The sequence below is a fragment of the Streptomyces sp. NPDC005141 genome (genome assembly GCF_053599975.1).
In genome coordinates this window covers 1-44010 of the sequence record NZ_JBSFYW010000070.1, presented here as the reverse complement: position 1 = coordinate 44010, position 44010 = coordinate 1, and the positions used below count along the sequence as shown (strand labels likewise).

38 protein-coding genes and 2 pseudogenes are annotated in these 44010 nt (G+C 71.9%); 30 read left to right on the top strand and 10 right to left on the bottom strand.

The features are described 5' to 3' along the window. Positions 1-642 (bottom strand): annotated as a pseudogene (locus ACWD68_RS35710) (hypothetical protein); the annotation flags it as partial. On the opposite strand from ACWD68_RS35710, the gene ACWD68_RS35705 reads away from it, so the two are divergent. Beyond that, positions 571-1470, top strand: coding sequence for a hypothetical protein (locus tag ACWD68_RS35705; protein ID WP_451810618.1), 900 nt, complete (start codon positions 571-573; stop codon positions 1468-1470). The pseudogene ACWD68_RS35710 and the gene ACWD68_RS35705 overlap by 72 nt on opposite strands. Positions 1471-1557: 87 nt before the next feature. On the opposite strand, the gene ACWD68_RS35700 is transcribed toward ACWD68_RS35705, so the two are convergent. Next, positions 1558-2850 (bottom strand): DUF1015 domain-containing protein, encoded by a 1293-nt coding sequence (locus tag ACWD68_RS35700; RefSeq protein WP_451810614.1) that lies wholly within the window; start codon positions 2848-2850, stop codon positions 1558-1560. 72 nt (positions 2851-2922) lie between these two features. Between ACWD68_RS35700 and ACWD68_RS35695 the strand changes: the two genes are divergently transcribed. The 4 genes from ACWD68_RS35695 (at position 2923) to ACWD68_RS35680 (ending at position 7228) form a co-directional block, all read left to right on the top strand. Then, entirely contained in the window at positions 2923-3951 is a 1029-nt protein-coding gene (locus tag ACWD68_RS35695) for an HAD hydrolase-like protein (RefSeq protein ID WP_451810613.1), read from the top strand. A gap of 237 nt (positions 3952-4188) precedes the next feature. Then, a complete protein-coding gene (locus tag ACWD68_RS35690; protein ID WP_451810612.1) occupies positions 4189-5232 on the top strand; it encodes a FecCD family ABC transporter permease in 1044 nt (347 codons plus the stop codon). Positions 5233-5243: 11 nt separating this feature from the next. Then, positions 5244-6320 carry a FecCD family ABC transporter permease gene (locus ACWD68_RS35685; RefSeq protein WP_451810617.1) on the top strand — a complete coding sequence of 359 codons (1077 nt, stop codon included), beginning with the start codon at positions 5244-5246 and terminating at the stop codon, positions 6318-6320. After that, positions 6317-7228: an ABC transporter ATP-binding protein gene (locus ACWD68_RS35680; RefSeq protein WP_451810611.1), complete on the top strand. Its 912-nt coding sequence runs from the start codon at positions 6317-6319 to the stop codon at positions 7226-7228. Before ACWD68_RS35685 ends, ACWD68_RS35680 begins: the two co-directional genes overlap by 4 nt. Here the strand turns inward: ACWD68_RS35680 and ACWD68_RS35675 are convergent. Beyond that, complete coding sequence (locus tag ACWD68_RS35675; protein ID WP_451810610.1) at positions 7212-7559, bottom strand: SCP2 sterol-binding domain-containing protein; 348 nt, start codon at positions 7557-7559, stop codon at positions 7212-7214. The genes ACWD68_RS35680 and ACWD68_RS35675 overlap by 17 nt on opposite strands. Positions 7560-7601: 42 nt before the next feature. Between ACWD68_RS35675 and ACWD68_RS35670 the strand changes: the two genes are divergently transcribed. From ACWD68_RS35670 to ACWD68_RS35650, 5 genes are all read left to right on the top strand, one after another. Further along, complete coding sequence (locus ACWD68_RS35670; RefSeq protein ID WP_451810609.1) at positions 7602-7916, top strand: hypothetical protein; 315 nt, start codon at positions 7602-7604, stop codon at positions 7914-7916. Between the two features lie 7 nt (positions 7917-7923). After that, positions 7924-8739 carry a TlyA family RNA methyltransferase gene (locus ACWD68_RS35665; RefSeq protein WP_451810608.1) on the top strand — a complete coding sequence of 272 codons (816 nt, stop codon included), beginning with the start codon at positions 7924-7926 and terminating at the stop codon, positions 8737-8739. Further along, the gene (locus tag ACWD68_RS35660; RefSeq protein WP_451810607.1) at positions 8736-9641 is read left to right on the top strand and encodes an NAD kinase; all 906 of its coding nucleotides are present in this window, start codon (positions 8736-8738) and stop codon (positions 9639-9641) included. Before ACWD68_RS35665 ends, ACWD68_RS35660 begins: the two co-directional genes overlap by 4 nt. Before the next feature lie 219 nt (positions 9642-9860). Beyond that, positions 9861-11603 (top strand): DNA repair protein RecN, encoded by a 1743-nt coding sequence (gene recN, locus ACWD68_RS35655; RefSeq protein WP_451810606.1) that lies wholly within the window; start codon positions 9861-9863, stop codon positions 11601-11603. Between the two features lie 893 nt (positions 11604-12496). After that, the gene (locus tag ACWD68_RS35650; protein WP_451810605.1) at positions 12497-13633 is read left to right on the top strand and encodes a glycosyltransferase family 4 protein; all 1137 of its coding nucleotides are present in this window, start codon (positions 12497-12499) and stop codon (positions 13631-13633) included. Positions 13634-13652: 19 nt separating this feature from the next. Here ACWD68_RS35650 and ACWD68_RS35645 read toward each other — a convergent pair whose 3' ends face one another. From ACWD68_RS35645 to ACWD68_RS35635, 3 genes are all read right to left on the bottom strand, one after another. Then, the gene (locus ACWD68_RS35645; RefSeq protein ID WP_451810604.1) at positions 13653-15281 is read right to left on the bottom strand and encodes a PucR family transcriptional regulator; all 1629 of its coding nucleotides are present in this window, start codon (positions 15279-15281) and stop codon (positions 13653-13655) included. Between the two features lie 91 nt (positions 15282-15372). Continuing rightward, on the bottom strand, positions 15373-16764 hold the full coding sequence (locus ACWD68_RS35640) for an FAD-binding oxidoreductase (RefSeq protein WP_451810603.1): 1392 nt from the start codon (positions 16762-16764) through the stop codon (positions 15373-15375). Between the two features lie 109 nt (positions 16765-16873). Then, positions 16874-18682: a glycoside hydrolase family 15 protein gene (locus tag ACWD68_RS35635; protein WP_451810616.1), complete on the bottom strand. Its 1809-nt coding sequence runs from the start codon at positions 18680-18682 to the stop codon at positions 16874-16876. 536 nt (positions 18683-19218) lie between these two features. Here ACWD68_RS35635 and ACWD68_RS35630 point away from each other — a divergent pair. From ACWD68_RS35630 to ACWD68_RS35560, 15 genes and pseudogenes are all read left to right on the top strand, one after another. Continuing rightward, a complete protein-coding gene (locus tag ACWD68_RS35630) occupies positions 19219-20886 on the top strand; it encodes a CTP synthase (RefSeq protein ID WP_451810602.1) in 1668 nt (555 codons plus the stop codon). Positions 20887-20997: 111 nt separating this feature from the next. Continuing rightward, positions 20998-21624: an NUDIX domain-containing protein gene (locus tag ACWD68_RS35625; protein WP_451810601.1), complete on the top strand. Its 627-nt coding sequence runs from the start codon at positions 20998-21000 to the stop codon at positions 21622-21624. 217 nt (positions 21625-21841) lie between these two features. Continuing rightward, positions 21842-23923, top strand: a complete 2082-nt coding sequence (locus tag ACWD68_RS35620) for a tetratricopeptide repeat protein (RefSeq protein ID WP_451810600.1) — start codon at positions 21842-21844, stop codon at positions 23921-23923. A 162-nt stretch (positions 23924-24085) separates the two neighbouring features. Further along, positions 24086-25210, top strand: coding sequence for an alanine dehydrogenase (gene ald, locus ACWD68_RS35615; protein WP_451810599.1), 1125 nt, complete (start codon positions 24086-24088; stop codon positions 25208-25210). A gap of 424 nt (positions 25211-25634) precedes the next feature. Beyond that, positions 25635-26762 carry a ParA family protein gene (locus ACWD68_RS35610; RefSeq protein ID WP_451810598.1) on the top strand — a complete coding sequence of 376 codons (1128 nt, stop codon included), beginning with the start codon at positions 25635-25637 and terminating at the stop codon, positions 26760-26762. Then, positions 26747-27328 (top strand): hypothetical protein, encoded by a 582-nt coding sequence (locus ACWD68_RS35605; RefSeq protein WP_451810597.1) that lies wholly within the window; start codon positions 26747-26749, stop codon positions 27326-27328. The genes ACWD68_RS35610 and ACWD68_RS35605 overlap by 16 nt, the downstream gene beginning before the upstream one ends. Before the next feature lie 18 nt (positions 27329-27346). After that, a complete protein-coding gene (locus ACWD68_RS35600; RefSeq protein WP_451810596.1) occupies positions 27347-28684 on the top strand; it encodes a segregation and condensation protein A in 1338 nt (445 codons plus the stop codon). Beyond that, complete coding sequence (scpB, locus tag ACWD68_RS35595; protein ID WP_451810595.1) at positions 28681-29337, top strand: SMC-Scp complex subunit ScpB; 657 nt, start codon at positions 28681-28683, stop codon at positions 29335-29337. The genes ACWD68_RS35600 and scpB overlap by 4 nt, the downstream gene beginning before the upstream one ends. Beyond that, entirely contained in the window at positions 29337-30518 is a 1182-nt protein-coding gene (locus ACWD68_RS35590) for a pseudouridine synthase (RefSeq protein WP_451810594.1), read from the top strand. The genes scpB and ACWD68_RS35590 overlap by 1 nt, the downstream gene beginning before the upstream one ends. 171 nt (positions 30519-30689) lie before the next feature. Continuing rightward, the gene (locus ACWD68_RS35585) at positions 30690-31658 is read left to right on the top strand and encodes a sigma-70 family RNA polymerase sigma factor (RefSeq protein ID WP_451810593.1); all 969 of its coding nucleotides are present in this window, start codon (positions 30690-30692) and stop codon (positions 31656-31658) included. Continuing rightward, positions 31655-32257 (top strand): TIGR03086 family metal-binding protein, encoded by a 603-nt coding sequence (locus tag ACWD68_RS35580; protein WP_451810592.1) that lies wholly within the window; start codon positions 31655-31657, stop codon positions 32255-32257. The genes ACWD68_RS35585 and ACWD68_RS35580 overlap by 4 nt, the downstream gene beginning before the upstream one ends. A gap of 20 nt (positions 32258-32277) precedes the next feature. Further along, positions 32278-33756 (top strand): DHA2 family efflux MFS transporter permease subunit, encoded by a 1479-nt coding sequence (locus ACWD68_RS35575; protein ID WP_451810591.1) that lies wholly within the window; start codon positions 32278-32280, stop codon positions 33754-33756. Between the two features lie 180 nt (positions 33757-33936). Then, complete coding sequence (locus ACWD68_RS35570; RefSeq protein ID WP_451810590.1) at positions 33937-34692, top strand: NUDIX hydrolase; 756 nt, start codon at positions 33937-33939, stop codon at positions 34690-34692. Beyond that, positions 34692-35714, top strand: coding sequence for an ADP-ribosylglycohydrolase family protein (locus ACWD68_RS35565; protein WP_451810589.1), 1023 nt, complete (start codon positions 34692-34694; stop codon positions 35712-35714). Before ACWD68_RS35570 ends, ACWD68_RS35565 begins: the two co-directional genes overlap by 1 nt. 3 nt (positions 35715-35717) lie before the next feature. Further along, positions 35718-36470, top strand: a pseudogene (locus ACWD68_RS35560) (nucleotidyltransferase domain-containing protein); the annotation flags it as partial. On the opposite strand, the gene ACWD68_RS35555 reads toward ACWD68_RS35560, so the two are convergent. The 4 genes from ACWD68_RS35555 to ACWD68_RS35540 all read right to left on the bottom strand — a co-directional run bounded on the left by ACWD68_RS35555 (position 36399) and on the right by ACWD68_RS35540 (position 39023). After that, positions 36399-37220 carry a nucleotidyltransferase domain-containing protein gene (locus tag ACWD68_RS35555; protein ID WP_451810615.1) on the bottom strand — a complete coding sequence of 274 codons (822 nt, stop codon included), beginning with the start codon at positions 37218-37220 and terminating at the stop codon, positions 36399-36401. The pseudogene ACWD68_RS35560 and the gene ACWD68_RS35555 sit on opposite strands and share 72 nt — an antisense overlap. Positions 37221-37344: 124 nt before the next feature. Then, positions 37345-37755 (bottom strand): Rieske (2Fe-2S) protein, encoded by a 411-nt coding sequence (locus tag ACWD68_RS35550; protein WP_451810588.1) that lies wholly within the window; start codon positions 37753-37755, stop codon positions 37345-37347. Continuing rightward, the gene (locus ACWD68_RS35545) at positions 37752-38336 is read right to left on the bottom strand and encodes a DUF6529 family protein (RefSeq protein ID WP_451810587.1); all 585 of its coding nucleotides are present in this window, start codon (positions 38334-38336) and stop codon (positions 37752-37754) included. Before ACWD68_RS35545 ends, ACWD68_RS35550 begins: the two co-directional genes overlap by 4 nt. Positions 38337-38360: 24 nt before the next feature. Next, complete coding sequence (locus ACWD68_RS35540) at positions 38361-39023, bottom strand: hypothetical protein (protein ID WP_451810586.1); 663 nt, start codon at positions 39021-39023, stop codon at positions 38361-38363. Between the two features lie 380 nt (positions 39024-39403). On the opposite strand from ACWD68_RS35540, the gene aroH reads away from it, so the two are divergent. The 5 genes from aroH to der form a co-directional block, all read left to right on the top strand. Next, positions 39404-39766, top strand: coding sequence for a chorismate mutase (gene aroH, locus ACWD68_RS35535; RefSeq protein ID WP_451810585.1), 363 nt, complete (start codon positions 39404-39406; stop codon positions 39764-39766). Next, the gene (locus tag ACWD68_RS35530) at positions 39763-40848 is read left to right on the top strand and encodes a prephenate dehydrogenase (protein ID WP_451810584.1); all 1086 of its coding nucleotides are present in this window, start codon (positions 39763-39765) and stop codon (positions 40846-40848) included. Before aroH ends, ACWD68_RS35530 begins: the two co-directional genes overlap by 4 nt. Before the next feature lie 292 nt (positions 40849-41140). After that, the gene (gene cmk, locus ACWD68_RS35525) at positions 41141-41836 is read left to right on the top strand and encodes a (d)CMP kinase (RefSeq protein ID WP_451810583.1); all 696 of its coding nucleotides are present in this window, start codon (positions 41141-41143) and stop codon (positions 41834-41836) included. Beyond that, a complete protein-coding gene (locus ACWD68_RS35520; protein WP_451810582.1) occupies positions 41794-42507 on the top strand; it encodes a lysophospholipid acyltransferase family protein in 714 nt (237 codons plus the stop codon). The genes cmk and ACWD68_RS35520 overlap by 43 nt, the downstream gene beginning before the upstream one ends. 77 nt (positions 42508-42584) lie before the next feature. After that, on the top strand, positions 42585-44010 hold a 1426-nt coding region (der, locus tag ACWD68_RS35515), incomplete at its 3' end, for a ribosome biogenesis GTPase Der (RefSeq protein ID WP_451810581.1).

Genomic DNA, 44010 nt, shown 5'->3' with positions numbered 1-44010 from the left:
GCTGGTGACCGTGGCGGCTTCCGCCGCGATGACAACCGTGGCGGCGGCAGCGGCGGCGGCTTCCGTCGTGACGACAACCGTGGCGGTGGCGGTGGGTTCCGTCGCGATGACCGTCCCAGCAGCCCGCGCCGTGACGACGACCGTGGTGGGTTCCGTCGTGACGACCGCCCCAGCAGCCCGCGCCGCGATGACGACCGTGGTGGGTTCCGTCGTGACGACCGTCCCAGCAGCCCGCGCCGCGATGACGACCGCGGTGGGTTCCGTCGTGACGACCGTCCCAGTAGCCCGCGCCGTGACGACGACCGTGGTGGGTTCCGTCGCGACGACAACCGTGCCGGTGGCGACTTCCGCCGTGACGAGCGCAGGGACGGCGACCGTCCGCCCTTCCGCCGTGACGACAACCGTGGTGGCGGTGGCTTCCGTGGCCGCGACGACCGTGGCAGCGGTGGACCCCGCCGTGACGACAGGGGCGGGCGCCCCGGTGGCTTCCGTGGTCGTGACGACCGCGGTGGCGACGACCGGCACGGTGGCAGCCGTTTCCGCGACGAGCGGGACCGAGACCGTGAGCCGATCAAGCGGCTGCCGATCCCGGACGACGTCACGGGCGAGGAGATCGACAAGGACGTACGGCAGGAGCTCCAGAGCCTGCCCAAGGGTCTCGCCGAGGAGGTCTCCCGCAACCTGGTGATGGTTGCCCGGCTCATCGACGAGGACCCCGAGAGCGCCTACGCGTACTCGAGGATCGCCCTGCGGCTGGCGTCGCGTGTCGCCGCCGTGCGCGAGGCGGCCGGGTTCGCCGCGTACGCGAACCAGAAGTACAGCGAGGCGCTCGCCGAGTTCCGTGCCGCGCGCCGGATGACCGGCGGTGTCGAGCTGTGGCCCGTCATGGCGGACTGCGAGCGTGGTCTCGGCCGGCCCGAGAAGGCGCTGGAGATGGCCGGGGCGCCCGAGGTGCAGAAGCTGGACAAGGCGAGCCAGGTCGAGATGCGGCTGGTGGCCGCCGGTGCCCGGCGTGACATGGATCAGCTGGAAGCCGCCATCGTCACCCTGCAGAGCCCGGAGCTCGCCTCGAACTCCGTCCAGCCCTGGACCGCGCGACTGCGGTACGCCTACGCCGACGCGCTCCTTGCCGCCGGGCGCGAGGGCGAGGCACGCGAGTGGTTCGCCAAGACCGTCGAGTCCGACAAGGACGGCAGCACCGATGCCTCCGACCGGCTCGCCGAGTTGGACGGCGTCGAGTTCGTCGACGCGCTCGTCGAGGACGAGGACGAGAACCGACAGGTGACCGCCCCCAAGGCCGAGACCGAGGTCCGCGCCGAGGACGAGCACCAGGACGAAGACGAAGACGAGGACGACGAGGAGATCGAGTCCGTGACCACGGACGGGATCTCGGACGACGTCGACGACATCGAGGACGAGGGCGACGACCTCGACGACGAGGACGACGCTCCTCACCGTCCTCAGAGCTGACGCCGGGTACTGCGGCGGAACACGTGGGCGGCGGGACACCGGAAGGTGACCCGCCGCCCACGTGGCGTTTCGGCAGCTCGCGAGGCTTCAGGGGGTGAGCGCCCGCAGGACCAGTCCCGACGCCGGTTTCGGCCCGAAGGACGTCGACTTGCGCGGCATAGTGACGCCCTGGCGGGCGAGATCGCGTACGACCTCCTCGTGGACCGGGTGCATCAGGACGGCCGTGCCTCCGTCGCGTTCCGCCTTCTCGACCGTGGCGGTCGTGTCGTGGATGTACGCGATGTGGGCGGGGGAGTCCTCCGGGATGAGCCACACATGGTCGAGGAGCGCCGCGTGCAGGACCGTGGCGTCCAGCGTGCGCCAGGCCTCCGGGCGGTCGGCCGGGATCGTACGGGCGAGGAGGTCCGGCGACGGGCGGTCGATGAGGTGGAAGGAGCCGTCGCCGGCGAGGAGGAAGGCGTTTCCCTCGGCGGCCGCCGAGGAGAGGGCCTCCAGCGCCTCCGCGAGGGGCACGTCGAGGTGGCGCACACGGAACGAGTCCCCGAGGGCGGCCAGCGCCTCGGCGACCGGCAGGCGGTGCAGCAGGCGGTGGATGGCCCGGACACGCAGCGGGTAGCGGGCGGTGTCCACCAGAAGGACCAGTCCGTAGTCCCAGGGGCTGGGCGAGGGGTGCTCCGCGCTCAGACGCAGGTATGTCGCCCAGCGGTGATGACCGTCGGCGATCAGGGCCTGGTGCCGGCCGAGATCCGTCCGGATCTCCGTGAGCTCCGCCGGATCCGTGACCGCCCACAGGCGGTGGCTGATGCCGTCCTCCGTGGTGGTGGACAGGAGAGGCGTCCGGGTGGCGGTGCGTTCGATGACGGCGGCCGCGCCGAACCCGGAGCCGTTGCCGCGGTAGGTCAGCAGCAGGGGTTCGAGGTTGGCGGACGTGGCGCGCATCAGGGCCGCGCGGTCCGCGATGACGTGTGGCATCACGTCCTCGTGCGGAAGGACGACGCCGTCGGCCGGCTCGGACAGGCGCAGGGTGCCGATCACGCCCCGCTGCAGCAGGTCGCCGTCGCGCTGCTCGTACACGTACAGACCCGGCTCGGGATCGGTCGTCAGGACGCCCTCGGACAGCCAGAGGCGCAGGGTGTCGGCGGCCTGCTGGTTGCGCACGGCGGGGCTGGCGTCCTGCGGGAGGATCAGCCGGACGATGTTGTGCGGGTCGGCCGATTCGAGCTCGAGCAGTCCGTCGGGCCGCACGACGACGTCGTACGGCGGGGACGTCACTGAGGCGAGGCTGCCGACCCGGTCGGGGTCGTAGCGCAGGCCTCGGAACGGGGTGAGTTCGAGGCCGCTCCTTGCCGGTGTCTCCTCCTCGGGACCTGCATAGTTCATTGGGGCATCGTAAGTGTGTCAGTGGCATGCGCGATGATCGGGGCAAAGGGATCGAACGAGGAGCGATGTGCAATGAGCCAGACCGTCAGGACGCGGCCCGAAGGCAGTGGCCAGGCCCTGAGCGAGGCGTACGACACCGCGCTGCTGGATCTGGACGGGGTGGTGTACGCGGGAGGTAACGCAATCGCGTACGCCGTGGAGTCCCTCGGGACGGCGCGCGCGGGCGGAATGCACCTCGCGTACGTCACCAACAACGCGCTGCGCACTCCGGACGCGGTCGCCGAGCACCTCACGGAGCTGGGCATACCGACGGTGGCCTCGGATGTCATCACCTCGGCGCAGGCCGTGGCCCGGCTCATCAGCGAACAGGTGCCCGCGGGGGCGCGTGTGCTGGTCATCGGCGGTGAGGGGCTGCGGGTCGCGCTGCGTGAGCGCGGGCTGGAGCCGGTCGACTCGGCGGACGACGAGCCCGTGGCGGTCGTGCAGGGGTACGGCGGTCCCGATCTGACCTGGTCGCGCTTCGCGGAGGCGTGCTACGCCATCGCGCGCGGGGTGCCCTGGTTCGCGTCGAACACCGATCTGACGATTCCCGGCGCGCGCGGGATCGCGCCCGGGAACGGCGCGGCGGTGGAGGTCGTAAGGATCGCCACAGGCGGCGATCCGCAGGTGGCGGGCAAGCCGTTGCCCCCGATGCACCGCGAGACGGTTCTGCGGACCGGGGCCGAGCGTCCGCTGGTGGTCGGTGACCGGCTGGACACCGACATCGAGGGCGCGTTCAACGGAGAGGTGGACTCGCTGCTCGTCCTCACCGGCGTGACGGACGGCGCGCAGCTGCTTGCGGCGCCCCCGCAGCACCGGCCGACGTATGTCGACGCCGATCTGCGCGGAATGCTCACCGGGCAGCCCGAGGTCGTCGAGGCGGGCGAGGGCTTCCGCTGCGGCGGCTTTACGGCGACAGCGGGGAACGAGGAGCTTGAGCTGGCGGGCGACGGCGAGGCTCTCGACGGTCTGCGGGCCCTGTGTGCGGCGGCCTGGACGGCCGCGGGAGAGGGCAGCTGTGAGCTGGACGGGGGGAAGGCGCTGGCGCGGCTGGGGCTCTAGGGCGTGTCCGCAGGCTCCGGCGGCGCAGGCTCCGGCGGCCCGGGCTCCGGCGGCCCGGGCTCCGGCGGCGCCGAGGGGTTGACGGTCCGTGAACGGCTCAACCGCGGACACGGGCCTGGCCGTTGGTCTCGAGCGGTGCGGATGTCGGTCAGCTGTGGGGCTGACCTGGGCATCGGTGGCGGGCTGAGTGTGCAGGGCGCATCGATGGCAAATGCGAGGCTAGGCTAACCTAACCTCGTGTTGGTCGACAGTCCTCCTGAACAGCGCGCGGAAACCGCCCCCGCGCCCCCGAACCGCCGGACGATACGGGCCCTCGGGCTCCTCGTCTCCGTGGGTGTCCTGCTGCTCGTCGCGGTGGCGAGTATCGCGATCGGGGCGAAAGCGCTGCCCCTGGACCAGGTGTGGCACGGCCTGTTCCACGACTCGGGGACGTACTCCGACGTCGTGGTCGGTGACCGGATCTCCCGCACCGTCCTCGGGCTGCTCGTCGGCGCCGCGCTCGGGCTGTCCGGCGCCGTCCTCCAGGCGCTCACCCGCAATCCGCTGGCCGACCCCGGCCTGCTCGGGATCAACGCGGGCGCGTCCGCCGCGGTCGTCACCGCGATCACCTACTTCGGTGTCACATCGCTGAGCGGCTACGTCTGGTTCGCCTTCGTCGGGGCGGCCGCGGTCGGCGCGCTGGTCTGGTTCCTGGGCGGCAGCCGGGGCGCGACGCCGGTGCGGCTCGCGCTGGCCGGAACCGCCATCAGCGCCGCGCTCTACGGCTATCTGCAGGCCGTGATGATCATGGATGACGCGGCGCTGGGCAAGATGCGCTTCTGGACGGTCGGTTCGCTGGCCTCGGCGACCGACTCGACGATCGAGCAGGTGGCCCCCTTCCTGGCCGTCGGCACCCTTCTCGCGCTGGCACTCGCCCGGCCGCTGAACGCGGTGGCCATGGGCGACGACACCGCCCGCGCGCTCGGCGCCAACCTGAATCGCACCCGAGCGCTGTCCATGGCCGCCGCGACCGTGCTGTGCGGGGCCGCGACCGCCGCCTGCGGACCGATCGTGTTCGTCGGGCTGATGGTCCCGCACGTGGTGCGGTCCTTCACCGGGCCCGACCTGCGGTGGATCCTTCCGTACGCCACCGTCCTGTCGCCCGTGCTGCTCCTCGGCGCCGATGTTCTCGGGCGGATGGTCGCCAGGCCTGCGGAGGTTCAGGTCGGCATCGTCACCGCGGTCCTCGGCGGTCCGGTCTTCATCTTTCTCGTACGGCGACGGAGGACGGCGCAGCTGTGACGACCCCACGTATCCGAAGTGTCCGCGCGCCCCGTGGCCGCACCCTTCCCACGCGGCGCCTGCGGGCCGTCCGCACGGGCGGCGGGCTGTCCGTGCGCCTCGACGTCCGGACGTTCACCGTGGTCGTACTGCTGCTGCTGGCCGCGGCCACCGCGAGCGTGGTGCTCATCGGCACCGGAGACTTCCCGATCCCGGCCGGCGACGTGCTCAAGACCCTGGCCGGCAACGGCAGCGCGAGCCAGGAGTTCATCGTCAACGACCTGCGGCTGCCTCGTGTTCTCGTCGGACTGCTGGTGGGGGCCTCGCTCGGACTGGGCGGAGCTCTCTTCCAGTCCATCTCCCGCAATCCGCTGGGCAGTCCGGACGTGCTCGGGCTCGGACAGGGGTCCACGGCCGGCGCCCTCGTCATGATCGTGCTGTTCTCGGGCAGCGCGAACGAGGTCGCCCTCGGCGCGCTCGTCGGCGGACTCGTGACCGGACTCGCCATCTATCTGCTCGCGTGGAAGCGGGGAGTGCACGGCTATCGGCTGGTCCTGGTCGGTATCGGTGTCTCCGCGATCGTCACGGCGGTCAACGGCTATCTCCTCACCAAGGCCGACATCGTCGACGCGACCCGCGCCGTCGTCTGGATGACCGGATCCCTCAACGGCCGCGACTGGGCGCAGGTCTGGCCGCTGCTCATCATGTGCGCCGTGCTCGTCCCGCTCGTCCTCGGCAACGCGCGCGGGCTGCGGATGATGGAAATGGGCGACGACGTGTCGTACGCCCTCGGAGTGCGCGTCGAGCGGACGCGGCTGCTGCTGATGGTGGCCGCCGTCCTGCTCACCGCCGGTGCCACGGCCGCCGCGGGACCGGTCGGGTTCGTGGCGCTCACCTCACCCCAGCTGGCCCGGCGGCTCACCCGGTCGCCCGGACCGAACCTGGTGCCGTCGATGTGCATGGGCGCGACCCTGCTCGTCGTCGCGGACTGGGCCTCGCAGCGGGCCTTCGGCGCCGACCAGTTGCCCGTCGGCGTGGTGACCGGAGTCCTCGGCGGCGTCTATCTGCTGTGGCTGCTGGTCACCGAGCGCAAGGCGGGCCGGATATGAGCGGCCGGGCGAACCCGGCCGCGAGCGGGGCGAAGAACGCGGCGCGTGCGAACGACCGGGCGCACGAGAACATCCCAAGGAGCACTGTGAACCGCCTGTCCGCCGACAACGTCACCCTCGGCTACGACCAGCGCGTCATCGCGGAGAAGCTGTCGGTGGAGATTCCCGACAACTCCTTCACGGTGATCGTCGGTCCGAACGCCTGCGGCAAGTCCACGCTGCTGCGCGCCCTTTCGCGCATGCTGAAGCCCTCCGAGGGGCGCGTTCTGCTCGACGGACAGGCCATCCAGTCGATGCCCGCGAAGAAGGTGGCGCGCACCCTCGGGCTGCTGCCGCAGTCGTCGATCGCGCCGGACGGGATCACGGTCGGCGACCTGGTCGGCCGGGGCCGCTACCCGCACCAGGGCCTGCTGCGCCAGTGGTCGGCGGAGGACGAACGGGTGGTGCAGGAGTCGATGGCCTCGACCGGTGTCGCCGACCTCGCCGATCGCTATGTCGACGAATTGTCGGGCGGTCAGCGCCAGCGCGTGTGGATCGCGATGGCGCTCGCGCAGCAGACCCCGCTGCTCCTCCTGGACGAACCGACGACCTACCTCGACATCCAGCATCAGATCGACGTCCTCGACCTGTGTGCCGAGCTCCACGAGACGCAGGGCCGCACCCTGGTCGCCGTACTGCACGATCTCAACCACGCGGCCCGCTACGCCACCCACCTGATCGCCCTGCGCGGCGGCGAGGTCATCGCCGAGGGCGCGCCGAGCGACATCGTCACGGCCGGCCTGGTCGAGGAGGTCTTCGGGCTGCGCTGCCAGGTCATCGACGACCCGGAGACGGGGACACCGCTCGTGGTGCCCGCGGCACGCAGGGCACGGGTGGGCGCCGCGGCGGCCGCTACAGAAGGGTCCTGAGCCGGAACAGATCGCGCAGGCCCGCCTCCAGCTTCACCCGGCCCGAGCCCCAGGCCTTCGCGAAGTTCAGTTCGCCGTTCACCATCGACACCAGGTCGTCGCCGTTCATGGTGAGACGGATCTGGGCCTTTTCGGGGGGCGGGCCCTGGAGCGTGTCGAGCACCTCGATCCGGCCGTCCTTGAGACGGCCCATGAAGGTGATGTCCAGGTCGGTGATCCGGCAGCTCAGTGAGCGGTCCAGGGCCGCGGCGGTGCGTACGTCCCCGTCGGCGCTCGCCATGCTGTCCGAAAGCTTGTCGAGTGCGGTGCGGCACTCCTCAATCGTCGCCATCGTGATCGACGGTACCGCAGCCCTTCGCGGTAGCGTCGGGGCATGAGCGACTCAGTTCCCGAGGGAGAGGTCCCGCAGGCCGTGACGGCGGCGGAACCCGGCGCGCCCGCCGAGGCGGAGCCGGAACCCGTGTACGACCCCGCGGCACCGGCCCCGCTGAACGTCCCGCGGGTCCCCACGGACAACGCCGACGTCGACACCCGGCTCGACCGGCTGGCCGACGCCGACCACCTCGCCACGGACGGACACGTCGAGGTGTACGAGGATGTGCACCGGGGGCTGCGCGACGCGCTCACCGCGCTCGACGTCCGCCCGGGACCTCCGGCGCCCCCATCGACGTACGGCACTAGGAGCTGAACCGAACGTGGCAGGAGTGGCACGCCGCCGCCTCGACGCCGAGCTGGTCCGCCGGAAGCTCGCCCGATCACGCGAGCACGCCGGACAGCTGATCGCCGCGGGCAGGGTCACTGTGGGCAAGACCCTCGCGACCAAGCCCGCCACGCAGGTCGAGACCGCCGCGGCGATCGTGGTCGGCAAGGACGACAGCGACCCCGACTACGTCTCGCGCGGTGGGCACAAACTCGCCGGAGCCCTCGCCGCCTTCGTGCCCGAGGGGCTGAAGGTCGAGGGGCGGCGGGCACTGGACGCCGGCGCGTCCACCGGAGGCTTCACCGACGTACTGCTGCGCGCGGGCGCCGCCCATGTCGTCGCGGTGGACGTCGGTTACGGACAACTCGCCTGGTCTCTCCAGAGCGATGAACGCGTCACCGTCAAGGACCGTACGAACGTACGCGAGTTGACGTTGGAGGCGATCGATGGGGAGCCCGTGGACCTTGTTGTCGGGGATCTGTCCTTCATCCCGCTCGGACTGGTGCTGCCCGCCCTCGCGCGGTGCACGGCGCCGGATGCCGACCTGGTGATGATGGTCAAGCCGCAGTTCGAGGTGGGGAAGGACCGGCTGGGCAGCGGTGGTGTCGTGCGCAGCCCGGAGCTGCGCGCAGAGACCGTGCGCGGCGTGGCGGGGCGAGCCCAGGAGCTGGGGCTCGGAGTGAAGGGTGTGACCGCAAGCCCGTTGCCCGGACCGTCGGGCAACGTCGAGTACTTTCTGTGGCTGTGTGCCGGGGCACCCGAACTCGACCCGGCCGACGTTGACCGTGCAGTGGCGGAGGGGCCGCGTTGACACAGACCCGAGCTCGTACTGTTTTTCTGCTGGCCCACACCGGGCGGCCGGCAGCCATCCGCAGCGCCGAGCTGGTCGTCGAGGGGCTGCTCCGCTCCGGGATCGGCGTACGGGTCCTCGCGGCCGAGGCGGCCGATCTGCCGTTGCCGGACGAGGTGGAGCTGGTTCAGGAGGCGACTCCGCAGTGCCTCGACGGCTGCGAGCTGCTCATCGTCCTCGGCGGTGACGGCACGCTGCTGCGCGGTGCCGAGTTCGCCCGGGCCTCCGGGGTGCCGATGCTCGGCGTCAACCTCGGGCGGGTCGGCTTCCTCGCCGAGGCCGAGCGCGACGACCTGGACAAGGTCGTCGACCGGGTCGTCACCAGGGCGTACGAGGTCGAGGAACGCATGACCGTCGATGTCGTCGTGCACCGCAACGGCGACATCGTGCACACCGACTGGGCGCTGAACGAGGCGGCCGTGCAGAAGGTGTCCGCCGAGAAGCTCCTCGAAGTGGTGCTGGAGATCGACGGGCGGCCGGTCACCGGATTCGGCTGCGACGGGATCGTCTGCGCGACCCCGACCGGGTCGACGGCGTACGCCTTCTCCGCGGGCGGGCCCGTTGTCTGGCCCGAGGTCGAGGCGCTGCTGATGGTGCCGATCAGCGCGCACGCCCTGTTCGCCAAGCCGCTGGTCACCTCACCGGACTCGGTGCTCGCCGTGGAGGTGCTGCCGCACATCCCGCCGGGCGTGCTGTGGTGCGACGGCCGGCGGACGGTGGAGCTGCCGCCCGGCGCGCGGGTCGAGGTGCGGCGCGGGGCCGTGCCCGTGCGGCTGGCCCGGCTGCACCACGCGTCCTTCACCGACCGGCTCGTCGCCAAGTTCGCGCTGCCGGTCTCCGGGTGGCGCGGGGCGCCGCACTAGCGATGCGCCCGGCCCCGGGTTCCACCCGGGGCCGGGCCGCCCCGCGCGGGCGGTGACCGACGCGCCCGATCAGACCTCCACGGCTCACTCCGCCACGGCCGAGACGACCGGTCGGCCTCCGCGTGCACAGGGAGCACCGGCGAACGAAACCACCCCCGGAAGGTAACGCTCGGTTCTCTTTGCGGGGGGCGGCGTCGCACGGGGCTGGGAAAACCTCGTATGGTCGGGGGCGTGTTGGAGGAGATGCGGATACGGTCGCTCGGAGTCATCGACGACGCGGTCGTCGAGCTGTCGCCCGGCTTCACCGCCGTGACCGGTGAGACCGGTGCGGGCAAGACGATGGTGGTCACCAGCCTCGGGCTGCTGCTGGGCGGGCGTGCGGACCCGGCCCTCGTACGGATCGGCGCCAAGAGCGCGGTCGTGGAGGGGCGGATCAGCGTACCCGCGGGCGGGACGGCCGTCGTACGGGCGGAGGAGGCGGGCGCCGAACTCGACGACGGTGTGCTGTTGATCAGCCGTACCGTTTCGGCGGAGGGGCGCTCACGCGCGCATCTGGGCGGGCGCTCGGTGCCGGTGGGCGTGCTCGCCGAACTCGCCGACGAGCTCGTCGCGGTGCACGGCCAGACCGACCAGCAGGGGCTGCTCAAGCAGTCCCGGCAGCGGCAGGCACTGGACAGGTACGCGGGTGACGCGGTCGCCGTGCCGCTCGCCAAGTACGCGGGCGCCCACCGCAGGCTGCGGTCCATCTCGGCCGAGCTGGACGAGATCACCACCCGCGCGCGGGAACGGGCCCAGGAAGCCGACATGCTGCGCTTCGGCCTCGACGAGGTCGCGGCGGTGGAGCCGCGCGCGGGCGAGGACGTGGAGCTGGCGGCGGAGGCGGAGCGGCTCGGCCACGCGGAGGCGCTGGCATCGGCCGCCACGGCCGCGCACGCCGCGCTGGCGGGCAATCCCGAGGACCCGGAGGGCATCGACGCGGCCACACTCGTCGCGGGCGCTCACCGGGCGCTGGAGGCCGTACGGGCGCACGACTCGGCCCTCGCCACGCTGTCCGGGCGGATCGGGGAGATCGCCATCCTGCTCGGCGACGTGGCCGGGGAACTCGCGGGCTACGCCGACGACCTCGACGCCGATCCGCTGCGGCTGTCGGCCGTCGAGGAGCGCCGGGCCGCCCTCACGCAGCTGACCCGGAAGTACGGCCAGGACATCGACGCCGTGCTGGCCTGGGCCGAGCAGAGCGCCGCGCGGCTCACCGAGCTCGACGGCGACGACGACCGGCTCGACGAGCTGACCGCCGAGCGGGACGCGCTGCGCGCGGAACTGGGCGGGCTCGCCCAGGCGTTGACGGACGCCCGCACGGAGGCCGCCGAGCGGTTCGCCGCCGCGGTGACCGCGGAGCTGGCCTCGCTCGCCATGCCGCACGCGCGCGTCTCCTTCGAGATCCGGCAGACCGACGACCCGGAAGGCGTGGAGGTCGGCGGACGAACGGTGGCCTATGGCCCGGCCGGTGTCGACGAGGTGGAACTGCTGCTCGCCCCGCACCCCGGAGCGCCGCCGCGGCTCATCGCCAAGGGGGCGTCGGGCGGTGAACTCTCGCGTGTGATGCTGGCGGTGGAGGTCGTGTTCGCGGGGACGGATCCCGTGCCGACATATCTCTTCGACGAGGTCGACGCCGGGGTCGGCGGCAAGGCCGCGGTCGAGATCGGGCGGCGGCTGGCGCGGCTCGCCAGGACGGCGCAGGTCGTCGTCGTGACGCATCTGCCGCAGGTGGCCGCGTTCGCCGACCGGCAACTGCTGGTCGAGAAGACGAACGACGGGTCGGTGACCCGGTCCGGCGTGAAGGTGCTGGAGGGCGAGGAGCGGATTCGCGAGCTGTCCCGGATGCTCGCCGGCCAGGAAAACTCGGAGACGGCCCGCGCCCACGCGGAGGAACTGCTGGCGACGGCGCGGTCCGACGGGTAGGGGGGCGGTCCGCCACTCCGTGGGGCGGGCCTTGCACGACTCCGTGGGGTGGTCCTCCACGGACTTTGTGGGGTGGGTCCCCCACGGACTCCGGACTCCGTAGGGGCGCGTCTTCCACCACGGCGGCGCTGGTGGCCGCGATGGTCCTCGGGGAGAAGGCCAGCGAAGCGGCGAGGACGTTGGGGTGCGCCGGGGAGTGAGGCGGCCGGGGCGCGCCGGGTGACGCAGGATGCGCCTCGCGGAGCGCGGATGCCTCATGGACGCCGGGACGGCCCGGCAGGTGCCTGTTGGCGAGTGGAGTTGCTCGCGATGCCGGGGCGGCCCTCGGGGACCTGGATTGCCGGCGTTGGACGGGTGTGTCCTTGACGCCGGGGCGGGCCGGCGATGAGCGGGCGCCTCTTGGGTTTCGGGGCCGTTTGCGTGGAGCGGGTGGCTCCCGGGCACCGGGGTGGCTCGCGATGTGCGGGCGCCGCATGGCCACGGGAGTGGCTCGCGATGTGAGGGTGGCTCGTGCGGGGCGGGTGGTTCTTGGGGGTCGGGGTGGCCCGCGATGCGCGGTCACCTCTTGGCGGCTGGAGCGGCTCGGGGTGGGCGGGTGGCTCTTGGGTGGTGAGGTGGCTCGCGATGTACGGGGGGTCAGGGGTGCACCGGGTGGGGTTTGTTGTGGTTCGGGACCTCCCCAGAATGGCCTATTCCTCACTCGTGCGGGTGACCGTCGTCGCCGAGTTGCCCCGTCTGACGTGCCCTCGTCGCGATGGCGGTGCCGGAACGTCCGTGCGGCCTGGCATCCTTGGCGTAGTACGCGGTGCACGACGTCCGGTACATCCCCGCAGCCCGATCCTTCTGTACGTTCCTTCGCGACCGTCCGACGCCGAACCAGGAGCCCCGGCCACGTGAGCCACGTGAGCAGCCACTCACCGCACGGCCAGTTGCCGCTGCGCACCGTGCAGGTGCTCGGCGGCGGAAGCGCGGGCAGCAGCGCGCATGTGCGGTCGCTGGCCTCGGGTCTGGTCGCCCGGGGGGTGCGGGTCACCGTCTGCTCGCCCACCGAGGCGGATCGCTTGTACGGGTTCACCGGGGTGGGCGCGCACCACGTTCCCGTGCCCCGCGGCAGCGACCCCGCCTCCGTGTCCGCGCTGCGGGCGGCCTGCGCGGAAGCCGATCTCGTGCACGCGCACGGGCTGCACGCGGCGCTGCGGGCGACCCTGGCACTCAGCGGGCGGCGCGTTCCGCTCGTCGTCACCTGGCACACCCGTTCGGAGGCCGACGGCGCGCGGGCCCATGTCCTGCGGCTCCTCGAGCGGCGGGTCGCCAGAGCCGCCGCCGTGGTGCTCGGGACCTCGTCCGACCTGGTGGACCGGGCCCGCAGCAGGGGAGCACGGGACGCGCGGCTGGCCGCCGTCGCGCTTCCCACGCCGCGCCGGCCCGTCGAGTCCGCCGAACCCGACCGGTTCCGGCACAAGGCGCGGGCCGAACTCGGTTCGACCGACCGTCCGTTGCTCATGGCGGTCGGCTCGCTCGACAGGCACCGCGGCTACCACACTCTGCTCGACGCCGCGCGCGCGTGGTGCCGCCTCGATCCCATGCCGCTGCTGGTCATCGCGGGGGAGGGGCCGCTGCGCTCCGTTCTCCAGCGCCGGATCGAGGACGAGGAACTGCCGGTCCGGCTCATCGGGCGGCGTGACGACATCACGGAGCTGCTCGCCGCCGCCGACCTCGCGCTGCTGCCGAGCAGATGGGAGTCCCGCTCGGTGCTGGTGCAGGAGGCCCTCCACGCGCGCGTGCCGCTCGTCGCCACCGCGGTCGGGGGCATCCCCGAAATGGTCGGCGACGCGGCCGAACTCGTCCCGTACGGGAACGCGAAAGCGCTCGGGGACGCCGTCGTCCGTCTGCTCGCGGATCCGGCACGTCAGGAGGTCCTGCGGGACAAAGGCATCCGGCAGGCCGCCACTTGGCCGACCGAGGACGAGACGGTCGCCCAAGTGCTGAGTGTCTACGACGAGTTGACCCAGCCCCGGCCGCTGGGCTGACCGGAGAACAAGCCGCAGGCTAGGGAACATGCCTGCGTGCCCGCAGTGCCAGGCTCAACGCCAGTACCGTCTGCGGGTCGTCCAGGTCCATGCCCAGCAACTCGCCGATCCTGGCGAGGCGGTTGTAGAGGGTCTGCCGGTTGAGATGCAGCTCGCGGGCGGTCTCCGCCTTGCGGCCCGCGTGCGCCAAGTACGTCTGCAGGGTGGGAAGCAGCGGCGGCTTGGAGCGGTTGTCGTGATCGCGGAGCGGGCCGATCGCTCGGTCCACGAAGGCGGCCAGGTCGGGGTGCTCGCGCAGCCGCCACAGGAGCAGGTCGATGTCCAGGCGGCGGGCGTCGTACCAGGGGTGGTCCGGCAGGCCCTGCGCCGCCGTCGCCGTCTCCGCCGCGTGCCGAAGTCCCGCCGACGCGGCAGCCCAGCCGCCCGCGACCCCGACCACCACCACCGGCGGCTGTGCCCCGGGCCGCTGCATGCCCGCCCGCTCCACACCGGCGCGCAGTGCCGCCGCGACGCGGTCCGCGACGGCCCCCCGTTCCGACTCCGAGCGCAGGCCGAGCAGCAGCGGGACCCGCCCTTCGACGGGGCGTACACCCAGCAGGACCGGAACACCCACCGAGGCCAGCTCCTCGGCGACCGCGCGGGCCAGGACCGCCCAGCCGCCGCCGGGGGCGAGGCCGTCGGCGAGTCGCATCACGACCGGCAGAAGCGGGCCGGCGCCGGGCTTGAAGCCGAGCACACGGGCCTGCGCGGGCGCGTCCTCGGCCTCGATACGGCCCTCGGCGAGGTCGGTGAGGAAGTCGCCGCGCCCACGCGCGGCCAGCTCCTCCTCCTGGCGGGCCTGCATCAGTACGACGGCCAGGATGCCGGCGGCCCGCTCGGCGGCGATCCGGTGCACCGGGGCGACCGGGGCGCCCACCGGCAGCAGAACCAGCCGGGCCCGCACGGAACCGGTGCCCGGGCCGCCCCCGGGCACGTCCACCAGGGTGGTCCCGGCGGGCGGCTCCTCCTTGTGCTGGCCGCGCAGCCCCTCCCAGACCTGCAGCGGGTCGGCGCCCGCGGAGCCGGCCCCGGCGGCGTACAGGAGCTGCCCGTCGGCCGTCTCCAGGAAGACCGGGTTGCCGCTGAAGTCGGCGAGGATGCGCAGGACCTGAGGGACTCCGCCGCCGCCGAGGAGGGCCTCGGTGCAGTGCCGGTGCACCTCCTCGGCCTGCTGGAGCAGTGCGTAGTGGCCGTTGACGATCTCGGTGTGGATCTCCTCCGTGACGGTCACGAAGGGCACCTCGCGGTGCAGCTGGACCAGCGGCAGACCGGTGGACCGTGCCGTCTCCACGAGCGCGGCGGGCAGCCGGGCGAAGCGTGGGCCGAGCTCCACGACTAGCGCCGCGATACCGCGCTCGGCGAGGGTGCGGACGAACGCGCGCTGTTCGGCCGGGCGGGTGCCGAGACCGTAACCCGTGGTCAGCAGCAGTTCGCCGCCCTTGAGCAGTGAAGCGATGTTCGGTACCTCGCCCGCGTGCACCCAGCGCACGGTCCGGTGCAGCCGGTCGGCCCCCGCGATGATCTCCGGAAGCCCGCTGCGCAGCCCGGGCAGCTCAAGGGCCCGCTGCACGGTGATTCCGGCGCCTTGGGTGTCGTAACGGCTGTCCATGCAGCGGACGCTACCCGTGGACGGGTTCCGGAGGCATCTCCGGCGGGTGACGGGGGCGGTCGCGGGCTGCGCGGGCCGGGGAGCGGCGCGGTCAGGCGGCCGCTGCCGGGGCGATGTTGTGGTTGAAGCGGAAGACGTTGTCCGGGTCGTACTCGGCCTTCACCGCGGCCAGCCGCCGGAGGTTCCCGGTGCCGAGGCCGGCCACCACGCGGTCCGTGCCCTCGTCCCCGATGAAGTTGAGGTAGACCGCGCCGGTGCTCCACGGCTGGACATCGGCGCGGACCTTCCTGACCCACTCGACGCACCGTGCGTCGTCGGCGGGGTCCTCCCAGATGCCGAAGGGGTGCACGGCCCAGGGCGCGTCCCGGTAGGGGACCGGGAACCGGGACGGTCCGGCGGCGATCGCGCCGCCCTGCGGGAACAGCACGTGCTGGTTGCCCGTGGGGACGGGCATGGCGTCGCCGAGGGCGCAGAACACGTCCACGAAGTCGTCGGGCGCGCCGGTCAGGTACTCCGCCGACCAGTAGTTCCGCATGCCGGGCGGGTCGTCGAGCATGCACTGGAAGTCGGGGTAGGGCAGGGCGGTGACGATCTCGACCTCGTGCGGCAGTGCCAGCAGCGGCTGGGCGACCTTGCGCAGGTCGTCCTCGCCGCCCGCGTACGCGACGAGGGCGCCGCACAGGCGCTTGCCGACCAGGTGCTCGGGCATGAACTCCTCGGGCGGGCCGGTCAGATAGATGATGCCGCCGCTCGCCTCCGGCGGCCCGTTCTCGATGATCTCGCGGTAGATGCGGACCACGTCGGGGCCGGTGCCCGGCTGGTACATCATCATGGCGATCGAGAACTCGGGCAGCGGGTGCAGCTTGAGGGTCAGCGCGGTGGCGACGCCGAAGTTCCCGCCGCCGCCGTGCAGGGCCCAGAACAGCTCCGGGTTCTCCTGGTCGGTGGCGCGCACCGGCGAGCCGTCGGCGATCACCAGCTCGACGCCGAGCAGATTGTCGGCGGCGAGGCCGAACGACCGGTCCAGCCAGCCGGTGCCGCCACCGAGGACGAAGCCGCCGACGCCGGTCGTCGAGACACGGCCGCCGGTGGTCGCGAGGCCGTACGGCTGGGCGGCCCGGTCGAGATGGCTCATGACGGCTCCGCCCTCGACCCGTACCGTCTCGGAACCGGGGTGGACCGTGACAGCGTGCATCCGGCTGAGGTCGATGACCAGACCGCCGTCGTTGAGTGACATCCCGGAGACGCTGTGGCCGCCGCCGCGTACCGCGATCGGCAGATCCAGCTCCCGTGCGAATCGCACCGCACGCGTCACGTCTGCTTCGCCCTCGCACAGCACGATCACGGCGGGTCGCCGGTCGATCATCGCGTTGAAGATCGTCCGGGCTTCGTCGTACCCCGGATCGTCGGGGGTGACCACGTCACCGGACAGATCGGCGCGGAGCGCGGCGAGTGCCACGCCCGCCTTCGAAAGGGGAGCCATGGCAGCCGCCCCCTTCCATGAGGGGACAGGACTCCTTCCAGGCTAGGCGGGCGCGACGGATGGGGCGCGCCGGGACGAGTCCGCCCCGGCGCGCCCGATCCGGGCGGGCTCAGCCGCCGTACGCCCCGCTCGCCGTCAGCCGCAGGGCCGTGTCGATCAGCGGAACGTGGCTGAAGGCCTGCGGGAAGTTCCCGACCTGGCGCTGGAGAACCGGGTCCCACTCCTCGGCCAGCAGCCCGAGGTCGTTGCGGAGGGCCAGCAGCCGTTCGAAGAGCTTGCGGGCCTCGTCGACCCGCCCGATCATCGCGAGGTCGTCGGCCATCCAGAACGAGCAGGCGAGGAACGCGCCCTCGTCGCCCTCCAGGCCGTCCACGCCCGCGTCCTCGCCGGCGGTCGGGTAGCGCAGGATGAAGCCGTCCGGGGTGGACAGCTCGCGCTGGATCGCCTCGATGGTGCCGATCACGCGCTTGTCGTCCGGCGGCAGGAAGCCCATCTGCGGGATGAGGAGCAGGGAGGCGTCGAGTTCCTTCGAGCCGTACGACTGCGTGAACGTGTTCCGTTCCTTGTCGTAGCCCTTCTCGCACACGTCCCGGTGGATGTCGTCGCGCAGTTCGCGCCACTTCTCCAGCGGGCCGTCCGCGTCCCCGGACTCGATGAGCTTGATGGTGCGGTCGACGGCGACCCAGGCCATCACCTTGGAGTGCACGAAGTGCCGCCGCGGGCCCCGGACTTCCCAGATTCCCTCGTCCGGCTGGTCCCAGTGGTCCTCCAGGTAGCGGATCAGCTTCAACTGGAGCAGCGAGGCGTAGTCGTTGCGGGACAGGCCCGTCATGTGAGCCAGGTGCAGGGCCTCGGTGACCTCGCCGTAGACGTCGAGCTGGAGCTGGTGCGCGGCGCCGTTCCCGACGCGGACCGGCGCCGAACCCTCGTACCCGGGGAGCCAGTCGAGCTCGGCCTCGCCCAACTCCCGTTCCCCCGCGATGCCGTACATGATCTGGAGGTTCTCCGGGTCGCCCGCGACCGCGCGCAGCAGCCATTCGCGCCAGGCGCGGGCCTCCTCGCGGTAGCCGGTGCGCAGCAGCGAGGAGAGGGTGATGGCCGCGTCGCGCAGCCATGTGTAGCGGTAGTCCCAGTTGCGGACGCCGCCGATCTCCTCCGGGAGGGAGGTGGTGGGCGCGGCGACGATGCCGCCCGTGGGCGCGTACGTCAGGGCCTTCAGCGTGATCAGGGAGCGGACGACGGCCTCGCGGTAGGGGCCGTGGTACGTGCACTGGTCGACCCAGTCGCGCCAGAACTCCTCCGTCGCCTCCAGGGACTGCTCCGGCTCGGGCAGCGCGGGCGGCTGCTTGTGCGAGGGCTCCCACGAGATCGTGAAGGCGATCCGGTCACCCGGCGCCACCGTGAAGTCGGCGTATGTCGTCAGCGCCTTGCCGTACGTCTCGCAGGCCGTGTCGAACCACACAGAGTCCGGTCCGGCGACCGCGACCGTGCGCCCCTCGTGCTTGTGCACCCAGGGCACCACACGGCCGTACGAGAAACGCATCCGCAGCGCGGAGCGCATCGGCACCCGGCCCGTGACGCCCTCGACGATCCGGATCAGCTGCGGGGCGCCGTCACGCGGCGGCATGAAATCGATCACCCGGACCGTGCCGCGCGGGGTGTCCCACTCGGATTCGAGAATCAGGGAGTCGCCGCGGTACCGGCGGCGCGCCGCCGTGGGTGGTTCGGCGTCGGCCGCGTGCGCGGGTCCGAGCCGCCAGAATCCGTGTTCCTCCGTGCCGAGCAGTCCTGCGAAGACGGCATGGGAGTCGAAGCGGGGCAGGCACAGCCAGTCGACTGTGCCGTCCCGGCAGACCAGCGCGGCTGTCTGCATGTCTCCGATGAGTGCGTAGTCCTCGATGCGCCCGGCCACGTGCATCTCCAGTCGAACGGCCACGTCGCCCCTTCGCGGGGCGGTCGCTCTTGCGGTCAAAGGGAACGTAGGTACTGCGGAACAGTAGGCAATGGGGAAGGTCGGTAACTGCGGAACGTCGATGGTGGGGACGTCGGTCGTGCGTCGCTGCGAAACGTCAGTTGTCGGTGCGATGGGCGATGCGAATCTCGTCTCGAAACGAACTGACAAGCCCTCTTTGTTCCGGGGTACGGACGGGATGGTGCCGTGCGCCGGACAGCCTCGGCAGCGAGTGTCCGAGCAGGATACGACGCACCTGGAAGATCCGCGTGCCGCTCCGTGCAACCCGGCTGAGCCGATCGAGTGAGCGGTGTGCGAGGTGTGTGCCCAGGTATGCGCGGAGCGTGGCCGGAAGCGGTCTCGTTCTGTCGCTGATACCCTGGTAGCCCGTGGACCGGTGGGCAAGAAACCCCCGAACCGCAGCGACGGCACCTCCGGAAATTTCTCCGGAACCCACGCCGGCACGCACCCCAGACCGCGACCACGGGAGCCCCCTCTTGGCCATGCCGCCCAGTGCTTTTCGAAACAGCACAGCCACGACGACCAAGCACATCTTCGTCACCGGGGGTGTCGCCTCCTCTCTCGGGAAGGGGCTGACCGCCTCCAGCCTGGGCGCGCTGCTCAAGGCCCGCGGTCTGCGGGTCACGATGCAGAAGCTCGACCCGTACCTGAACGTCGACCCGGGCACCATGAACCCGTTCCAGCACGGCGAGGTGTTCGTCACCAACGACGGCGCCGAGACGGACCTGGACATCGGTCACTACGAGCGTTTCCTCGACGTGGACCTGGACGGCTCGGCCAATGTGACCACCGGACAGGTGTACTCCACCGTCATCGCCAAGGAGCGGCGCGGCGAGTACCTCGGTGACACCGTGCAGGTCATCCCGCACATCACCAACGAGATCAAGCACCGCATCCGCCGTATGGCGGCCGACGACGTCGACGTCGTCATCACCGAGGTCGGCGGCACCGTCGGCGACATCGAGTCCCTGCCCTTCCTGGAGACGGTCCGCCAGGTCCGTCACGAGGTCGGCCGCGACAACGTGTTCGTCGTGCACATCTCGCTCCTCCCGTACATCGGCCCGTCCGGCGAGCTGAAGACCAAGCCGACGCAGCACTCGGTGGCGGCGCTCCGCAACATCGGTATCCAGCCGGACGCGATCGTGCTGCGGGCCGACCGCGAGGTGCCCGTCGCCATCAAGCGCAAGATCTCGCTGATGTGCGACGTCGACGAGGCCGCCGTGGTCGCGGCGATCGACGCCCCGTCGATCTACGACATCCCGAAGGTCCTGCACACCGAGGGCCTGGACGCCTACGTCGTCCGCAAGCTGGACCTGCCCTTCCGCGACGTGGACTGGAGGACCTGGGAGGACCTGCTCGACCGCGTCCACAACCCGGTCCACGAGATCACCATGGCGCTCGTCGGCAAGTACATCGACCTGCCCGACGCCTACCTCTCGGTCACCGAGGCGCTGCGCGCCGGCGGGTTCGCCAACAAGGCCCGCGTCAAGATCAAGTGGGTCGCGTCGGACGACTGCAAGACCCCCGCGGGCGCGGCCAAGCAGCTCGGCGACGTCGACGCGATCTGTATCCCCGGCGGCTTCGGCGACCGCGGTGTGTCCGGCAAGGTCGGTGCGATCCAGTACGCCCGCGAGAACCGGATCCCGCTGCTCGGCCTCTGCCTCGGCCTGCAGTGCATCGTGATCGAGGCCGCGCGGAACCTGGCGGACATCCCCGACGCCAACTCCACCGAGTTCGACTCCGGCACCGGCCACCCGGTCATCTCCACGATGGCCGAGCAGCTCGACATCGTGGCGGGCGAGGGCGACATGGGCGGCACCATGCGCCTGGGCATGTACCCGGCCAAGCTCGCCGACGGTTCGATCGTGCGCGAGGTGTACGACGGCAAGGAGTACGTCGAGGAGCGCCACCGGCACCGCTACGAGGTGAACAACGCCTACCGCGCCGAGCTGGAGAAGAAGGCCGGTCTGCAGTTCTCCGGCACCTCCCCGGACGGCAAGCTCGTCGAGTACGTCGAGTACCCGCGCGACGTCCACCCGTACCTGGTCGCGACCCAGGCGCACCCCGAGCTGCGCTCCCGTCCGACCCGGCCGCACCCGCTCTTCGCGGGCCTGGTCAAGGCCGCGGTGGAGCGCAAGACGGGCAAGTAACACCAGGGCTGTACGGTGATCGGGGTGCGTGTCCGCGGGTTTTCCCGCCGGGCGCGTGCCCCGGTTCCGTCACCGGACCGGTTTCTTTTTGCGCGTGTGGGAGGACAGGCCATGACGATCAAGGACACCCCCGAGGAGTGGGAGGTCCGGGCGACCGAGACCCCCTTCAAGGGCAACAAGACCTCGGTGCGCACCGACGACGTGGTCATGCCCGGCGGAGCGGTCGTGCGCCGCGACTACCAGGTCCACCCGGGCTCCGTGGCGGTCCTCGCACTCGACGAGGAGGACCGTGTCCTGGTCCTGCGCCAGTACCGCCACCCCGTGCGCCACAAGCTGTGGGAGATCCCGGCGGGCCTGCTCGACATCCCCGGCGAGAATCCGCTGCACGCCGCCCAGCGCGAGCTCTACGAGGAGGCGCATGTCAAGGCGGAGACCTGGCATGTGCTGACCGACGTCTACACCACGCCCGGCGGCTGCGACGAAGCCGTCCGGATCTTCCTGGCCCGTGACCTCTCCGCGGCGGAGGGCGAGCGGTTCGAGGTCGAGGACGAGGAGGCCGACATGGAGCTGGCCCGCGTCCCCCTCGACGAGCTCGTCCGTGGTGTGCTCGCCGGTGATCTGCACAACAACTGCCTGGTCGTGGGCGCCCTCTCGCTCCTCGCCGCGCGGCAGGGCGACGGACTCGACGCGCTGCGCCCGGCCGAGGCTCCGTGGCCCGCGCGCCCTTTCGAGGCCTGACCCCGCTTCCGCGGAACAGTCTCCGTCTCTCAGCCTCACTCCGGACGGGCCGCCACGCGCCCGTCCGGGGGTACCGGTCCTACGATCGCCTGATCCGATCGGGGGACGTCTCCGCCGCGCTCCGCACGGATCGTCGCAGAGCGTGAACTAGGCTCTGGAAACGCCCGAACCGGAGTCCCGGCGGGCTTGCGCGCGCAGTGGAACGGGAGCGTGGCCCGTGGCGGATCAGGCGGTGGACGACGGCGGCACCAAGGTGTCGGCCAAGGGGCAGCGCCCGGCTGCCGGGTCCGCTCCTACGAAGAGTCAGTTCCTGGGCCGTACAAGAGAGTTGAAGGAACTCCGGGCGGACATCGAGCGCGCCGGCCTCGACACCCTCTCCGGCCGCAAGGCACCGCGCGCGCGGGTGCTGCTCATCGCCGGCAAGCCCGGCTCCGGCCGCACCGCGCTCGCCGCTCAGCTCGCGGCACAGGTCGCGGAGAGTTACCCCGACGGCCTACTGCGCGCCCGCCTCACCGAACCCGACGGCACCCCGGTACCGACCGAGGCCACCGCGCGGGAACTGCTCACCGCCCTGGGACTGCCCACACCCCCCGGAGCCGGGGCCGACGACCTCGGCGAGCGGTTGCGCGAGGCCCTCGCCGTCCGCCGGGCGGTGCTCCTGCTGGACGACGCGGCCGACTCCGAACAGGTCGACGCGCTGCTGCCCGACTCCCCGGAATGCCTGGTCATCGCGGTCTCCGGCGGCCCACTGACCGGGATCGCGGACGTCCGCCCCTGCACCCTCGGCGGCCTGGACACCAAATCCGCCCTCGAACTCCTCGGCCACTTCACCGGCTCGGTGCGCATCACCGTCGATCCGCTCGCCGCCGAGGGACTGGTCGAACTGTGTGCGGGCCAGCCCGCCGCACTGGTGCTGGCCGGCGGCCGGCTCGCCGCGCGCCCCGCCTCCGCCGTCGCCGACCTCGCCAAGCAGCTGCGCACCGAGGGCGAGGACGGCACACCGCTCGCGCGGGTCTTCCGGCTCTCGTACGCCTCGCTGCCGGGCACCGCCGGGCGGATACTGCGACTGCTCTCGCTGGCCCCCGCGGGCCTCGTCGACCCGCACACCGCCTCCGCGCTGGCCGGCTGCTCGGTCCAGGCGGCGCAGACCACGCTGGACGACTTCGTCGCCCTCGGCCTGTTGCGGGCGATTCCGTCGCCGCTGCCGCAGTACGAGGTTCCCGGCTGCCTCCTGCCCCTGCTCCAGGCGCTCGTCGAGACCCACGACCGGCCCGCCGAGGTGCAGCTGGCCCGCGCCCGGATGCTGGAGCGGACCGTGCGGCTGCTGGTGTCCTGCCGCGCCATCACCGAGACCGACAGCTCGCCCGCCCGCGAGAAACTCGCCGGAATGCCGCGTGCCCTGCGCTTCCCCAGCCCCCGGGCGGCCGAGGACTGGCTGCGCGTCCGGCAGCCCGCGCTGCTCGCCTCGGCCCGGCTGGCGGTCGCCGACGGGGAGCTGGACACCCTCGCCCGACGGCTGATGGCCGCTCTGGTGCGGGCGATGGTCGTCCATTTCGGCACCCAGGCGGCGGCGTCCGAGCTGTACGGGATCCACCGTCTCGTCCTGGACGTGGCCGAGCGCCGGAATCTGCCCCGGGAGAAGGCCGCGGCCCTGCTCAATCTCGCCGACCTGGACGCGCAGACCGGCCGTACGGCCGACGCCCTCGCCCGCTACCGGGCCGCGCTCGACGCCGGACGCGAGGCGAACGACCCGTACGCGACCGGCCGCGCGATGGAATCCGTAGGCGGCGCCCACCAGGAGCTCGGGGACTACGACCGGGCCGCCGACTGGTACGGCAGGGCGCTCGCCCAGCGGCTCGCGCGGGGGGAGCGGGTGGACGCCGCCCGGCTGTACGGGCGCATCGCCACCGCGCACACCTACGCGGGCCGTTACGGCGAGGCGCTGGTCAACTGGCGCGCCGCCGTCGCGGGACACCGCAAGAACGGCGATGTCGCCGCCCAGGCAAGGGCGTTGAGCGAGATGGCGCGTGTCCAGGAGTACGCGGGACGGCCCGCGGAGTCGCTGCGCACCTGCCAGGAGGCCGTCGAGTGGGCGCGCCGAGCGGACGACGTACGCCTGCAGGCCGCGTTGCAGCTCAGGCTGGCCGACACCCTGGACCGGCTCGGCGACCCGGCGGCCGCCCGGCTGCACCGCGCGGCGGCCGAGCGCATGCTGGGAGATGAGCTCCCTGAGAGTGCATCCGGCATGGAACACGGCACTAATGCCTGCGAAATCCGCAGTGCATCCGCTGAAGATTGATGCATTGAAAGGCTAGACAGAGGGAATCCCTTCATTAGACTGGCTCCGCCGCGTTCTTCCGTGGTGTTTCCCGGTGTGCTCCCGTACGTCGGGTATGACCTGCATTGCCTGGCCTGCGTCGCCTCGGCATGCACAGCCCCAGAGCCCTCTGAGTCAAGGACCGTGATCGACGTGAAGGTCGGCATCCCCCGCGAGGTCAAGAACAACGAGTTCCGGGTGGCCATCACCCCCGCCGGCGTGCACGAGCTGGTGCGCCACGGCCACCAGGTCTTCGTCGAGCAGAACGCCGGCGTCGGCTCCTCGATCACGGACGAGGAGTACGTCTTCGCCGGTGCGCAGATCCTCGGCACCGCCGACGAGGTCTGGGCCACCGCCGACCTGCTGCTGAAGGTCAAGGAGCCCATCGCGGAGGAGTACCACCGGCTCCGCAAGGACCAGACGCTCTTCACCTACCTGCACCTGGCCGCTTCCAAGGAGTGCACGGACGCGCTCCTGGAGTCCCGCACCACGGCGATCGCGTACGAGACCGTCGAGCTCCCCAGCCGCGCGCTGCCGCTGCTCGCCCCGATGTCCGAGGTCGCGGGCCGCCTCGCCCCGCAGGTCGGCGCCTACCACCTGATGCGCGCCAACGGCGGCCGTGGTGTCCTGCCCGGCGGTGTCCCGGGTGTGCTGGCGGCCAAGGCCGTCGTCATCGGCGGTGGCGTCTCCGGCTGGAACGCCGCGCAGATCGCCATCGGCATGGGCTTCCACGTGACCCTGCTCGACCGCGACATCAACAAGCTCAAGGAGGCGGACAAGATCTTCGGTACGAAGATCCAGACCGTCGTCTCCAACGCCTTCGAGCTGGAGAAGGCCTGCCTCGAGGCCGACCTCGTCATCGGTGCCGTGCTGATCCCCGGTGCCAAGGCTCCGAAGCTGGTCACCAACGAGCTCGTCTCGCGAATGAAGGCGGGAAGTGTCCTTGTCGACATCGCGATCGACCAGGGCGGCTGCTTCGAGGACTCGCGTCCGACCACTCACGCCGAGCCGACCTTCCCGGTCCACAACTCGGTCTTCTACTGCGTCGCCAACATGCCCGGCGCGGTGCCCAACACCTCGACCTACGCGCTGACCAACGCCACGCTGCCGTACATCGTCGAGCTCGCCAACCGCGGCTGGGCCGAGGCTCTGCGCCGTGACAACGCGCTGGCCAAGGGCCTCAACACCCATGACGGCAAGGTTGTTTACCGCGAGGTCGCCGAGGCGCACGGACTGGAACACGTCGAGCTCGTGACCCTGCTCGGCTGAGACCCCCGGCAGCTCCAGGAGTCGACATTCCGGCCGACTCCGGGCTGACAAAAGGCGATACGTCAACACAGGTCGTCAACACCGCGTACCCGGCCGGACCTTGCCCGACAAGGTCCGGCCGGGTGTGTGTCGGGTCACTTTGCGACACTCGTTCAACTCGCCGCGAACGTAACTCTTCAACCGATTCGCACACCGGTGAAACCTGCTGTGCGACGGCCTTACGCCCTTGACAGAGGGGTGTTCGGTTGCCGACACATCGGGTCGGGTCCGGCGGATTGTGTTGCTGCGGAGCGGTGACACGCCATAGAGTCGCCAACCGTCGGCATGGTGCCACGCTGACCTATCTAGAAGTTTCCTGGTCACCAAGGAGGTAAGACGACTTGTGAATGAGTCGACATTTACTCCCGGGGGTGGTCAACCAGGAATGCCGGCGCGGGGCCAGAGCCCCACGGGGCTCGAGGCTGTCGGCTCCGTCGCTGTCCGAACCTTCGCAGCCCACCAGAGTCCCCGGATGACTCAGACAGCACACCCGAGCATGGATGGCCATCACGTGAACGCCATGGCCGGCAACGGAAGTGGCGAGAACCACACCCACTTCGCCGACTACGACGAACTGCCCGAGGGGCACTTCTACGACCCCGACGCCGAGTACGAGCCCGATCCGGAGTACGCGGCCACGCTCGCGCCCGACGCGGCTCGCCAGCGCCGTGAGCGCATCGGCCCGACGGGGCGCCCGCTGCCCTACTTCCCGATCCCGGGTCCGCTGACCAGCCACGGCCCCGCGACGATCATCGCGATGTGCAACCAGAAGGGCGGCGTGGGCAAGACCACGTCGACCATCAACCTGGGGGCCGCGCTCGCCGAGTACGGACGCCGGGTGCTGCTCGTCGACTTCGACCCGCAGGGCGCGCTGTCCGTGGGTCTCGGCGTCAACCCGATGGAGCTCGACCTCACCGTCTACAACCTGCTCATGGAGCGGGGCATGGTGGCCGACGACGTGCTCCTGAAGACGGCGGTCCCGAACATGGACCTGCTGCCCAGCAACATCGACCTGTCCGCCGCCGAGGTGCAACTGGTGAGCGAGGTCGCCCGCGAGTCCACGCTGCAGCGCGCCCTGAAGCCGCTGCTGGCCGACTACGACTACATCGTGATCGACTGTCAGCCCTCGCTCGGCCTGCTCACCGTGAACGCGCTGACGGCGGCCCACAAGGTGATCGTGCCGCTGGAGTGCGAGTTCTTCGCGCTGCGCGGTGTCGCCCTGCTCACCGAGACCATCGAGAAGGTCCAGGAGCGGCTCAACCCCGAGCTGGAACTCGACGGGATCCTCGCCACGATGTACGACTCCCGCACGGTGCACAGCCGTGAGGTGCTCGCACGCGTCGTCGAGGCCTTCGACGATCACGTCTACCACACCGTGATCGGCCGGACCGTCCGCTTCCCGGAGACCACGGTCGCCGGTGAGCCGATCACCACCTACGCCTCCAACTCCGTAGGTGCCGCCGCCTATCGCCAGCTCGCCAGGGAGGTGCTCGCCCGGTGTCACGCCGAGTGAGTCTGCCGGGGGCCGACGAACTGTTCCGTACCACCGGGGGAATGGCGCTCCAGTCGTCCACGCCCTCACGTCGGACCAACGGCGAGGCCCGGGTGCCGGCTCCGGCCGGCGAGAGCGACGCGGCGGCCGCCGGGGAGGACGCGCCCCAGTCGGTGCCGGTCCGGGGCGGTGACGGCGAGGGCGACGAACATGTCGCCGCCGGCGCCGAGTCGTCCGACGCGGGAGAGTCCCGCAGCCGGGGCAGCGCCGCGGACCGCTCGGGGCGCCGTCAGACGACGCAGGAAGGTTCTGCCGCCCCGGCCGCCGCCGGGCAGTCCTCCCGCAAGCGGGCGCGTGCCGCCAACCGCCGGCCCAGCGGGCGGGAGCGGCACGACGAGAAGATCACGGTGTACGTGTCCGCCGAGGAGCTGATGGACCTCGAGCACGCGCGCCTGGTGCTCCGCGGCGAGCACGGGCTCGCCGTCGACCGCGGGCGGATCGTCCGTGAGGCGGTCGCGGTGGTCCTCGCCGATCTGGAATCCCGCGGGGACGCGAGCATTCTCGTACGACGTCTGCGCGGGCGGTAGCGGTAGCCTGCGACGGCCATGACCTCGAACGTCCCGCCCCCGTCCGCCGCCTCCGGCGGTCGTCGGCGTGCGCTGGGGCGCGGGCCGGGGACGGCACCGGCGTCGGCCGAACCGTCCGAGGTATCCGAAGCCTCCGAGGTATCCGAGGTATCCGTCGACCTGCCGGAGACCTCCGCAGAGAGGCCCGCAGAGGGCGCTGAGTCGACTGCGACGCCCGCGGAGGCCGCTGAGGCGCCCGCGGAGGCCGCTGAGCCGGCCGAGGCGCCCATGGGGCCGGTGGAGTGGTCACAGACGCCCGGAGAGGCGGCTGAGACGGCTCCGGGGCCCGAGAGGGCCGTCGGGGAGCCGGAGGAGCCGGCAGGGCTGTTCCAGGGGCCTGGAGAGGGCCCGGAGCGATGCGCGGGGCCGGGCGGACCGGCCGAGCCACCTGAGACGCCGGGAGACGGCCCAGGGGCGCCCGGGGCGCCGGCGGGCCCGGCCGGGGTGTCCGCGGAGGTCTCCGGCGGCGCTCCCGGTGAGTCCGGTGACGGTGTCTTCAAGGTGCGGCTCTCGAATTTCGAGGGCCCCTTCGATCTGCTGCTCCAGCTGATCTCCAAGCACAAACTCGATGTCACCGAAGTGGCGCTGTCCAAGGTCACAGACGAGTTCATGGCGCACATCCGGGCGATGGGCCCGGACTGGGACCTCGACCAGACGACCGAGTTCCTGGTCGTCGCGGCGACGCTGCTCGATCTGAAGGCGGCCCGGCTGCTCCCGACCGCCGAGGTCGAGGACGAGGCCGACCTGGCCCTCCTGGAGGCGCGGGACCTGCTGTTCGCCCGGCTGCTCCAGTACCGCGCGTACAAGCGGATCGCGGACATCTTCAACGCGCGGCTCGAAGAGGAGGCCCGCCGCTATCCCCGTACCGTCGGGCTCGAGGCGCATCACGCCGCACTGCTGCCCGAGGTCGTCATCAGCATCGGCGCGGAGGGCTTCGCGAAGCTCGCCGTGAAGGCGATGCAGCCGAGACCCAAGCCGCAGGTGTACGTCGACCACATCCACGCGCCGCTCGTCAGCGTGCAGGAGCAGGCCGGGATCGTGGTGGCGCGGCTCCGGGAACTCGGCGAGGCCAGCTTCCGCTCGCTCGTCGAGGACACCGACGACACCCTCACCGTGGTCGCCCGGTTCCTGGCCCTGCTGGAGCTCTACCGCGAGAAGGTCGTCGCCCTGGACCAGGAGGAGGCCCTCGGGGACCTGATGGTGCGCTGGACGGGCGGGGAGGGCGACGACCGCCCCAGGGTGACCGACGAGTTCGACCGGCCCGCGGAAGCGGTGCGGGACGAGGCAGGGCGCGGGACCAAGGAGGAGAAGGCGTGAGCGAGGAGACCACCGACACCCCCGCGGGGCCGCGCACCGTCGCCGACCTCGATCTCAGGCCCGCCCTGGAGGCCGTCCTGATGGTGGTGGACGAGCCGGCCACCGAGGAGCACCTCGCCAAGATCCTCGAGCGGCCGAAGCGGCAGATCGCGGACGCGCTGCGCGCACTGGCCGACGAGTACACCGTCCAGGGCCGCGGTTTCGAGCTCAGGCTGATCGCGGGCGGCTGGCGCTTCTACTCGCGTCCCGAGTACGCGACGGCCGTCGAACGCTTCGTCCTGGACGGTCAGCAGGCCCGGCTCACCCAGGCGGCTCTGGAGACGCTCGCCGTCGTCGCGTACCGCCAGCCGGTCAGCCGATCAAGGGTCTCGGCGGTCCGCGGAGTCAACTGCGACGGCGTGATGCGCACCCTCCTCCAGAGGGGTCTGGTCGAGGAGGCGGGCACGGAACCCGAAACAGGTGCGATCCTGTACACGACGACGAACTACTTCCTGGAGCGAATGGGCCTGCGCGGTCTGGACGAGCTCCCGGAGCTCGCGCCCTTCCTCCCCGAGGCGGACGCGATCGAGGCCGAGACGCTGGAAGGGGTCCCGTCGTTCGATCCGGATGCACCGGATGCAGATGCAGACGACACGACGACGACGGAACTTTGATGCGAAGCAGTGGCAGCGGCAGTGGCAGGAACAGCGGGCGCGGCAACCCGCGGGGCAGCGGCGGGGGCAGTGGCTCCCGTGGCAGCGGCAACCCGCGCGGAAGCGGTGGGGGCGGCGGCTCGCGCGGCAGTGGCAACCCGCGGGGCGCCGGTGGGAGCGGCTCCCAGCCGAGGGGCGCGGCAGGGCGCGACGACAAGCCGAAGCGTCCCAGCAAGCCCCGTCCCGAGGAGCGCCGCTACGACGTAGGCCCCGGCGCCTCGCCGGAGGGCCCGAAGTCCGGGCGCGGTGCCTCCGCGCGCGGCGGCGCCAAGGGCGGTCCCCGGCAGGGCCAGCAGCGCACCGGCCGGACGGAGCCCTCGCGCTCCCGCGAGTACGAGACGCGGACCGAGGAGCGCAACCGGGACCGGTACGCGGGCAAGCCGGACATCAAGCTGCCCAAGACCTTCCCGGGTGCCGAGGAGGAGGGCGAGCGCCTGCAGAAGATCCTCGCGCGAGCGGGCTACGGCTCCCGGCGCGCCTGCGAGGAGCTGGTCGACCAGGCCAGGGTCGAGGTCAACGGCCAGATCGTCCTGGAGCAGGGGCTGCGCGTCGACACGGAGAAGGACGAGATCAAGGTCGACGGGCTGACGGTCGCGACGCAGTCGTACCAGTTCTTCTCGCTGAACAAGCCCGCCGGTGTCGTCTCCACCATGGAGGACAACGAGGGCCGTCAGTGCCTCGGCGACTACGTGACGAACCGCGAGACGCGGCTCTTCCACGTGGGCCGGCTCGACACCGAGACCGAGGGCGTCATCCTGCTCACCAACCACGGCGAGCTGGCGCACCGGCTGACCCACCCGAAGTACGGCGTGAAGAAGGTCTACCTCGCGCACGTCGTCGGCCCGATCCCGCGCGACCTGGGCAAGCGGCTCAAGGACGGCATCCAGCTGGAGGACGGGTACGCCAAGGCGGACCACTTCCGTGTCGTGGAGCAGACCGGCAAAAACTACCTCGTCGAGGTGACCCTGCACGAGGGCCGCAAGCACATCGTGCGCCGCATGCTCGCCGAGGCCGGTTTCCCGGTCGACAAGCTGGTGCGCGTCTCCTTCGGCCCGATCACCCTGGGCGACCAGAAGTCGGGCTGGCTGCGCCGCCTGTCGAACACCGAGGTCGGCATGCTGATGGCCGAGGTCGGCCTCTAGCCCTGGAGTCCCCGCGGCTCTCGCAGCCCCCGGACGCCCCACGCGTACGACGGCCGGTCCCGGAACTTCTCCGGGGCCGGCCGATTCGTTTTCGGCGTCCCGCCGGTCTGTACCGGTGAACGGACCACCGGTGTGCTCCGAGGCGTCCCGGTGCGAACGAAGGGAGCGGCGATGACCGAGACGACGGACCGCGACGAGTTCGTCCGGCTGACGGATCCCTACCGGCGGGAGCTGCTCGCCCACTGCTACCGCATGCTCGGCTCGGCCGACGACGCCGAGGACCTCGTCCAGGAGACGTATCTGCGGGCCTGGCGGTCCTACGAGAGGTACGAGGGCCGGGCGAGCCTGCGCACCTGGCTCTACCGGATCGCCACCAACACGTGTCTGACGGCGCTGGAGGGGCGGGGGCGCCGTCCGCTGCCCACCGGGCTCGGCGGGCCGGGAGACCTGCCCGAGGAGCCTCTGCAGGCCCCCGCGACGGACATCCCGTGGCTCCAGCCGCTGCCCGACACGCTCGTCGACCCGGCGACGGTCGTCGCGGCGCGCGGGAGCCTGCGGCTCGCCCTGGTCGCCGCGCTGCAGAATCTGCCCGCCCGGCAGCGGGCCGTGCTCATCCTGCGGGATGTCCTGGCCTGGCGGGCGTCCGAGGTCGCCGCTCTGCTCGGCACCTCGACCGCGGCGGTCAAGAGCACGCTCCAGCGCGCGCGTGCCCGGCTCGACGAGGTCGCCCCGGAGGAGGACCTGGTGGTCGAGCCCGAAGGGACCGACGACCGCGAACTCCTCGACCGCTACATGAGCGCCTTCGAGAACGCCGACATGGAGTCGCTGCTGGGGCTGCTGCGGGACGGGGTCGAGCTGGAGATGCCGCCCCACCTGGAATGGTTCAGCGGGAGGAAGGACGTCCTGCGGTTCCTGCGGGTGCGGGTGCTCTCCGGGCGTGAGGCGGGATGGATCCGCATGGTGCCCGTACGGGCCAACGGGCAGCCTGCTGTGGCGGCGTACGAACGCGGGGTCGACGGCGTGCTCCGGGCGCACTCCGTGCAGGTGCTCACCGTCGAGGAGCGCGGTATCGCGCGGCTCACCGTCTTCCTCGATCCGGGGCTGTTCGCCGGCTTCGGCCTGCCCCGGGTTCTCCCGTGAACCCGGGAGAGCTCCTGGAGCGGTCGCTCGCGTACGCGCTGGGCAGCGTCGCCACGGTGCCGCGGGAGGGCCTGCGGTGGCCGACACCGTGCGCCGAGTGGGACCTGGGGGAGTTGCTCCGCCACCTCGACGACTCGGTGGACGCGCTCTACGAAGGCGTCGCGGACGGGCGGGTCGGGCTGTGTCCCGCTCCGCCCGCCGCCGATCCGGTGTGCGTCTTCCGCGAGCGGGCCCGTGCCCTCCTCGGCGCCTGGGCGGCGGTGTCCGACGCACCGGCCGCCCCGGCCGCACCGGCCGTGGGGGACCGGTTCCTGGACCCGGGGCTGCTGGCGGCCGTCGGCGCCCTGGAGATCGCGGTGCACGGCTGGGACGTCGGCCGTGCCTGCGGGCGGGCCCGGGCGATCCCGTCCGGACTCGCCGTGGAACTGCTGCCCGTCGCGCACGCCGTGGTCGCCGACGCCGACCGCGGTGTGCGCTTCGCCGACCCGGTCGGCGTACCGGTGCCGGCCCGGCCCGGTGACGTCCTCCTCGCGTTCCTGGGACGGCGTCCCGGCCGCGATTCCTTTTCGACGCGGGCCCGGTCCGTCTTCCGTGAGTGATCCTCACGGAAGGAACCGTCATGACCGACACCACCGCGCGCGCCCCCGTCCAGCAGCCGTCCGCCATGCCCGCACGCCGTGCGTGGACCGTCGTCCTGGCCGGACTGGGGGCGCTGCTCTGCTCCCTCGACGTGGTCGTCGTGGCCACCGCGCTGCCCGCCCTGCGGGCCGACTTCGGGGCGAGCCTGTCCGACCTGGAGTGGACGATCAACGCGTACAACCTCGTCTTCGCCTGCCTCACCCTGACCGGCGCCGCGCTCGGCGACCGCTTCGGGCGGCGGCGGATGTACGTCACCGGGCTCGCCGTGTTCACCCTGGCCTCGGCCCTCGCGGCACTGGCCGCCGGGCCGGGCGAGCTGATCGCCGCGCGGGTGCTCCAGGGCGCCGGCGCCGCCGTCCTGCTGCCGCTCACCCTGACCCTGATCAGTGAGGCGTTCCCGGCCGAGAAACGGGGCGTCGCCATCGGGGTCTGGGGCGGGGTGACCGGACTCGGCGTCGCGGCCGGGCCCGTGCTCGGCGGCGCCGTCACCGAGGGACTGTCCTGGCAGTGGATCTTCTGGCTGAACGTGCCGACCGGGCTCGCGATGCTGCCCCTGGCCACGCTGAAACTGCGCGAGAGCCACGGCCCGCGTCCGCAACTCGACGTCGTGGGGCTGCTGTTGGCCGCCGTCGGACTGACCGGCCTCGCCTGGGCGCCGGTGCGGGCGCCGCAGGCGGGGTGGGGGAGCGCCGAAGTGCTGGGCGCGCTGGCCGTCGGAGTCGTCTTCGTGGCGGCCTTCCTCGGCTGGGAGCGGTCGCGGGCGCGCTACCCGATGCTGCCCCTCGGGTACTTCCGAAGGCGTGCCTTCTCCACCGCCAACGGCGTCGCCTTCCTGACGTTCATGTCGCTGCTCGGCTCCCTCTTCATGATCACGCAGCTGTTCCAGCTCGGCCTCGGGAGTTCACCGTTGCAGGCCGGCGTCCGCATCCTCGTGTGGACCGGCATGCCGCTCCTGGTGGCACCGATCGCGGGCGCCCTCGCCGACCGGTTCGGGAACCGGCCCTTCATGCTCGGGGGACTCGTGCTCCAGGCGGCCGGCCTCGGACTGCTGGCCCGGCAGGTGCAGCCCGGCGTCGGCTACGGACGGCTGGTGCTGCCGCTGATCATCGCGGGCGTCGGCATCTCCATGGTCTTCCCCACCGTCGCGAACGCCGTGACCTCGTCGGTGCCGCCCGCCGACGCGGGCGTCGCCGCCGGTGTCAACAACGCGCTGCGCGAGCTGGGCGGAGTCTTCGGAGTCGCCGTCGCCGCGGCCGTGTTCACGCGCTACGGGGGCTACGGTTCGGCGGCGGACTTCGTCGACGGCTGCGGTCCGGCGCTGTGGGTCTCGGCGGGAGTCGCGGCCGTGGGGGCGCTCGTGGCCGCTCTCGCTCCGGCGCACGCTCGGGCGCAGGGTCCGGACACGCGCCGTGCCGAGGCCCGGCGCCCGGAGGTGTCGCGCGCCCGGGTCCAGCGGTGATCCGAACGGCGTTCACCCGGGACGGAACACCTTCCGCCGCCTCCGCCGCACGCGCGGACAATTTTCCCGCGGCGGGTTCGAGAAACCGCAACTTCCCAAGCTGAGAACCTTGTTGGTATCCTCCCACCCCCTTTATAGTCGTACTGACCATAGTCAGGCTGACCATAAAGGGGGTGGGGTGTGGCGACAGAGGAAGGCCACGCGCCGGGCGGCACGGCGCCCAAGGGGTACGACAAGTACGCCTTCGAGCCCTTCGCCGTCACCGTCGACCTGGCCGTCCTGACCGTGCGCGCGGGCGCACTGCAGGTGCTGCTCGTCGAGCGGGGCCAGGAGCCGTACGCCGGCCGCTGGGCGCTGCCCGGCGGCTTCGTGCTGCCCCACGAGTCCGCGGAGGCGGCGGCCCGCCGCGAACTCGCTGAGGAGACCGGGCTGTCGGACATCTCGGGACTCCATCTGGAGCAGCTGCGCACGTACAGCGAACCCGACCGCGACCCCCGCATGCGGATCGTCTCCGTCGCGTTCGCCGCCCTGCTGCCCGACGCCCCCGAGCCGCACGGCGGCGGCGACGCGGCGCAGGCCCAGTGGCTGCGGTTCAACGCGCTCGGTCCGCTCGCCTTCGACCACGACCGGATCCTCGCCGACGCCCACGAACGCGTGGGCTCCAAGCTGGAGTACTCCTGTCTCGCCACCTCCTTCTGCCCGCCCGAGTTCACCCTCGGCGAGCTGCAGCAGGTCTACGAGACCGTGTGGGGCACCGCGCTCGACCGGCCCAACTTCCGGCGCAAGGTCCTCGCCACGCCCGGATTCGTCGAACAGGTCCCCGGTGCCGCGCGCCTCACCGGCGGCCGCGGCAAGCCCGCCGCCGTCTACCGCGCGGGCGGCGCCAAAGCCCTGCACCCACCCCTGCTGCGTCCCATCTCGGAAGGACGGCCCTGATGACCACCACGACCCTCGCGAAGCGCGCCGCCACCGGATCCCTCATAGGCCTGGCCCTCGGTGACGCGTTCGGATTCCCCACCGAGTTCAACTCCGTGCCCGCCATCCTCGACAAGTGCGGCCCCTGGCGGCAGATGGCGCTGCCCCGGCCCGCGATCGTCACCGACGACACCCAGATGACGCTGGCGCTGGCGCGGGGGATGCGTACGGCGATGAACCGGGGTCTGCTCGGTCCGCTGGGGATGGAACGGCCGGTGCGCGAGGAGTTCGTGGACTGGTACCAGTCGCCCGAGAACAACCGCGCCCCCGGGCGGACCTGCCTCGTCGCCTGCAACCTCCTCAAGAACGAGAAGCGCCGCTGGCAGGAGGCCAGCCAGATCGGCTCCAAGGGCTGCGGCGCCAACATGCGCGTCGCGCCCGTCGGACTCGTCCGCGGGCTCAGCGACGAACAGCGCGCGGGCGCCGCGCAGTTCCAGGCCGCGCTGACCCACGGCCACCCCACCGCACTCGCCGCCGCGGACCTCACCGCGCACGCGATCTGGCTGCTCACCCAGGGCGTCGAGCCGATGGGACTGGTCGGCCGACTGCGCTCGTACGCGTACGAGAACCGGCACCGCTATCACTCCCGCTGGCTCGGCGACCTCTGGTCCTTCAGCGAGGACGCCACACCGGAGCAGTACATCTCCCGCGGCTGGGACGAGTGCCTCGACGTCCTGGACAACCTCCGGCACGCCGTGCGCACCGTCTCGCCCGAGACCGACCCCTGCATGGCCACCGGCGGCGGCTGGATCGCCGAGGAGGCGCTCGCCACCGGCCTGCTGTGCTTCCTGCTGTTCGTCGACGAACCCGTCACCGCGCTGCGCCGGGCCGCCTGCACCTCGGGCGACTCCGACTCCATCGCCTGCCTGACCGGGGCGTTCGCGGGCGCCCACCACGGCTCGGAGGCCTGGCCGACGGCCTGGGCCGACCGCATCGAATACCAGGGCGACCTGATGGCGCTGGGGGCCCTCTGGGACGCTTGAGGGATGACAGACGTCCTCGGTGCCGGCACCGATCTCGCGAGCGTGGTGGGCGAACAGCCCGACCCCGTGCTCTTCGCCACCGTCTCCGGGGCGCACCTGTACGGCTTCCCCTCGAGCGACTCCGACGTCGACCTGCGCGGTGTCCATCTGCTGCCGACGGCCGACCTGGTCGGGCTGCGCGAGCCGGAGGAGACCCGGTCGCGCATGTGGGACGAGGGCGGCGTCGAGATGGATCTGGTCACCCACGACCTGCGCAAGTTCGTCCGGCTGATGCTGCGGCGCAACGGCTATGTGCTGGAGCAGCTGCTCTCGCCGCTCGTCGTGCGCACCGGCGACGAACACCGTGAGCTCATCTCGCTCGTCCCCGGGGTCCTCACCCGCCATCACGCCCACCACTACCGGGGGTTCGCGACCACGCAGTGGCGGCTCTTCGAGAAGACCGGCGAACTCAAGCCGCTGCTCTACACGTTCCGTGTGCTGCTCACCGGCATCCACCTCATGCGCAGCGGCGAGGTCCGCGCGGACCTGCCGACGCTGGCCGGGCAGGTCGCGTCTCCCGCGTATCTGCCGGACCTGATCGCCGCGAAGGCGGAGCGGGAGCACGGGGCCGCGGAGATCTCCCGTACCCGCGTGGAGGAGGACGTGGAGCGGCTCCACACGCTCCTCGACGAGGCGCAGGACGCCTCAGCGCTGCCCGACGCCACCTCCGCGCACGACGCGCTGCACGCCTTCGTCGTCAGGGTTCGCCTGGACGGCGTCCGGGGAGGTCCGGAGGGCACCCGGGGGCCGCAGGACACCGTCGGCGCCCTGGAGCGCTGACGCGCGGCGCACCCGGAAGAGGAAGTCCTCCACGCGCGCGTGGTCCGGCTCGGGCGCGAGCGGGCTGCGGGCGGCCGCCTCGTCGGCCTCCGTCACCAGACGGGACATCCAGCTCCCGACCTCGCTCCAGGGCACCTCGCCCCGCTTCACCGCGAGCAGCGGTTCGCGCTGCTCCGTGACGTCGATCGTCAGGGCTCCCGTGCGCAGCAGGTCGCGGGAGCTCATCAGGAGGCGCAGCAGATGCATCGCGTGCTTCCAGCGCGGGGCGCCGTACGTGCGGACGTCCGCCTCCAGCTTCTTGTGCTGGCCCAGGGCATAGCGGGCGAATGTCTCGTGCGCCCGGCGGGAGAGGAACGCCTGCCGGAGGGCCAGGAGTTCACGCCCGGTGTCGTCCACGTACTCGACGAGGGGGGAGTGCAGGCACTCCAGGATGTTCGGGTTGGCGCGCAGCGCGAGCGTGCAGAACCGCTCCAGCTCCCAGCTGAACTGCTCCTCCGCCGGGCCCTCGACATGCGTCGGCGGCTTCTCGAAGCGCCAGAAGAGCGGGCTCGGGGCGAGGAAGACGCCCCGGCGGTCCGTGTCACTGTCGTCCGTGGCCAGCCCGAAGGCCCGTGACCCCATCACACAGGAGTAGACCGTGTGGTCCCGCACCAGCGAGACCGCCGACACGGGAGGTGCCGGAGACACGGGCGGCCCCGCCGGCGGCACGGCCGGCTCGTGGGGCTCCGCCGGTGCCGGGGACGCGGTCGGCGCCGGGGGCGTCTGGGGTACGGGGGACTCGGAACGCATGAACCGGAGCGTACGGGCCCTCTCACGCCAGGCGGATCGAGTTTCCCTCCACGGTGATCTTCTCCGCGGGCAGCGGGCGCGGCGCGGGACCGGCCTTCACCGCCCCGTCCTCGACGCTGAACCTGCTCCCGTGACAAGGGCAGTCGATGGTGCCGTCCGCGACCTTGTTCACCGTGCAGCCCGCGTGCGTGCAGATCGCCGAGAAGGCCTTGAAGTCGCCCTTCTCCGGCTGGGTGACCACGATCTTCTGGTCCTTGAAGATCGTGCCCCCGCCGACCGGGATGTCGCTCGTCGTGGCGAGCTGCGCGCCGCTGGAGGCCTTCGGTGACGAGTCCGACGAGCTGCCGCCATCGCCGTACTGACTGCACCCCGCCAGCAGCGCGGACGCCCCCGTCGCGAGAATCACCGTGCGCCGCGTCGAGCGGTTGGTCATGTCGTCACTCCGAACGTACGGAAGAACCAGAGGGCGGACGTCAGCCAGACGGCCGTGAGCACGGCGAAGACCAGGCCGCCGACGATCGGCAACAGCCAGCCGGGCAGGCGCTCCCAGCGGAGCAGCAGCATCTTGGCACTGAAGGCACCGAAGAAGAAGCAACCGAGGAGCGAGTGCCACAGGACGCGCGTTTCGTACGTCTGATAGCCCAACGCGTACAGGCAGTGGACGGCGACCGGCACCGCCACCAGGAACGCGATCCGTCCCGACCACCGGTGCAGGGTCGACGCCCAGCTCGGGCCCGGCAGTCTTCCGTACATCATGAGCGCCGAGACGAGCTGGACGAGGGCGAAGAAGAAGGCCGTCGTCGCCAGCCATGACTTCACGGCGCCCGTGCTGCTGAAACCGGCGAGGTTGAAGGCCGTTCCCGCCGGGTCGTGCACCTTGCCGTAGGCGCCGAGACCGATCGCGACGGCCGCGGCGACCAGGGCCGGGACGAGATAGCGGGCGGGACTCGGGCCGCGGTGGGCGGGCGGCGGGGAGGGGAAGCCCTGGGTGGCGGCGTTCGGGTCCACGGTCATGAGCAACTCCCTGCGGAAGGGGGGTCAGGGGGTGACAGGACGCGCGACGATCTTCTGTCCGTCGATGGTCACGGCGCCGGTCTCCGGGTCGATCACCGGTGCCGCCGAAGGTGTGCCGTCGCGCTTGACGACGCCGACCTGCTTTCCGCCGGGCAGCACGATCCAGCCGCCGTCGACCTTCGCGCCGCGCACGGTGGCCGTCGCCCGGTACAGACCGGAGGGCTTGACCGCCTTGTCGGCGGTGAAGGCGTATCGCTGCCCGCCGACGTCGGCGGTGCCGCGGATCCGCTTGCCGTCCTGGAGGGTCCCGTTCAGCTCGTCGCCGTGGCTGCCGGTGAGCTTCATGGTGCCGTCGTCCTTCACGTCACCCTTCAGCCAGGACTCCTTGTCGTGCCCGTCGCAGAAGTACGCGATCGCCTTGCCGCCCCGCAGGGAGACGGCGATCGCCGAGGAGTCGTCGTCGGTGCGGCCCGCGTAGTCGGCGTTGGGCGCGGCGCTGCGGGTCGGCGAGGGGCTCGGTGACGGCGACGAGGTCGTCGGCGGCGCACTGGGCGACACCGAGACAGCGGGCGACTCCTCCTGGTACGACGACGCGTTCTTCGTCCCCGTCGTCGCGTTGAGCGACAACAGGACCACGCCGAGCACGAGCCCCGCGAGAAGGGTGAGAAGGGGTCCTGGACGTTTCATTCGGGCCTCCCCCGGGGCGAGTCTCCTGCCATGAGAGCGGACCCGCGCTCCCGCGTCCAGAGGCGCACGGGCGCGTTCTCACCACAAGTAGCGGAATAGGGCGATTCAGGTGACATTGGCAGAGTCTGAGGCCGGCCACCGCCGCCCGTCCGCATCCACGAAAGGCGGGACGACGGCGGGCAACGATCTCGGCGGCCTGCTCGGCGGCCTCCTCGCCGGAGGCGGGCAGTCCGGCACCTCCGGCGGCGGCAAGGGGCCGCTCCCGGCCGGGCCCGGTGAGCGGCCCCCGTCTCGTCAGGCGGGCGGCCCGCACCGGTGCGCGGGGGCCTGACTACGCTGGTGTGACACGACATGCACACAGATCAGCGAGGAGCATCACCGTGGCGGTACGAGCGGTCCGGGGCGCCGTCCAACTGGAACGGGACGAGGCCGGCCACATGGACGAGCAGGTCAGCGAGCTGCTCACCGCCATCCTGGAGCGCAACGCGCTCACCACGGACGACCTGATCAGCATCTGGTTCACGGCCACGCCCGATCTGCACAGCGACTTCCCGGCGGCCGCGGCGCGCAAGCTCGGCATCGTCGACGTGCCGCTGATCTGCGCGCAGGAGCTGGACATCGAGGGCGCGATGCCCCGCGTCGTCCGTGTTCTCGCCCACATCGAGTCCGACCGGCCGCGCGCCGACATCGTGCACGTCTACCTGGGCGCCGCGGGCGCGCTCCGCAGGGACATCGCCCAGTGAGGACCGCACTCGTCATCGGAACCGGGCTGATCGGCACGTCCGCGGCCCTCGCGCTCGCCGCCCGCGGCGTCGTCGTGCACCTGACCGACCACGACCCGGAGCAGGCCCGTACGGCGGCCGCGCTGGGCGCCGGCACGGACGAGGCCCCCGAGGGGCCGGTCGACCTCGCGATCGTCGCCGCACCGCCCGCGCACGTCGCCGCGACCGTCGCGGACGCCATGCGGCGCGGCGTCGCCCGCGGCTACCTGGACGTCGCCAGCGTCAAGGGCGGTCCGCGCCGCGAGCTGGAGGCCATGGGCCTCGACCTCACCTCGTACATCGGCACGCACCCCATGTCCGGCCGCGAGAAGTCCGGTCCGCTGGCCGCGACGGGCGACCTCTTCGAGGGGCGGCCCTGGGTGCTCACACCGACCCGCGACACGGACACCGAGGTGCTGAACCTCGCCCTGGAACTGGTGTCGCACTGCCGGGCCGTACCCGTCGTGATGGACGCGGACGCCCACGACCGTGCCGTGGCGCTCGTCTCGCACATGCCGCACCTGGTGGCCGGCATGGTCGCCGCGCGCCTGGAGCACGCGGAGGAGTCGGCGGTACGGCTCTGCGGGCAGGGCATCCGCGATGTGACCCGGATCGCGGCCTCCGACCCCCGGATGTGGATCGACATCCTCTCCGCGAACCCGGGACCGGTCGCGGACCTCCTCACGGACGTCTCCGCCGACCTCGATGAGACGGTCCAGGCGCTGCGGGCCCTGCAGTCCTCCGACGAGGCCAAGCGCCGCGAGGGCGCCACCGGCATCGGGGAAGTCCTGCGCCGCGGCAACGCGGGCCAGGTCCGTGTCCCCGGCAAGCACGGCTCCGCGCCGCGCACCTACGAGGTCGTGGCCGTCCTGATCGACGACCAGCCCGGTCAGCTGGCCCGCATCTTCGCCGACGCGGGGATGGCCGGGGTCAACATCGAGGACGTACGCATCGAACACGCGACCGGCCAGCAGGCCGGTCTGGTGCAGCTGATGGTGGAGCCGAAGGCCGTGCCGGTGCTCGGCGCGGCGCTGCGGGAGCGGGGCTGGGCGCTGCGGCAGTAGGGCCGGGTCCCCGCCCGGGCTGGCCTGCACGGCGGATGGTGACGATGTCTCGCCGACGGTCGCCGATGGCTGGACCCGGCGCGGCCGTGCCGGGTCCCGCAGGCGCTCCGGTGCCGAGCGGTGCGAGCGCGGCGTCGGGGACCGGACCGCGGCCGGACACGGCGGCAGCGGGGCTCCGTGACCGGTCCCGGGAAGGGCCAGTAATACGGGGTCCGCGGAGCCAGTAACCTTGTGCGGGGCGCGATCGCGTCCCGCAGAGACCTCCACCCCGCACCAGGAAGGTGTTCCCACCGTGGACAACGGCGCCGCCCGTACCGCTCCGGCTGTGATTGTCGCCATCGACGGCCCCTCCGGCACGGGCAAGTCGAGCACCTCGAAGGCCGTGGCCGCGAAGCTCGGTCTGAGTTACCTGGACACGGGGGCGCAGTACCGCGCGATCACGTGGTGGATGGTCAGCAACGGCATCGACATAACGGACTCCTCCGCGATCGCCGCCGCGGCCGAGAAGCCGGAGATCATCTCCGGCACCGACCCGGCCGCGCCGACCATCACGGTCGACGGGACCGACGTCGCCGGCCCGATCCGTACGCAGGAGGTCACCTCCAAGGTGAGCGCGGTCAGCGCCGTGCCCGAGGTGCGCGCCCGGATCACCGAGCTGCAGCGCACCCTCGCCGGGTCCGCGCGGGTCGGCATCGTCGTCGAGGGCCGGGACATCGGCACCACCGTGCTGCCCGACGCCGACCTGAAGATCTTCCTCACCGCCTCCCCGGAGGCGCGTGCCGCCCGGCGCAGCGGCGAGCTGAACGGCGCGGACATCGACGCGACCCGCGAGGCGCTGATCAAGCGGGACGCGGCCGACTCCAGCCGCAAGACCTCCCCGCTCGCCAAGGCGGACGACGCCGTCGAGGTGGACACGTCCGACCTCACGCTCCAGCAGGTCATCGAGTGTGTCGTCACCCTCGTCGAGGAGAAGCGGGCCGCCAAGTGACCGCACCCTCCGCAAGAGGCGCCGAGGTGGGGCGCCGCATCGGCGTCGGCCTGATGTACGGGCTGTGGAAGCCGCGCGTGCTCGGCGCCTGGAAGGTCCCCGCGACCGGCCCGGCGATCCTGGCCGTGAACCACTCGCACAACATCGACGGGCCGATGGTCATGGGCGTCGCGCCCAGGCCCACGCACTTCCTGATCAAGAAGGAAGCGTTCATCGGCCCGCTCGACCCGTTCCTGCTGGGTATCGGCCAGCTGAAGGTGGACCGCGAGATCGCCGACCGCACGGCCATCACCGACGCCCTCGGCGTCCTGGCCTCCGGCGGCGTCCTCGGGATCTTCCCGGAGGGCACCCGGGGCGAGGGGGACTTCGCCTCGCTGCGGGCCGGGCTCGCGTACTTCGCGGTGCGCAGCGGAGCCCCGATCGTCCCGGTCGCGGTACTGGGAAGTTCCGAGAAGACCAGCCGGTTGACAAAGGCGCTGCCCCCGCTGCGCAGCAGGGTCGACGTCGTGTTCGGCGACCCCTTCGAAGCGGGCGACGGCAGCGGACGGCGTACGCGCAGCGCCTTGGACGAGGCCACCGGCCGCATCCAGAAACAGCTCAGCGCGCACCTGGACCACGCCAGGCGTCTTACCGGACGCCCGGAAAACGCCGGGCGCCCTGTCGGGCGTTAGGCGACACTTAGTAGTGGATCATCCGGTTTACGGGCGTTCCACCGATCACCACGAATGAACGACGAGGTACGGACTTCATGAACGACCACATCCAGCCCGACGGCTCGGCGGAACACGAGCACGGGGCGCTTGGCGATGCCGAGTACGCGGAGTTCATGGAGCTCGCCGCGGAAGAGGGCTTCGACGTCGAGGACGTCGAGGGCGCGATCGAGGCAGCGGGCCACGGCCCGCTGCCCGTCCTCGCCGTCGTCGGCCGCCCGAACGTGGGCAAGTCGACCCTGGTGAACCGCATCATCGGCCGCCGCGAGGCCGTCGTCGAGGACAAGCCCGGCGTCACCCGCGACCGCGTGACCTACGAGGCCGAGTGGGCGGGCCGCCGCTTCAAGCTGGTCGACACCGGCGGCTGGGAGCAGGACGTCCTCGGCATCGACGCGTCCGTCGCCGCGCAGGCCGAGTACGCGATCGAGGCCGCCGACGCCGTCGTCTTCGTCGTCGACGCCAAGGTCGGCGCGACCGACACCGACGAGGCGGTCGTACGACTTCTCCGCAAGGCCGGCAAGCCCGTCGTCCTGTGCGCCAACAAGGTCGACGGCATGAGCGGTGAGTCCGACGCCTCGCACCTCTGGGCCCTCGGTCTCGGCGAGCCGCACCCGGTCTCCGCGCTGCACGGCCGCGGCACCGGCGACATGCTCGACGCCGTCCTGGAGGCACTGCCCGAGGCCCCGGCGCAGACCTTCGGCACCGCGGTGGGGGGCCCCCGCCGCATCGCCCTCATCGGCCGCCCGAACGTCGGCAAGTCCTCCCTGCTGAACAAGGTGGCCAACGAGGACCGCGTGGTCGTCAACGAGGTCGCGGGCACCACCCGTGACCCGGTCGACGAGCTCATCGAACTCGGCGGCATCACCTGGAAGTTCGTCGACACGGCGGGCATCCGCAAGCGCGTCCACCTCCAGCAGGGCGCCGACTACTACGCCTCCCTGCGCACCGCCGCCGCCGTCGAGAAGGCCGAGGTCGCGGTCATCCTGATCGACGCGTCCGAGACCATCTCCGTGCAGGACCAGCGCATCGTCACGATGGCCGTCGAGGCGGGCCGCGCCATCGTCCTCGCCTTCAACAAGTGGGACACCCTCGACGAGGAGCGCCGCTACTACCTGGAGCGGGAGATCGAGACCGAGCTCCTCCAGGTGGCCTGGGCACCCCGCGTGAACGTCTCGGCCCGCACCGGCCGCCACATGGAGAAGCTCGTCCCGGCGATCGAGACCGCGCTGGACGGCTGGGAGACCCGCGTCCCGACCGGTCGCCTGAACGCCTTCCTCGGCGAGCTGGTCGCCGCCCACCCGCACCCGGTCCGCGGCGGCAAGCAGCCCCGCATCCTGTTCGGTACGCAGGCGGGCACCAAGCCCCCGCGCTCGGCCGACATCCTGGGCGCGGCCGTCGTCGACCTCCGCAAGGTGGGCTCCCTGGACGCGGACTGGATCCGGACCGACGCCGCGGGCAGGGACG

Bases quoted from the DNA above. Each gene is read 5' to 3' on its own strand.
- ACWD68_RS35625 (WP_451810601.1), top strand. From the start codon at position 20,998: ATGACGATCAAGGACACCCCCGAGGAGTGGGAGGTCCGGGCGACCGAG.
- ACWD68_RS35680 (WP_451810611.1), top strand. From the start codon at position 6,317: ATGAGCGGCCGGGCGAACCCGGCCGCGAGCGGGGCGAAGAACGCGGCG.
- ACWD68_RS35590 (WP_451810594.1), top strand. From the start codon at position 29,337: ATGCGAAGCAGTGGCAGCGGCAGTGGCAGGAACAGCGGGCGCGGCAAC.
- ACWD68_RS35670 (WP_451810609.1), top strand. From the start codon at position 7,602: ATGAGCGACTCAGTTCCCGAGGGAGAGGTCCCGCAGGCCGTGACGGCG.
- recN (WP_451810606.1), top strand. From the start codon at position 9,861: ATGGTCGGGGGCGTGTTGGAGGAGATGCGGATACGGTCGCTCGGAGTC.
- ACWD68_RS35550 (WP_451810588.1), bottom strand. From the start codon at position 37,755: ATGACCAACCGCTCGACGCGGCGCACGGTGATTCTCGCGACGGGGGCG.
- ACWD68_RS35585 (WP_451810593.1), top strand. From the start codon at position 30,690: ATGACCGAGACGACGGACCGCGACGAGTTCGTCCGGCTGACGGATCCC.
- ACWD68_RS35645 (WP_451810604.1), bottom strand. From the start codon at position 15,281: ATGGACAGCCGTTACGACACCCAAGGCGCCGGAATCACCGTGCAGCGG.
- ACWD68_RS35640 (WP_451810603.1), bottom strand. From the start codon at position 16,764: ATGGCTCCCCTTTCGAAGGCGGGCGTGGCACTCGCCGCGCTCCGCGCC.
- ACWD68_RS35630 (WP_451810602.1), top strand. From the start codon at position 19,219: ATGCCGCCCAGTGCTTTTCGAAACAGCACAGCCACGACGACCAAGCAC.
- ACWD68_RS35695 (WP_451810613.1), top strand. From the start codon at position 2,923: ATGAGCCAGACCGTCAGGACGCGGCCCGAAGGCAGTGGCCAGGCCCTG.
- ACWD68_RS35545 (WP_451810587.1), bottom strand. From the start codon at position 38,336: ATGACCGTGGACCCGAACGCCGCCACCCAGGGCTTCCCCTCCCCGCCG.
- ACWD68_RS35610 (WP_451810598.1), top strand. From the start codon at position 25,635: ATGCCGGCGCGGGGCCAGAGCCCCACGGGGCTCGAGGCTGTCGGCTCC.
- ACWD68_RS35575 (WP_451810591.1), top strand. From the start codon at position 32,278: ATGACCGACACCACCGCGCGCGCCCCCGTCCAGCAGCCGTCCGCCATG.
- ACWD68_RS35675 (WP_451810610.1), bottom strand. From the start codon at position 7,559: ATGGCGACGATTGAGGAGTGCCGCACCGCACTCGACAAGCTTTCGGAC.
- ACWD68_RS35600 (WP_451810596.1), top strand. From the start codon at position 27,347: ATGACCTCGAACGTCCCGCCCCCGTCCGCCGCCTCCGGCGGTCGTCGG.
- ACWD68_RS35635 (WP_451810616.1), bottom strand. From the start codon at position 18,682: ATGCACGTGGCCGGGCGCATCGAGGACTACGCACTCATCGGAGACATG.
- ACWD68_RS35540 (WP_451810586.1), bottom strand. From the start codon at position 39,023: ATGAAACGTCCAGGACCCCTTCTCACCCTTCTCGCGGGGCTCGTGCTC.
- ACWD68_RS35565 (WP_451810589.1), top strand. From the start codon at position 34,692: ATGACCACCACGACCCTCGCGAAGCGCGCCGCCACCGGATCCCTCATA.
- ACWD68_RS35700 (WP_451810614.1), bottom strand. From the start codon at position 2,850: ATGAACTATGCAGGTCCCGAGGAGGAGACACCGGCAAGGAGCGGCCTC.